At 58.1% G+C, this 57,213-nt stretch carries 53 protein-coding genes and 1 tRNA gene (1 of these 54 only partly in view); 29 read left to right on the top strand and 25 right to left on the bottom strand.

All coding sequences use genetic code 11. The annotated features are described in order from the left end of the window. From ACN0TA_RS14760 to ACN0TA_RS14750, 3 genes are all read right to left on the bottom strand, one after another. On the bottom strand, nt 1–350 hold the 5' portion of the coding sequence (locus ACN0TA_RS14760; protein ID WP_417584274.1) for an alpha/beta hydrolase. The gene continues 259 nt to the left of window position 1, outside the view; only the first 350 of its 609 coding nucleotides appear in the window; it begins with the start codon at nt 348–350; its stop codon lies off the left edge, out of view. Nucleotides 351–353: 3 nt separating this feature from the next. Then, nucleotides 354–1,286, bottom strand: coding sequence for a VOC family protein (locus tag ACN0TA_RS14755; protein ID WP_417584272.1), 933 nt, complete (start codon nt 1,284–1,286; stop codon nt 354–356). A gap of 101 nt (nt 1,287–1,387) precedes the next feature. Beyond that, nucleotides 1,388–2,104 carry a helix-turn-helix transcriptional regulator gene (locus ACN0TA_RS14750; protein ID WP_417584270.1) on the bottom strand — a complete coding sequence of 239 codons (717 nt, stop codon included), beginning with the start codon at nt 2,102–2,104 and terminating at the stop codon, nt 1,388–1,390. 111 nt (nt 2,105–2,215) lie between these two features. Between ACN0TA_RS14750 and ACN0TA_RS14745 the strand changes: the two genes are divergently transcribed. Then, complete coding sequence (locus tag ACN0TA_RS14745) at nt 2,216–2,776, top strand: flavin reductase family protein (protein ID WP_417584268.1); 561 nt, start codon at nt 2,216–2,218, stop codon at nt 2,774–2,776. Here ACN0TA_RS14745 and ACN0TA_RS14740 read toward each other — a convergent pair. Further along, nucleotides 2,767–4,635 (bottom strand): potassium/proton antiporter, encoded by a 1,869-nt coding sequence (locus ACN0TA_RS14740; protein WP_417584266.1) that lies wholly within the window; start codon nt 4,633–4,635, stop codon nt 2,767–2,769. The two genes, ACN0TA_RS14745 and ACN0TA_RS14740, sit on opposite strands and share 10 nt — an antisense overlap. 265 nt (nt 4,636–4,900) lie before the next feature. On the opposite strand from ACN0TA_RS14740, the gene ACN0TA_RS14735 reads away from it, so the two are divergent. Genes ACN0TA_RS14735 through ACN0TA_RS14725 form a run of 3 tightly spaced genes read left to right on the top strand, consistent with a single transcriptional unit; the run spans nt 4,901 to nt 7,370 of the window. Then, the gene (locus ACN0TA_RS14735) at nt 4,901–5,737 is read left to right on the top strand and encodes an ABC transporter substrate-binding protein (RefSeq protein ID WP_417584264.1); all 837 of its coding nucleotides are present in this window, start codon (nt 4,901–4,903) and stop codon (nt 5,735–5,737) included. Continuing rightward, nucleotides 5,734–6,627: an amino acid ABC transporter permease gene (locus tag ACN0TA_RS14730; protein WP_417584262.1), complete on the top strand. Its 894-nt coding sequence runs from the start codon at nt 5,734–5,736 to the stop codon at nt 6,625–6,627. The genes ACN0TA_RS14735 and ACN0TA_RS14730 overlap by 4 nt, the downstream gene beginning before the upstream one ends. Then, nucleotides 6,624–7,370, top strand: coding sequence for an amino acid ABC transporter ATP-binding protein (locus ACN0TA_RS14725; protein WP_417584260.1), 747 nt, complete (start codon nt 6,624–6,626; stop codon nt 7,368–7,370). Before ACN0TA_RS14730 ends, ACN0TA_RS14725 begins: the two co-directional genes overlap by 4 nt. 49 nt (nt 7,371–7,419) lie before the next feature. Here ACN0TA_RS14725 and ACN0TA_RS14720 read toward each other — a convergent pair whose 3' ends face one another. After that, on the bottom strand, nt 7,420–8,424 hold the full coding sequence (locus ACN0TA_RS14720) for an NAD(P)-dependent alcohol dehydrogenase (protein ID WP_417584258.1): 1,005 nt from the start codon (nt 8,422–8,424) through the stop codon (nt 7,420–7,422). A gap of 109 nt (nt 8,425–8,533) precedes the next feature. Between ACN0TA_RS14720 and ACN0TA_RS14715 the strand changes: the two genes are divergently transcribed. Beyond that, nucleotides 8,534–9,427: a LysR family transcriptional regulator gene (locus ACN0TA_RS14715; RefSeq protein ID WP_417584256.1), complete on the top strand. Its 894-nt coding sequence runs from the start codon at nt 8,534–8,536 to the stop codon at nt 9,425–9,427. A gap of 157 nt (nt 9,428–9,584) precedes the next feature. Here the strand turns inward: ACN0TA_RS14715 and ACN0TA_RS14710 are convergent, their stop codons facing one another. Together ACN0TA_RS14710 and ACN0TA_RS14705 are read right to left on the bottom strand one after the other, a co-directional pair. Further along, a complete protein-coding gene (locus ACN0TA_RS14710; protein ID WP_417584254.1) occupies nt 9,585–10,559 on the bottom strand; it encodes a L,D-transpeptidase in 975 nt (324 codons plus the stop codon). Nucleotides 10,560–10,661: 102 nt separating this feature from the next. Next, nucleotides 10,662–11,843 carry an ROK family protein gene (locus ACN0TA_RS14705; RefSeq protein ID WP_417584252.1) on the bottom strand — a complete coding sequence of 394 codons (1,182 nt, stop codon included), beginning with the start codon at nt 11,841–11,843 and terminating at the stop codon, nt 10,662–10,664. A gap of 119 nt (nt 11,844–11,962) precedes the next feature. Here ACN0TA_RS14705 and ACN0TA_RS14700 point away from each other — a divergent pair, with 119 nt between their 5' ends. The 5 genes from ACN0TA_RS14700 (at nt 11,963) to ACN0TA_RS14680 (ending at nt 17,579) form a co-directional block, all read left to right on the top strand. After that, the gene (locus tag ACN0TA_RS14700) at nt 11,963–12,970 is read left to right on the top strand and encodes an extracellular solute-binding protein (RefSeq protein ID WP_417584250.1); all 1,008 of its coding nucleotides are present in this window, start codon (nt 11,963–11,965) and stop codon (nt 12,968–12,970) included. 62 nt (nt 12,971–13,032) lie between these two features. After that, the gene (locus ACN0TA_RS14695) at nt 13,033–14,037 is read left to right on the top strand and encodes an ABC transporter ATP-binding protein (protein WP_417584248.1); all 1,005 of its coding nucleotides are present in this window, start codon (nt 13,033–13,035) and stop codon (nt 14,035–14,037) included. Continuing rightward, nucleotides 14,034–15,734, top strand: a complete 1,701-nt coding sequence (locus ACN0TA_RS14690; protein WP_417584246.1) for an ABC transporter permease — start codon at nt 14,034–14,036, stop codon at nt 15,732–15,734. Before ACN0TA_RS14695 ends, ACN0TA_RS14690 begins: the two co-directional genes overlap by 4 nt. Next, nucleotides 15,731–16,579, top strand: a complete 849-nt coding sequence (locus ACN0TA_RS14685; protein WP_417584244.1) for an inositol monophosphatase family protein — start codon at nt 15,731–15,733, stop codon at nt 16,577–16,579. Before ACN0TA_RS14690 ends, ACN0TA_RS14685 begins: the two co-directional genes overlap by 4 nt. A gap of 25 nt (nt 16,580–16,604) precedes the next feature. Then, the gene (locus ACN0TA_RS14680; protein WP_417584242.1) at nt 16,605–17,579 is read left to right on the top strand and encodes a glycerophosphodiester phosphodiesterase family protein; all 975 of its coding nucleotides are present in this window, start codon (nt 16,605–16,607) and stop codon (nt 17,577–17,579) included. Nucleotides 17,580–18,244: 665 nt separating this feature from the next. Here the strand turns inward: ACN0TA_RS14680 and ACN0TA_RS14675 are convergent. The 7 genes from ACN0TA_RS14675 to ACN0TA_RS14645 all read right to left on the bottom strand — a co-directional run bounded on the left by ACN0TA_RS14675 (nt 18,245) and on the right by ACN0TA_RS14645 (nt 26,293). Then, nucleotides 18,245–18,670 carry a c-type cytochrome gene (locus ACN0TA_RS14675; RefSeq protein WP_417584240.1) on the bottom strand — a complete coding sequence of 142 codons (426 nt, stop codon included), beginning with the start codon at nt 18,668–18,670 and terminating at the stop codon, nt 18,245–18,247. Nucleotides 18,671–18,710: 40 nt separating this feature from the next. Next, nucleotides 18,711–19,592 (bottom strand): hypothetical protein, encoded by an 882-nt coding sequence (locus ACN0TA_RS14670; protein ID WP_417584238.1) that lies wholly within the window; start codon nt 19,590–19,592, stop codon nt 18,711–18,713. 57 nt (nt 19,593–19,649) lie between these two features. Beyond that, nucleotides 19,650–21,719 carry an FAD-dependent oxidoreductase gene (locus ACN0TA_RS14665; RefSeq protein ID WP_417584236.1) on the bottom strand — a complete coding sequence of 690 codons (2,070 nt, stop codon included), beginning with the start codon at nt 21,717–21,719 and terminating at the stop codon, nt 19,650–19,652. 51 nt (nt 21,720–21,770) lie between these two features. Continuing rightward, on the bottom strand, nt 21,771–22,790 hold the full coding sequence (locus ACN0TA_RS14660) for an amidohydrolase family protein (protein ID WP_417584234.1): 1,020 nt from the start codon (nt 22,788–22,790) through the stop codon (nt 21,771–21,773). 441 nt (nt 22,791–23,231) lie between these two features. Further along, nucleotides 23,232–24,737 (bottom strand): tripartite tricarboxylate transporter permease, encoded by a 1,506-nt coding sequence (locus tag ACN0TA_RS14655; RefSeq protein ID WP_417584232.1) that lies wholly within the window; start codon nt 24,735–24,737, stop codon nt 23,232–23,234. Between the two features lies 1 nt (nt 24,738). Continuing rightward, nucleotides 24,739–25,200 (bottom strand): tripartite tricarboxylate transporter TctB family protein, encoded by a 462-nt coding sequence (locus tag ACN0TA_RS14650; RefSeq protein ID WP_417584230.1) that lies wholly within the window; start codon nt 25,198–25,200, stop codon nt 24,739–24,741. 133 nt (nt 25,201–25,333) lie between these two features. After that, on the bottom strand, nt 25,334–26,293 hold the full coding sequence (locus tag ACN0TA_RS14645) for a Bug family tripartite tricarboxylate transporter substrate binding protein (protein ID WP_417584228.1): 960 nt from the start codon (nt 26,291–26,293) through the stop codon (nt 25,334–25,336). Nucleotides 26,294–26,780: 487 nt separating this feature from the next. Here ACN0TA_RS14645 and ACN0TA_RS14640 point away from each other — a divergent pair, with 487 nt between their 5' ends. Beyond that, entirely contained in the window at nt 26,781–27,704 is a 924-nt protein-coding gene (locus tag ACN0TA_RS14640) for a LysR family transcriptional regulator (RefSeq protein ID WP_417584226.1), read from the top strand. A 34-nt stretch (nt 27,705–27,738) separates the two neighbouring features. Here the strand turns inward: ACN0TA_RS14640 and ACN0TA_RS14635 are convergent, their stop codons facing one another. The 7 genes from ACN0TA_RS14635 to ACN0TA_RS14605 form a co-directional block, all read right to left on the bottom strand. Next, complete coding sequence (locus tag ACN0TA_RS14635) at nt 27,739–29,391, bottom strand: thiamine pyrophosphate-binding protein (protein ID WP_417584224.1); 1,653 nt, start codon at nt 29,389–29,391, stop codon at nt 27,739–27,741. 107 nt (nt 29,392–29,498) lie between these two features. Further along, the gene (locus tag ACN0TA_RS14630; protein ID WP_417584222.1) at nt 29,499–31,061 is read right to left on the bottom strand and encodes an FAD-dependent oxidoreductase; all 1,563 of its coding nucleotides are present in this window, start codon (nt 31,059–31,061) and stop codon (nt 29,499–29,501) included. Between the two features lie 525 nt (nt 31,062–31,586). After that, a complete protein-coding gene (locus ACN0TA_RS14625; protein ID WP_417584220.1) occupies nt 31,587–32,654 on the bottom strand; it encodes an AbrB family transcriptional regulator in 1,068 nt (355 codons plus the stop codon). Continuing rightward, nucleotides 32,654–33,544: an isocitrate lyase/PEP mutase family protein gene (locus ACN0TA_RS14620; RefSeq protein WP_417584218.1), complete on the bottom strand. Its 891-nt coding sequence runs from the start codon at nt 33,542–33,544 to the stop codon at nt 32,654–32,656. Before ACN0TA_RS14620 ends, ACN0TA_RS14625 begins: the two co-directional genes overlap by 1 nt. Before the next feature lie 27 nt (nt 33,545–33,571). Beyond that, a complete protein-coding gene (locus tag ACN0TA_RS14615) occupies nt 33,572–34,072 on the bottom strand; it encodes a tripartite tricarboxylate transporter TctB family protein (protein ID WP_417584403.1) in 501 nt (166 codons plus the stop codon). 2 nt (nt 34,073–34,074) lie between these two features. Then, on the bottom strand, nt 34,075–35,553 hold the full coding sequence (locus ACN0TA_RS14610; RefSeq protein ID WP_417584216.1) for a tripartite tricarboxylate transporter permease: 1,479 nt from the start codon (nt 35,551–35,553) through the stop codon (nt 34,075–34,077). Continuing rightward, complete coding sequence (locus ACN0TA_RS14605) at nt 35,546–36,211, bottom strand: GntR family transcriptional regulator (protein WP_417584214.1); 666 nt, start codon at nt 36,209–36,211, stop codon at nt 35,546–35,548. Before ACN0TA_RS14605 ends, ACN0TA_RS14610 begins: the two co-directional genes overlap by 8 nt. Before the next feature lie 222 nt (nt 36,212–36,433). Here ACN0TA_RS14605 and ACN0TA_RS14600 point away from each other — a divergent pair, with 222 nt between their 5' ends. Both ACN0TA_RS14600 and acnA read left to right on the top strand, forming a co-directional pair. Then, a complete protein-coding gene (locus ACN0TA_RS14600) occupies nt 36,434–37,510 on the top strand; it encodes a Bug family tripartite tricarboxylate transporter substrate binding protein (RefSeq protein ID WP_417584212.1) in 1,077 nt (358 codons plus the stop codon). Between the two features lie 69 nt (nt 37,511–37,579). Further along, a complete protein-coding gene (gene acnA / locus ACN0TA_RS14595) occupies nt 37,580–40,231 on the top strand; it encodes an aconitate hydratase AcnA (protein ID WP_417584210.1) in 2,652 nt (883 codons plus the stop codon). Nucleotides 40,232–40,588: 357 nt separating this feature from the next. On the opposite strand, the gene ACN0TA_RS14590 is transcribed toward acnA, so the two are convergent. Beyond that, nucleotides 40,589–40,665 (bottom strand) — tRNA-Met (locus ACN0TA_RS14590). A gap of 236 nt (nt 40,666–40,901) precedes the next feature. On the opposite strand from ACN0TA_RS14590, the gene ACN0TA_RS14585 reads away from it, so the two are divergent. From ACN0TA_RS14585 to ACN0TA_RS14515, 15 genes are all read left to right on the top strand, one after another. Beyond that, a complete protein-coding gene (locus tag ACN0TA_RS14585; RefSeq protein ID WP_417584208.1) occupies nt 40,902–41,939 on the top strand; it encodes an aldo/keto reductase in 1,038 nt (345 codons plus the stop codon). Between the two features lie 91 nt (nt 41,940–42,030). After that, a complete protein-coding gene (locus ACN0TA_RS14580; RefSeq protein WP_417584206.1) occupies nt 42,031–42,639 on the top strand; it encodes a TetR/AcrR family transcriptional regulator in 609 nt (202 codons plus the stop codon). 59 nt (nt 42,640–42,698) lie between these two features. Then, nucleotides 42,699–43,487, top strand: a complete 789-nt coding sequence (locus tag ACN0TA_RS14575; protein WP_417584401.1) for an ABC transporter ATP-binding protein — start codon at nt 42,699–42,701, stop codon at nt 43,485–43,487. After that, the gene (locus tag ACN0TA_RS14570) at nt 43,484–44,179 is read left to right on the top strand and encodes a hypothetical protein (RefSeq protein WP_417584204.1); all 696 of its coding nucleotides are present in this window, start codon (nt 43,484–43,486) and stop codon (nt 44,177–44,179) included. The genes ACN0TA_RS14575 and ACN0TA_RS14570 overlap by 4 nt, the downstream gene beginning before the upstream one ends. Continuing rightward, the gene (locus ACN0TA_RS14565; protein WP_417584202.1) at nt 44,176–44,901 is read left to right on the top strand and encodes a hypothetical protein; all 726 of its coding nucleotides are present in this window, start codon (nt 44,176–44,178) and stop codon (nt 44,899–44,901) included. The genes ACN0TA_RS14570 and ACN0TA_RS14565 overlap by 4 nt, the downstream gene beginning before the upstream one ends. Before the next feature lie 168 nt (nt 44,902–45,069). Next, nucleotides 45,070–45,783, top strand: coding sequence for a DUF599 domain-containing protein (locus tag ACN0TA_RS14560; protein ID WP_417584200.1), 714 nt, complete (start codon nt 45,070–45,072; stop codon nt 45,781–45,783). Continuing rightward, a complete protein-coding gene (locus ACN0TA_RS14555) occupies nt 45,780–46,286 on the top strand; it encodes a lysozyme inhibitor LprI family protein (protein WP_417584198.1) in 507 nt (168 codons plus the stop codon). Before ACN0TA_RS14560 ends, ACN0TA_RS14555 begins: the two co-directional genes overlap by 4 nt. A gap of 30 nt (nt 46,287–46,316) precedes the next feature. Next, complete coding sequence (locus ACN0TA_RS14550; protein WP_417584196.1) at nt 46,317–46,547, top strand: DUF3329 domain-containing protein; 231 nt, start codon at nt 46,317–46,319, stop codon at nt 46,545–46,547. Between the two features lie 102 nt (nt 46,548–46,649). Beyond that, entirely contained in the window at nt 46,650–46,964 is a 315-nt protein-coding gene (locus ACN0TA_RS14545) for a (2Fe-2S)-binding protein (protein ID WP_417584194.1), read from the top strand. Then, nucleotides 46,930–47,415, top strand: a complete 486-nt coding sequence (gene bfr / locus ACN0TA_RS14540) for a bacterioferritin (protein ID WP_417584192.1) — start codon at nt 46,930–46,932, stop codon at nt 47,413–47,415. The genes ACN0TA_RS14545 and bfr overlap by 35 nt, the downstream gene beginning before the upstream one ends. Before the next feature lie 410 nt (nt 47,416–47,825). Continuing rightward, nucleotides 47,826–48,917 (top strand): polyamine ABC transporter substrate-binding protein, encoded by a 1,092-nt coding sequence (locus ACN0TA_RS14535; protein WP_417584190.1) that lies wholly within the window; start codon nt 47,826–47,828, stop codon nt 48,915–48,917. A gap of 77 nt (nt 48,918–48,994) precedes the next feature. After that, nucleotides 48,995–50,137, top strand: coding sequence for an ABC transporter ATP-binding protein (locus ACN0TA_RS14530; protein WP_417584188.1), 1,143 nt, complete (start codon nt 48,995–48,997; stop codon nt 50,135–50,137). Then, entirely contained in the window at nt 50,134–51,090 is a 957-nt protein-coding gene (locus ACN0TA_RS14525) for an ABC transporter permease subunit (RefSeq protein WP_417584186.1), read from the top strand. Before ACN0TA_RS14530 ends, ACN0TA_RS14525 begins: the two co-directional genes overlap by 4 nt. Then, entirely contained in the window at nt 51,087–51,887 is an 801-nt protein-coding gene (locus tag ACN0TA_RS14520; RefSeq protein WP_417584184.1) for an ABC transporter permease subunit, read from the top strand. Before ACN0TA_RS14525 ends, ACN0TA_RS14520 begins: the two co-directional genes overlap by 4 nt. 14 nt (nt 51,888–51,901) lie before the next feature. Continuing rightward, nucleotides 51,902–53,068 (top strand): pyridoxal phosphate-dependent aminotransferase, encoded by a 1,167-nt coding sequence (locus ACN0TA_RS14515; protein WP_417584182.1) that lies wholly within the window; start codon nt 51,902–51,904, stop codon nt 53,066–53,068. A gap of 10 nt (nt 53,069–53,078) precedes the next feature. On the opposite strand, the gene ACN0TA_RS14510 is transcribed toward ACN0TA_RS14515, so the two are convergent. From ACN0TA_RS14510 to ACN0TA_RS14500, 3 genes are all read right to left on the bottom strand, one after another. Next, nucleotides 53,079–53,960 (bottom strand): alpha/beta hydrolase, encoded by an 882-nt coding sequence (locus ACN0TA_RS14510; protein ID WP_417584180.1) that lies wholly within the window; start codon nt 53,958–53,960, stop codon nt 53,079–53,081. A 65-nt stretch (nt 53,961–54,025) separates the two neighbouring features. Further along, nucleotides 54,026–54,922 (bottom strand): alpha/beta hydrolase, encoded by an 897-nt coding sequence (locus tag ACN0TA_RS14505; protein WP_417584178.1) that lies wholly within the window; start codon nt 54,920–54,922, stop codon nt 54,026–54,028. A 111-nt stretch (nt 54,923–55,033) separates the two neighbouring features. After that, on the bottom strand, nt 55,034–55,654 hold the full coding sequence (locus ACN0TA_RS14500) for a flavin reductase family protein (RefSeq protein WP_417584176.1): 621 nt from the start codon (nt 55,652–55,654) through the stop codon (nt 55,034–55,036). 128 nt (nt 55,655–55,782) lie between these two features. Between ACN0TA_RS14500 and ACN0TA_RS14495 the strand changes: the two genes are divergently transcribed. Beyond that, complete coding sequence (locus ACN0TA_RS14495; RefSeq protein ID WP_417584174.1) at nt 55,783–56,982, top strand: MFS transporter; 1,200 nt, start codon at nt 55,783–55,785, stop codon at nt 56,980–56,982. The last annotated feature ends 231 nt before the right edge of the window (nt 56,983–57,213 follow it).

Below are 57,213 nucleotides of genomic sequence, written 5' to 3'. Positions count from 1 at the left end.
AGGTCGGGATGGGTCATCATCACCGATGCCAATATATTGGCGCCGTTTGAATAGCCCAGCCCCACTACCGGCCCATCGGCTTTCAGCCCTTCGATAAACCGGGCCATCTTTTTTGTCCTCAGGGCAAGATCTTCCATATCGTAGACGCCCTCTCCGGTGCGCCTGAAATAGCGCAGAGCCCCGCCTTCAGATACATCACCACGTATCGCAACGATCTGCGCCTGGGGCAGCAATTGCCGCCCAAGATTGAAGAACTGGTTTTCGTCGCCGCCCGTCCCGTGCAACAGCACAAGCGTGGGCGCATCAGGGCGCTGCCCCTCATGGACCTTGGTAATATACGTCTCGCTCATGGCTCAGTCCTTTATCTCGGGCAGGTGAGTTTCCAGCCATGCGCGGCGATGCTCGTGCTGCGCGGGCAGTTTGAGCGCTTCGCCGAGATTGGCGGCATCCTCGTCACGGTCGAAGCCGGGCTCATTGGTCGCGATCTCGAACAATACGCCGCCCGGCGTGCGGAAATAGATCGCATAGAAATAGTCGCGATCGATAACCGGCGTCACCTGATACCCGGTATCGAGCAGCGCTTGACGTACGGCATTCTGGGCAGCCCGGTTCTCGACGGCAAAGGCGATATGATGCACCGATCCCGCCCCGAGATCGCCGCGTGGCATGTTGGGCAATGTGTGCAGATCGATCGTATCGGCCCCGTTGCCGTCCGGGATGACGAAACGCTTGATACCCTTTGAGGTGTCGGCGTGTTCATAGCCCATGAATTTGAGCAGCTCCTCGGTTGGGCCGCTGTCGCCAAGGCGCAGACTGGCCCCGGCAAAGCCACGAATTGCCTCCTCGCCAGCAACCGCGCCGCCTGTCCAGGGCACCCGCGTGTCGGTTTTGGCTTCGACAAGTGCGAAGCTGTCACCGTCAACGGCTGTGAAGCGCAGCCGGTTTTCTCCAAACGCTTCGTCGGACAGCACGCCATTGACGCCCTTTTCGGCAAACCGTGCCTTCCAGAATGCAAGGCTGCCCTCGGGGACCGAGAACTGAGTTTCCCCCACCTCTCCAATGCCTGGACGGCCCTTGATGATGTGGGGAAAAGGGAAGTAGGTCATCACCGAACCTGGCGTGCCCTGCTCATCGCCATAATAGAGGTGATAAACCGAAGGCTCGTCGAAATTTACTGTCTTTTTGACCCGGCGCAGGCCGAGCGTGTCGGTAAAGAACCGGTTGTTGGCGTCAGCATCGCGCGACATAGAGGTCACGTGATGCAGGCCCTTGATCTGGTCGAGCATTGTTCTGTCTCCAAGCATGTGCCCACTGGGCATGTTGGAGACCAATATAGTCGGCCGATCGGTTCAGATAATCAGCCCTATGGTTCATTCAATATTCGATGTTATCGAACGATGGAACGCTCCGGCTCATCTTCGGCCGCCGCGATCCGATAGGCACAACGGCGTGCGCCCATAACTATGTGATCGGTCCGCTCGACCTTGGTGTCGGGGCCAAGTACATCGCGAAACACTGCAAGTTCGGCTCTGCAGAAATTCTGGCATGCAGTTGCGGCAGCACAGATCGGACAGTGATTTTCATAAAGGACATACCCGCCCTCGCCATCGGCTTCCCAATCGGCCATGTACCCTTCGGCCGAGCGCAGATCAGCCAAGCGGGCAACACGCTCGCCAAGGCTCCCGGCCTCGCGCATCGCTGCGTGATAGACAGCCTTGGTCCGCTCCTCGCGTGCATCGATGATCCGCGCCAAGACAGCATCGCCAAGCGTATCGCCCACGATTCCCAAAAGCTCGACAGTCAGTGCAGCATGAGTGTCGGGAAACCGCGCCTGTCCGCCGGCCGTCAGCCGCCAGAACTGGGACGGGCGCCCCACCCCGCGTGACTGGCTCCAGCATTCGACAAGCCCGTCATCGGACAGCCGCACCAATTGCTGCCGCGCCGCCTCCCCGGACGTTCCCAGGGCCCGCCCGAGTTCGGCGGCAGTCTTGTCGCCATGCATCTTGAGATGGAACAGGACGCGTTCAGCCGCATTGCGCGGAGACCAGTTTCCCGTCTCGGGCAATGATGCAGAATTTTCGTTCACCGGTTTGCTGCTTGACATGGCTCCTGAGCGACATTTAGAAAGCACTTACTTGGAAAATACAGAGACCGGGCCTCAAGATCAAGCCCTACCGGTTTCTTCACACCGACCGGCGCTTCGAACTACCCTGAAATGACAAAAACAAATATTAAATTGCCCCCGGCTGGACCGGCTTTAACACTCGCTCTGGCCGACCACGCAGCGGCGCGAGATGCGGTTCCCGCCTCTCAGTTCACCAGCGCCATGAGCACGCTCGCCGCTGCCGTAACCGTTGTTACCGCCGACGACGGCCAGGATCGTCAGGGCCGCACGGTCACTGCAATGCTCTCGCTCAGCGCCGAGCCTCCGGCCGTTATGGTCTCGATTACCCGCGACTCCGAGTTGGCGCAAGCAATCGGGGCCTCGGGCCACTTCTCGCTTTCGGTTCTCGCCCAGGACCAGCAGAGCGTCGCCGACGCCTTTGCCGGCTGGGGCGCAAAAGACAGGTTCTCAAGCGCTGAATGGGATCAATGGCCCTCCGGCCAGCCGCTGCTTATTGGTGCGGTGAGCAGCCTTGATTGCGTCGTTGCCGGCACCATCGAAATGGACACCCATTTGCTCTATGCGGGCATCGTGACCCACACCCGGTCCTACCCTGACCGCGCGCCGCTCATCTGGCAGCGACGCGGCTACCGGGCACTCGATCAGTCCTGAGTTTGCTCGTCGGCAGGCTCGGCAACAGGCATTGCCTTCAATTTCTGATTGATCTTCTTGTTGCGCCGCTCGGCGATCTTTGACTTGGCGAACGCTGTGAGTTCGCGGCCGCTCATGAACACGGGCACACGAGCCTTCTGCGCATCCTGGTCGATCGCCAGCCCCGCTTCGGACACTTCGCCTTCGATATCGACCTCACGCACGATCAACTCGAGCGCACCGATCGCCACCCGGTCGCCAATCTCGGCCGTGCCGCCGAGCCGCTCTCGCATATAGTCGCCGATCGATTTTTCCAGCGACACATTGGGGCCGATCTGGGCGTCATATGCATCCTTGAGCGCACCGAGCGGACGGATGGGATTGATCCTGAACTCGCCGAAGAAATCCTTGTCATCGGCCTCCACCTTGGCGGGGCTGGCGAACAGCCTGTCGAGCAGGCGTGTGTAGCGCGGGGCAATGAACATATAAACGTAGTCGCCGGCCTTGATCCGTCCGGCAAACTGAAAACGCATCGATTGCCCATCCCGCACGATCAGCGAGGGGCGCGCCCAGCGTGGCAGACGCTCGCCTTCGGCCACCGGACTTTTGTCGACAACGTGATAGACGATAAGCTCATGGTGGGCGCTACCGGGCAGTTCGAGCCCCACGCGTTCCACTGGCCCAATGCGCGGCGGCACGATAAGTCCGAGCCACTGCGCCATGGGCTTGATCGTCCAACCTTGAATGAGAAGCGAGGTCAGAACGACAATAAAGGCCGTATTGAAGAGCACAGCGCCGTTTTCCAGCAAGGCGATCAAAGGCAGAATGGCCAGAAGGATCGAAACCGCGCCGCGCAAACCCACCCATGAAATGAAGGCGATTTCGTCGCGCTGATACTGGAACGGCAACAGGCACAGCCAGACCGCCACGGGCCGGGCAACAAACATCAGGAACAATGCCAGCGCCACGGCCGGCAGCGCCACATTGCCAAATTGGGACGGGCTGGCCAGAAGCCCTAGGATCAGAAACATCACGATCTGGGCCAGCCATGTCATGCCGTCCTGAAAACGCACAAGCGTTGCGCGCGCCCGCACGCGCCTGTTGCCCGCCACAAGTCCGGCAACATAGGCGGCAAGCGCCCCCGAGCCGCCCAAAAGTCCCGTAAAGGCAAACAGCAGCACCGCCATGCCCAAAACGATAATCGGGTAGAGCGCGCCCTCAAGCTCGACACGGTTGATGATGAAAACGATTGCCGAGCCCCCGGCAATGCCAAGCACGACGCCAAGCCCCATCTGCCAGCCGAACCCGACCAGAAACTCGTGAGTAAACCCGGTAATGCCCGAGCCCGAGACCAGAAGCTCGACGAACATGATGGTCAGGAAGATGGCCATCGGATCGTTCGATCCCGATTCCACTTCCAGTGTCGAGCGCACCTTGTCGCGGATTGTGATGCCGCCAACGCGCAAAAGGAAGAACACGGCCGCCGCGTCGGTCGAGGACACGATAGCGCCCATCAACAGGCCTTCGGCCCATCCGAAACCGAACAACAAACGGGCAGCCATCCCCACAACGCCCGTGGTCAACAGCACGCCAACCGTGGCCAGAACGATTGAAGGCGCCGCCGCTTGCCTGAACGACTTAAGCGAGGTCCCAAAACCGGAATCGAAGAGAATGACCGCAAGCGCCAGCGAGCCCACGAAATAGGCTGTGTTGACGTCGGAAAACTGGATACCCAGCCCATCGCTACCTGCCCCCAGGCCAATCCCCAAAAACAGCAGCAGCAAGGGTGCCCCGAAGCGGAACGCGACGAGGCTGGTAAAAACCGAAACAACGATGAGGGCCGCGCCCACGAGGAGCAGCGGGTAAATCCAGTCGATCATCCCCAAATGACCCGATCTAAAATGTTTGGCAGCCGGCCGAACCGGCCGCGTAAGGTGAAAAGATCAATAGTGACAATGATTACGGCGCCAATGCGTCCCGTCCACCCCCACAGGGCCAAAAAACATGCTTTGGAAGCAAAAAATTATCGAGCAGAGACCAGGGTTTGTCTCCATTGAGTACACCGACGCCCCTTGCGCACCTCAACCGTCCCGATAATATCGCTTTCAGGACTTTTTCTCCCTTGGACGCTGGAGGTCTTCGATCATGTCGGTAAATTTCTCTTTGTCACGCGGCACGATGGTGCTGGCGGCGCTGTGCGCGGCGCTTGGCATCGGCACCGCCCACGCGCAGGATCAAACCGTAGACGACGCACGGCTTTTCAATCCGGGTACGCTGACCGTTGCGACGTCCGACCCGGTCTTTCCGCCCTGGATGATGGACAACGATCCTTCCAACGGCGAAGGGTTTGAGAGCGCCTTCATTTATGCACTCGCCGATAGAATGGGTTTTGCGGCCGAAGATGTCGTCTGGGTCCGTGAAACCTTCGATCAGGCCATAGCGCCCGGCGCCAAAAACTACGATTTCGGCATCCAGCAGATTTCGGTCACCGAGGATCGCAGCGCGATCGCCACCTTTTCCGACGTGTATTACCAGCCTCAAAAGGCAGTTGTTGCCATGCCCGGCTCAGCGGTCGAAGATGCCACAAGCTTTGCCGATCTGCGCGAAGTGCGCTGGGGCGTGATGATCGGCACCACAGATCTCGATTATGTCGAAGATATCATCGGCGTCGACCAACCCGCAGTCTACAACGATCAGGTTGGCTTGTTCCAGGCACTGCAGGGCAACCAGATCGATGCAGTGGCCACCGAATTGCCAACAGCACTCTATCTCACGGCCGTTCAGGTGCCCGATGCAACGATCGCCGCAATCCTTACCCCTGACGAAAACGATTACGGTCACGGCCTGATCTTTGAACAGGGCAACGACCTCGTCGATTGGGTAAACCAGGCTATTGCCGAACTGAAATCGGAAGGCGTCATCGACGCACTTGTTGCCGAATATCTGATCGCCGACCCCGACCTCGTGGTCATTACCGAATGAGCTCTGGGCCATCGCCGCAAGGCAGCCTTCTCGACGCGGCACCGGAATCGGAGCCGCGTCGCCCGCGCCCACCCAGGAAAAAACAGCTCAGCGCCCGCGATCGATATCTGCCCGGCATGATTTCGATTGCCATGATTGCCGTTGTGTTCGGCGTCATCGCCTACACAGTCACCTCCGCCGAGCAATGGCCCCGCATAGCACGGCAGTTCTTCGATATCGGTGCGATGGCAACATCGTTCCCGCAGGTTCTTCGCGGCTTCTGGCTCAATATCCAGGTCTGGGCGATTTGCCTGTTCGCGATCATGGCCTGGGGTCTGGTGCTTGCCCTGTTCCGCTCGCTCACCGGCCCGTGGTTTGCACCGCTGCGTGTGTTCACTATCGTTTATATCGATCTGTTCCGGGGCCTGCCCGTGCTGTTGCTCGTATTGATCTTCGGTTTCGGCATTCCGGCGCTCAATCTGCCGGGCCTGCCCAATTCGGCTCTGTTTTGGGGCGCGACGGCCATGGTCATTTCCTATGCCGCCTATTCGGCCGAAATCTATCGCTCCGGCATTGAGGCCGTCCATGACGGCCAGCGCGCCGCAGCCACTGCCCTTGGCCTCTCCCAATGGCAGACAATGCGCTACGCCATCCTGCCCCAGGCTATCCGGAACGTCATGCCCGTACTGCTCAACCTCGCCGTCGCACTGCAAAAGGATGTCGCGCTGCTCTCGGTCATCGGTGTCCGCGATGCGGTGCGCGAAGCCCAGATCTATACGGCGCAGACTTTCAATTATTCATCGTTGATCGCAGCGGCCCTGCTGTTTCTGGTCGCCACTATCCCCATGGCCAGGCTCACCGACTACATCTCGAAAAAGGACCGCAGGCGCCGTCTTCAGGGGGCCATGTGACCGACCGCATTACAATATCGGGTCTCACCAAATATTATGGTGAGGCCCTTGTGCTCGACGATATCAATCTCGCCATCGCCCCCCACGAAGTCGTCTGCCTGATCGGCGCTTCAGGGTCGGGGAAATCGACCCTTCTGCGCTGCATCAACAGGCTCACCGAATTCGACTACGGCACCATCGCTCTGGATGGGGTATCCTTGGAAGACCCCTCCTGGGGACGCAATGGGGTCTATCGAAAGATCGGTATCGTCTTTCAGTCCTACAATCTGTTCCCCCATATGAGCGTGATGGAAAACATCACCCTTGCCCCGCTCAAGGTCCACGGCACTCCAAAGCCAAAGGCTCTGGCCACAGCGCGCGAATTGCTCGACGCCTTTGGCATGGCCGAGTTCGAAAACGCCTATCCCGAGCAATTGTCCGGCGGTCAGCAGCAGCGCGTCGCGATAGTGCGCGCCCTTGCCACCCAGCCCGAGGTCATGCTGTTCGACGAAGTCACCGCCGCACTCGACCCCGAACTCGTCGGCGAGGTCCTTGCCATCATCCGCAAGCTAAAGGCCGATGGCATGACGATGGTGATCGTGACCCATGAAATGGGCTTCGCCCGCGACGTCGCGGATCGTGTATGCTTTCTCGATGGCGGGCGCATCCTTGAGCAGGGCGACCCGCGATCCTTGTTCTCGCATCCCCAGAACCCGCGCACCCGCAAATTCCTGCAACGCATTATCGAAGCGGGTCGCCTCTGATCATTTACCGCCCCGGCCCTGGGTCGGGGCGGCGCATATCTTTGCAATCCTATTGGGCGGCAAGCATTGCGACATCCTCGTGAGCGACCTCGAGCACCACATTGCCACGCTTGTGGCCGGTCTCTACATAGCGGTGAGCCTGGGCAATCTCGTCAAGCCCATACCGCCGATCGATAATTGTCTTGAGCGCTCCGTCCTCCACAAGCAACTTGACCTCAGCCAGCCGCTTGCGCAACTCGCCATGGGCCAGCAATCCTGTCGCTGAGAACTTTGCTGTCTTCCGCCCGAATTTTCCGGTCCAGAACGCCTGGAACAACAGGCCGAGCCCCAGCACCGGGCTGAGGTAGACACCATCTTGTTTCAACGCTCGCTTGGCTTTGCCGAACTTCACCTTGCCCACAGTGTCAAAGATTATGTCATAGCGGCCAACCTGCTTTGTGAAATCCTCGCGCTCATAGTCGATTACGTGGTCGGCTCCCAGCTGGCGCAGGAAATCGCCATTTCGGTTGCTGGCAACCGCAGTGACCTCCGCGCCCAGATGTTTGGCCAGTTGCACTGCAGATGTGCCCAACCCGCCGGCAGCTCCGTTGACCAGCACCCGCTGACCGGGCTTGATCGTTACCAGCCGGGTCAGAAAGTTATGCACCGTCAGCGCGCCATCGGTCACCGGAGCTGCTTGGTCATAGCTCATCGTCAGGGGGATGGTCTCCACAACCCCGTCCTCGGGCACAGCGACATACTGGGCATGGGCGTGAAAGCCGACGCTGGTTTCTCCAAACACATCGTCACCAATGGCAAAGCGCCTGACGCCCACCCCAACGGCCTCGACTTTTCCCGCGAAGGCCGTGCCCGGCACCACGGCCTTGGGCTTGCCAAGCCCCAGAATAAGCCGACCGAACCAGGGCGTTCCCGCCCGCATCATCACATCGGCCTGCGTCACGGCGCTGGCATAAATCTTGATCAGAACTTCGTTGGCCCTGGGTTCGGGCCGGGCCATCTCGCCGACACTCAAGACCTCGGGACCGCCATAGGCGTTTGCGATAACGGCTTTCATTTTCAAATCTCCTCTCGGGTGCACCACACCGGTGCCGATGGACAAGAGATACGGCAGGCAAATCCTCTACAGAATTGACTAAATACTGTATTGAGATATGCATATTTGCATGGACTGGCGCGCAATCAAATTCGACTGGAACCGTGCCCGTGCCTTTCTGGTCACGGCCGAAGAAGGCTCTTTGTCAGCTGCGGCGCGCGCGCTGGGGATGGCCCAACCCACCCTTGGCCGTCAGGTCGAGGCGCTACAGGAAGAATTGGGCGTCGTCCTTTTCGAACGCACGGGGCGCGGTCTGGAACTGACCCCAAGCGGGCTCGATCTTCTCGATCATGTCCGCTCGATGGGAGAAGCTGCCGGCAGACTGTCGTTGGGCGCTTCGGGACGCGCCCTGGCGCTGGAGGGGACAATTGCGATTACGGCGAGTGAGATCGACGCCGCATACCTCTTGCCGCCAATCGTCGAAAAACTCCGCAGCACGGCTTCGGGGCTGACAATCGATCTCATCGCCAAGAACACTGCATCCGATTTGCGTCGCCGCGAGGCTGACATTGCCATCCGCAATTTCCGCCCCGACCAGCCTGAACTGATCGCCCGCAAGATCAACGACGTGACCGCCCGGCTTTATGTCTCAGACCGCTATCTTGAGCGCTTTGGCAAACCCTTGACCGTCCACAATGTCGCCGAGGCCGATTTCATCAGCCTGTGGGAACCTGACACCTACCTTGCCGGATTGGTTCAAGCCGGCCTCGAGATCGACAGAACCAACTTTACAGTCCTCACGGACAGTCATCTCGTCCATTGGGAAATGCTCAAAGCGGGCGCTGGTATCGGCATCGTCCCCGAGTTTCTCGGCGAAACCACCTCCGGCATCACGCGCGCGCTCGATGGCGCCTACCAGGCCTTCACTTTCCCGCTCTGGCTCACCACACATCGCGAACTCAACACCTCCCGACGCGTGCGTATGGTGTTCGATTTTCTAGCCGACGAGCTGGGCCGGACCTGACCAATCGTGAACGCCCTCCTGGCAGCGTTCCTACGCCAGGCGCACAACGGTTCCGCCCGATCTCATTGACCTGTCCAACGACCGGCTGGAAACCGCAACGCTTTGGTGCTTGCTGTAATTTTCCAATGCAATGCCTCTGGCAAACACCAACCATGCCTCATGCCATGATGACGAAATCTGCACCCGTGCGCGTGTCGGGATGAAGCGGCAGGTCAGTCGTCACGAACGTCATCCCCGGATGCATCGCGCGCACCATGGCTTCGCGGAAATCATCTTGGGTAACCAGACGCGCGAGCACCTGATCGTCACGCTGCTGGGAATCCCATTCCCCCTGATCGTGAGCTACGGCCACCCATTTCATGGCACCCTGGCTCGTGCCCTGCAGCATCAGGACGTTGGAGCCAAGCCGGTGGTCGCCTGACACTTCAAGCGTGCTCTGCATTCTGACAATTCCATCTTCGATCAACATGATCGTGCGGTCGGCGGACGACGCAATGATCGACAACACAGGATGCGGTGCGGTCTCGATCCAGTCTTCAGCCCGGCTCTTGGCATCCAGCGCGTTCTCGGCCGCCTCAAGGTTTGCTTCGGCGTTTGGGGCAAGGATCAGTCCTGGATGGGTCAATTCCCATGGGTCGCCATGGTCGTCGGCGATGATGACGGGCGTTCCAAGGTGCGTAACGGTAAAAAGCCGCTCAGAAAATTCGAGCGGCAGCCTCACGCAGCCATGCGAAGCTGGATAGCCTGGCAAGTCACCGGCATGCAGCGCGATGCCGGACCATGTCAACCGGTTCATGTTGGGCATCGGCGCGTTGTTGTACGTGCTCGAATGATGGTCCTTGTCTTTTTGTAGCACGACAAAGACGCCGCGCGGCGTTCTATGGCCTTCCCGCCCTGTCGAACACGTCGATACGCCAATCCTCACCCCGTTGCGGTAAACGTGGACGAGTTGCTGGGGAATGGAAACGATGACGGAAACCGGACCGGACGGCTGGCGTTCGGGATGCCAGGTGAAATCACCGGGCGCCAGACCGGCAATGTCGAACAAATTGTCCTGAGCCATTGGACCCAACACAGGGGTGACAGCGATCGTCCCAAGCCCGGTGAGTACAAACCGACGTGTTATATTCATGCCTTTCCCTCCATCAGCCAATGGCTTCGATTTTGTGTCAGGCCGATCGAACGGTCCAGCAAAAACGGGCCACCACCTAAAAACGCCGATCAGGACACGACGCTAGAGAGCATCCTCGACGAGTTGCGCCTCTTTTGCAGCACGCCGTCCATTGCGATAATTGCTGAACGCATCGTTGGTCGCCCCGGAAAAATACTTAGCAAAAAGGGGCAGGCTCGCAGCCCCCACGGCACCCGCCGATGGCCCCAGTTTCGCTGCCGTCAAATCGACGGTCCGAAGCCCGCGCGAGGGGCCGGGCGCTGCCTGAGCAAACTGGCTTGCCCTGGCCGCAAGGTCTTCATTTACCCAGCCCGGCAGCCTGCCCCCCACCAAGATCCTGGCAGGATCGAAAAGGCCGCTGATCACCAGCGCGGCGCGTCCAAGCTGCTCGCCGGCCCGCTCTATCCACTTCAGGAGATAGGGCCGGACGGCATCGCCCTCAAGTTCGGCATCGGTCAACTCAAGTCCGGGAAAGCCATTATCGGCCAGCGTATCCAGCAGATCCTGCCCGGATGGCCTGGGCCCGCCGATGGGGAAAATGGGGCCGGGCAGACAGGCGTTGCCATTGGCACCACGAAACAATCGACCATCGAGGATGCCGCCACCGCCAAATCCATGGCCGACATGGATCAAAAAGAGGTGGCTAACACCGCGTCCTGCGCCGAACATGTGCTCGCCCAAAGCTGCACAGGCGCCGTCATTTTCGAAGAACACCGGCGCCTCGAACATTGCCGTCAGATCGTCGGCAAAACTGGGATTATCGATCTGCGGAAAGAGTTCGTGCGCGCGAAAATCATTGGTATCGCGGCCGAAATTGCCTGGCACCGAAACGCCAAATCCGACAAGATCGCTGCGTTCAAGTTTCTTGTGCTTCAACAGCGCGCCGAGGCCGGACTGGGTCGCCGCCACGATGTGCTGGGGCGCAGCATCGCTGATGGGCACAGAGCGCGTGCCAGCGATATCACCGGCAAGATCGAGCAGGGCAACCTGGACCTGGCGACGCGAAAATGTAACGCCGGCACTGAAATGCTGCCCGCGAACAATTGAAATCACCCGGCGTGGCTGACCTTGTTGACCGGTGCGTTCGGCCTTGTCCTCGATCAGCCCTTCAGCGAGAAGACGCGAGACGATCCGCGTCAGCGATGCGCCTGTCAATCCGATGGTTTGCGCCATCTCGATACGAGAGGGAGATTGTCCAAGAAAGATAAGTTCGAGCACCTGGCGCTCGTTGAACGAAAGGGTCATGAGTCGCTCCATTGACGACGACCATTGCCCTCTCAATTAAATTACGCAATGTAATAAACCTGTCACAGGAGATGACTAAGCGAGGGGCAGCGACAATCGCTGCAGAGGAGATGTCAATAATGTCTAACAAGGTAGTTTCGCTCGCCGCACTGATCTTGGCGACCACCGGTCTTGGCGCTCAGGCCCAGACACTCACCGTTTATTCGCCACAGGCTGGCGATGACCGCGGAGCCTTCATCACCGAAAAAGCTCTGGAAGCCGGCATCGACATCCAGTTTCTTGGTGGCGGTGGCGGAGAACTGTTCGACAGGCTGATCGCCGAAAAAAGCAATCCCCAGGCAGATGTCGTGCTCGGCCTGGTGCAACCGTCAATGTACCAGCTCAAAGCCGAAGACATGTTCGAGCCCTACGTGCCGAGCTGGGCCGCAGAACTGGGCCCCGACTTCAAGGACGCTGACGGCAATTTCCATATGTTCTGGCAAACTCCGATCGTCATGGCCTACACCGACGAGGTCAGCGGCGATGCGATCCCCTCGTCCTGGCTCGACCTCGACGATCCCCAATATCAGGACAAGTTCACTGTTGGCGCGATCACCAGCCAGACCACGCGCATGATCCTGACGGGCATCCTGTGGCGCTTTGCCGATCCCGAAACCGGCGAAATCGCGCCCGAGGGCTGGGACTATCTTCGCGCCGTCTACGCCAACGCCCGTGTTCTGCCCGAGGGCGCAGACTACTGGCAGACAGTGGCAAGCGGCGACATGCCCATCGTGCTGTCCTGGCTCGGCGGCGTGGTCAACAACGCCGCCAGCAACAACATCGGCGTCACCTATGTCGCCACCGAAGGCGGCACCCCCATGGTGGCGGAATCGATTGGCATCATCAACGGCACAGACGACCTTGAAGCCGCCAAGGCGTTCGTTGAATGGTTCGGCTCACCCGAGTTCATGGCCGCCTACGCCGCCGAGTTCAATCAGGCCCCGGCCCACCCCGAAGCTCTTGCGAATTCACCTGAGGACGTTCGCGACATCGTTGGACAGTTCAGCCCGCAGTCAATCGATTGGGATGTTGCGTCGGGCAAGCTCAATGACTGGCTGGAAACCGTCCAGCTCGACATCATGCCCTGAGTTCATTCCGGCAGCGGGGCGTACCCGTCCCGCTGCCGTCCTTGCGCCGAAAGGACAGCCACGTGATCCACTTCGAAGACGTCGATATCGCCTATCAGGACATCCTCGCAGTCCCCGGCCTCAGTTTAACGATCCAGGAGGGCGAATTTTTCACTCTGGTGGGCCCGTCCGGATGTGGCAAAAGCACGATATTGCGCTGCCTTGCCGGCTTTGTGCCCAATGCGCGGGGGCGGATTTTGGTCAAGGACCAAGATATCTCCCGGCTTGAAGCTGAAAGGCGTGGGGTTGGCATTGTCTTTCAGAACTACGCGTTGTTTCCACACCTGAGCGTGGCCGATAACGTCTCCTTCGGCCTGCGCGCCAAGGGTATCAAAAAGAGCGAGGCGGAGCCTCGCGTCGCCGACATTCTCGATCGCACCGGCATATCCGAGCATGCAAAAAAGCGCCCGTCAGAACTTTCGGGCGGCCAGCAGCAACGTGTTGCCATTGCGCGCTCGCTCGTCATGGGCCCAAGCATCCTGCTGATGGACGAGCCATTGTCCAATCTCGACGTAAAGCTCAGGGTGGCGATGCGCGATGAGATCAAGCGCCTGCAGCAGCAATTGGGTTTCACCACAATCTACGTTACGCACGATCAGGAAGAAGCCCTGTCGTTGTCCGATCGCATAGCGGTCCTCAACCACGGCCGCATTGAGCAGATCGGCACCCCTCAGGACATTTACGATGCGCCGGAAACAGAATTTGTCTGCCAGTTCATAGGCGAGGCCAACCGGCTCACCCCGTCCATGCTTGCCGAGTTGGGCCAGCAAACCACGGCCCATGATCCGGTGTTTGTGCGCCCCGAACATATCGGCATAGGGGTTGCGCCGCCCAACCATTTCAGCCTTTCGGCGCACATAAAAGACATAGTCTTTCTTGGCGCTCTGGTGCGCTACACCATGAAGGTGGCAGACGGCAGCATCGACGTTATCGTTTCGGGCTCAAGATCAAGGTTGGCGCTTGGCTCCAGGCACACAATCCATTTCTCCAAGAATGATTTGCTCCGTCCGGCGGGGACAGCGCCGTGACCCGTCCAAACATATCGGCAAACAAGATCTTCTCGGGACTTGGACTGCTTGTCATCGCCTGGCTGGTGGTCGCCTTTCTGTATTATCCGATCACCTACGTCCTGATCGAAGCGTTTTTCACCGACGGGCAATTGTCGTCCAGCGCCGCAGAACGACTGGCCGGCTCCTCCCGCGTGACGCGCAGCTTGTGGAACACGGCAATCGTCGCGATTGTCACTGTGATCACGGTCAACATCGTGGGCATCTTTCAGGTTGCCGTGCTTGAGTTTTTCAAGGTGCGGTTCGCGCCACTCCTGCTCGTCGCCTTTTCGACACCGCTCGTGTTCTCGAGCGTAGCAGCCGTTTCAGGCTATAACTTCGTCTATTCTGCCCATGGCTTTGTCACCAAACTGCTGCTGGGCGTATTCCCCGACATGAACCCTTACTGGTTCACCGGGGGCATGGCGGTGGTGTTTGTGCACACATTCACGATGACCGGCTATCATATCCTTTTTGTGCGAGCAGCCCTGCGCAAGATCGACTTTTCGACAGTGGAAGCCGCGCAGAGCCTTGGCGTTTCACCGGCCCGCGCCTTTATCAAGATCGTTCTTCCCATGCTCGCGCCAGTCCTGCTGGCCACCAGTCTTCTTGTTTTGCTGGGCGCTCTCAACTCGTTTGCAGCACCGAGCATGCTCGGCGGCCGGGACTTTTACATGATCAGCTCAATGATCCAGGCACTCGTCGCGCTCGGCCGCACGGATATGGCTGCCCTGCTTGCCCTGTTGCTCGCCGCAATTTCGCTAACGATCTTTCTATGGATGAAACGGGTGGAAAGTCGCGGCGGCACGGTTTCGATCGCCAAGACCCAGTCGCCACTGCGCAAGACGGCAATCGCCAATCCGTTGATCAATTTCCTTGTGCATGCGTTCGCCTATGCCCTGCTCGTCATCTACCTCGCGCCGATCCTGATCACCATCGCATTTTCCTTCGCACCGAGTGAGAGCATTGTCCGCGATGCACTCCCATCCGGCTTTACGCTCGATCATTATATTGCGGTGTTTTCCAACGCACAGGCCTTTGGTCCGCTCGGCAACAGTCTGGTGCTCGCCACCCTTGCCGTTGCTGTTGCCCTGGCGGTCAGTCTTTTCGCTGCCATGCGCATCCGTTCCTCGAAAGGTCTGGTCAGCGACGGGCTCGAGTTCTCGCTGTTCATACCCTGGGTCCTGCCCGGCATGCTGCTCGCCGTCGGCCTGATCTCGGCTTACAATGCGCCCTCCCCGTTCGCCTTCGGCCAGACGCTCGTGGGCAGTTACTGGCTGTTGCCCATTGCCTACATCTTCGTCGTCATCCCGTTGATGGTCCGCATGCTGGGCGCCGCGCTGGCGGGTATCGATCCCAACATCAACGATGCCGGGCGGTCTTTGGGCGCATCGCCATTCTATCGGTTCCGCAGGCTGACGGCGCCTTTGCTGGCGCCCGTCATCGCTCTCGTGGCCGCAATGTCGTTCAATGATCTTCTGTCCGAATACACGCTCTCGGTCTTTCTCTACAACATCAACAACATTCCCCTTGGCGTCGCCCTGCAAAACGCCGCCCGTGCCGATGGGGCCGACCAGATCGCCATATCTATGGTCTATGTTGTCCTGCTGCTGACCTTCTCCCTCATCGTGATCCTGGCGGCCGACCGCCTCAGTGCCGATCGGCCCGGCACACGATGACCACCCGCGCCATCAATCTCGAAGCCAGCGCTCCTGAAACAAAAGAGGGATATGTGAAAACTCAGTTTGAGGACCGGCTGCTTGCCGCCGAAGACATCGCCGAACAGGTGGGTCGCTTTGCTACCGGGCAGGCCAAGCGCCGTACAAGCCTGACTGTGTCTGCAAAAGGGCCCCAGGACTTCGTCTCAACTGCCGATATCGACGCCGAACGTATGGCACGCCAACTCATCGCAGAGCGGTTTCCCAACGATGCGATCCTTGGCGAGGAGGCCGGAGGAGAACTGGCCGATAGCTGCTGGATCATTGATCCGATCGACGGCACGACAAACTTTCTGAGCGGCTTGCCGCTCTGGTCGGTGTCGATCGCTTATGTGCAAGACGGCGTGCCGGTGGTTGGAGCATTGGCCCTGCCTATGATGGGCGATCTTGTAGCGGCAGCGTCAGGCTCGGGTGTGCGGCGCAATCGTCGGCCGCTAGCGCCTGTCCAACGCAGCGGGCCGAAACTTGCCGGCATCGGACGTAACCTTCCCTGGCTCGCTGAAGGCTATCGCGACACTGAACGCCTGTTGGAAGCTGCTGGCTACAGCCTGGTTTCATTGGGCTCCTGCGCTACCGAACTAGCGTTCGTCGCGCTGGGAAGCCTTGAAGGATACGTGCAGCACCAGGTCAGCATCTGGGACATCGCAGCCGGCGTCATTGTCTGTCGCGAGGCTGGCCTGTTGGTCGATGTGACACCGGGCCCAACCGCCAAGGTCAATGTCATAGCGGGTAGCGCCGATTTCGGCAGGACCCTTGGCCTGCTTCCCGACTGCCAAACCAACATTGCCCGAAAAATCCCAGTTTAATCCTATGTCTCAGGAGACCATTACCATGTCCAGCAACCAAGTCCTGCCGCCCCCTGCCTATGCAATGGACGTCATAGCCAACGCGGGATCGGAAGGCATCTTGATTGCCGCCCATCGCGGGGCCTGGCTGATCGAACCTGAAAATTCGGTACCCGCCCTTGAGGCCTGCGTTGAAATGGGCGTTGCCGTCATGGAAATCGACGTACAGCTGACAGCCGATCGCCAGCTCATCGTCAATCACGACGCCACGATCGACAGAATGAGCAACGGCACCGGCCTGGTGGCCGATCATACACTGGCCCAGCTCAAGTCTTTTCGGCTCTATGAGCGCGATGGCGCGCCATGTGACATCTGGAAACGCAGGCTCCTGACCGATATCCAGTTTGCGACCCTCGCGGAAATCTTTGAGGCAGCGCGCGGAAAAATTCTCATCAACCTCGAGATCAAATCCGGTGAAAAGTTCGGGTTCGTCGAAACATTCGCCGCTGCCCGTCAACTGGCGCTGGACATGAACATCGAGCAACACGTGCTCTGGAAAATCCCCGCCGCCACACGCACCTATGAACTCGACCTGCTGCCCGGCTTCAGAGGTGACGTAAGTGCTGAACGCTCCGCATCAACAATCGTTGACGGCATCGACACGACAGGGCTGTCCAGCCTCGCGCCCATCGTCTGGCAGTCTCAGCGCGGCTTTGAAGCCCAGATCGGGGATTTCGCCAATCACACCAATACCCCTGTCTTCGAAGTCGTCGCGCAAGACCGCGATTACTGGCCGCTGGACGCGAACGGTAAGCTGGCAGGCGCCGACGATCACTGCTATATGGGTATCGCAGTGCTCCCCCGATGGTGCGCGGGCCTGTCCGATGAAATCGCCCTGCGCGACCCGGACGCCGCCTGGGGCAAGCTTGCCGACATGGGCTGCCGCATCATCATGACCGACCGCCCCGAACAAATGGTCAAATATCTCAAAAAACGCGGCAAGCTGGCCATGCCGGCCTAGCGTGCGCTCAACCGTAATACTCGATAGATCGGAGGCGCCCGAGAGCTCGGGACGTCGTGGGAGGGCCTGAGCGCCCTCCTCTCCGCGATCATGCCATATCCCTGTATTTCCGGAGTCGACTAATAATGCATGACAAGGCTGCAATGGCCCGACTTCGACGTTGGGTTAGAAGCCATAAAGGCTCAAGATAGCCAGGAACGCCGCCAACGATATCCGAGCGCCATAGCGCGACCTCCTGCTGCTCCCCTTCAACGACAGTGTCGCAACCGGGCCCACCATCGGCGGCCCTTGGCCGTTCTCGCACTGCGCACATGCCATCCGATGTGGTGACGATACCAGGCGGCAGGGGCTTGATCGGCACATCGGACCAAATGATCCCCAACGATGGAGAAGGGCCGCCGCGCTCCTCACGCCTGTGCTACAAAAGCTATTGCTACCGCTCCCGTATCGCTGCGAGGTCAGGCACAAGCCCGGATAGCGCAACGACACTCCATGGTTTCAGGGTTGTCCGGCCCACCTGATGACCTATCGGCCAGTCCTTGCGTGATCCTACGCCTAAGAGTTCAAAGTGACTTGAAGTCGAGCCATGGAATTCCTCGATATCGGCGAAGGATTTCTCTAAGCTCCATGTATGTCGGACTTGCGCCCCACCAAGCGTCCATACCCTAATCCTGAACAAAGGTTGTAAAGATGTAGGCGACAAGTGCATCGATCTGGTCAGCATCAAATGCTTCGATCAACAGGACATCCTCTGGCACCTGCCCTGGCGTCTCACCATAGCAAGCCATTTCAAAATAGGCGCCTCTCGCCCAGCCCGGCATGCCCGATACACCGCGCCGACCGCAAGCGATCACTTCGAACATCTCGTCTTCGGACAATTGAGTTGTACGCAGACTTGGCCCAGCCGGGCTGTCGGGATCGGTTCCTCCCTGTCCTCGACTGCCGTGACAGGAAGCGCAACCAGCCTCAATCCAGACATCCTGCCCGATTTCAATGGTGTCGTCAGCATCCGCCACCATTGCCCAGGACAGCATGGTCACCCCAGCCATGAACGCAGGCGCAAACCTGCTCAATTTTCTCGTATTGTTCATAGAACACCTTCGATCTCATATGCTTATGTTTTGGCAGTCGCTAACTGACCTCGTAGTCATCCAGCTCGGGTTCAGCGAATACGGTCCGCCGAAGCACCATGTCGCCATCCACCGCAATTTCTTCCCTGTAAGGAAGGTAGTTCGCGCCGGAAATATGGAGCCAATAGTTCCCGGCGATGACGCGTAGTTGCGCTGTTCCCAACGCGTCGGTGCGGGCACGATAGGGGTGCATGAGCACACTCATCCCATCGACCGGACGATCCTGATCATCGCGCACTTCGATTATTGCAGAGCTGTCCGGGGACGGCGCGACTTTTACCGACATTCGCGCTTCACCAGCCGCCAGGGGCATGTCCATGTCCTGAGCTGGAAGTTCGATGCGGCATGCGAAACTGACGGCTCTTTCGGGTACCGCAACGGTGATACGGGCAAAATAGAGCGCATCGGATCTCGGCCAGATGCTCTGCTCGAGAACACCATCGGCCAGCCTTGCCCCATCATCGGAAACGACCCAATACGGTCGACCGGCCAGCGAACAGGCGCCGGAACTCTTGGCGCCGACAAAGAACGTCAGCCGCTGCCCGGCAGCAGCCACATCGGGCACACTCCAAAAGCAGACCCGAGTCGCTTGTGGACTGACGTGCAGCACGGCCGTTTCCGTCGCAACCGCGTCGTCTCCCTCAAGAGCCGCTGTAAACCGATACTCTCCCACTGCCGACGGGGCCGTAATCTCAATCTCACCACGCAGCTCGCCGCTATCCAGGTCGGAAGACAGGGCGACTTCCCCCACCACGGCTCCGTCCCCCCCATGGATGACCGCTACCGCGCCATGTTTGAAGTCGAAAGCTGAAGTGGGCATGCTAAGCCGAAGCATGCATCTCCCGCCAGCTTCGACATCGGCAGGAACAGTCTCTAGCCGCATGATAGATCCCTTCTCCATGGGCTATTGTTGGGTAAATGTGAAAGGATCGCGCACGGTCTATTCGACCTGTTTGACCGCAGCATGCGACGCGGCGATGTAACCATGAACAGCAGCACGCCCGATGCCATGCATTCGTCCCCCGCCGCTGGCTTCACCCCCGGCATACAATCCCGGGATCACCTCCCCCTGAAGGTCGGTCACCTCACAATTGCCGTTGATCCGAAGCCCGCCATAGGAATCGTTGACACACACCGGAACAATCGCCGCATAAAAGGGCGGGGTCTGCAGCTTGTGCATGACCGGCTTTTCGAAATCCTCATCGACTCCTGTCTCGGCAAAGGAGTTGTAGCGAGCGACCGTTTCTTCGAGATATTTCAACGGCATGGTCTGGTGGGGGTTATCCATGACTTTCTGCGCCAGCTCAGCCAATGTGTCTGCCTGAATGAAATATCCATTCGACGGCTCCGCGATGTAAGGGTAGCGCAGTGGCCAGCCACCGCGTTCGGCAGCATCAGCGTCGAAAATCGCCCACACCGGACCAGAGGAATAATGGGGTGGTTTTGACCCCTCATTCATCGCCAGTGCGGCGTCGACGGCCGCCGTTCGCGTCATCGTCGTATTGATGTGCTCCACACTGGTGTTGCGCCAGTCGGTCGGCGTGAACGGTGTTCGGGTCCCGGAAGAACCGGGAGGATAGGCTGCCCCTGCGGGAATGCTGTCGGCAATGGCCGTCTCGTTGAAAAAACGCTGCCCGACCTGATTGACGGTAATCACATGCTCCCAGCCGGAGCTGCCGATTTCTACTCCCTTGGACTTGATGAACAGGAACGCAGGATGGCCCGGATAGACCGCCTCCCACGCAGCGCTCGTGCCCAATAGGCTCTTCAGACCTGGCGAACCGAGCCGACTATGATAGCCCTGCATCATGCCGGCCAGTCCGGCCCCGACCCGAAGGCCGGCCACAATGCCGCTGCCGTCCTCGTGCAGCGGCCCCATCAGGCCGTCGCCATATTGAAAGGAATCATCGCTCAAGCGCGGATCGACCATCATGCGCAGCACTTTGTTCCCGTAAAAGCCGCCACTGCCGATAATGACCCCCTTCCTAGCGCGGATCCGGATGACCGGTGCGGTTTCATCGACATTGCCATTCTGCCAATAGCTTCCCAGTGGCTCGTTGGTGTCGGGATGCAGCCGCGGCGTATAGCTCGCCTCAACACCGAGAATGGGTCCCGAGAACTGCTCCCCACGCACAACAGAATCCAGATGGCGGTTGAAGAAAAATTGCACACCTTTCTCGCGAGCGGCGAACTCAAGGCCACGCGCCATGGCAAATCCACCATGGATCCAGCCCGGGGCGCCGACGCTGGTTGCCATGGGTGCAGGATTGCCGGTGCGGGGATTGAAAAAGCCCGTGCGTTCTTCTTCTCCGCTTCCCGCATCTTCGCGCGAAACGGTGCCGGCTTTGATGTCGGTGGTCTCGGCAAGCTTGAGCATGCTGCGCGGAGCCCGCGCCCGGGACATCCCGCCACCCTCATGGGTATCGGGAATGCGGGCGAACCTGACATAATTGTCCATTAGAAATTGCCGCGTCGCGACGGTATTGTCTGCCCAGGCACGGTGCTGCTCGCGGTCATTAAGACGATAGGGCGCAACGCCGGAGTTCTCGACAACGGACCAGTCCGTCACATCCTTGAACAAGAGGTCCGGATTGTCGTCGAGGTCTTCAGGACTGACCAATGGTGCCGTCAAACCGAATCCGTCGGGATCGGCCCCGGCCCTGTCGCGTTCTTGGATGGCATCACCGCCGCCCAGCGACACACGCCCCCCACTATGGGCCAGTTTGCCTCCGGCATCATGGTTTTGTTCGATCACAATGACCGAGGCACCCAGGTCTCGTGCTCTGACCGCAGCGACCAGACCGACGCTTCCCGAGCCCACAACGACCACATCGGCCTCATAGTCCCAGTCCAGTTCGCCTGTACTGTCGATGTCCTGTGCCTGGCTGGTCTGGGTTGCGCCCAAAGATGTGGCGCCAACCCCCGCGACCAGCCCCGCCTTGAGAAGGTCACGCCTGCTCAGGCCACTTGGCCCTGATGCGACATGCGCTGACTTGCGTTCTTTCGACATGAAATATCCTCCCTATAATAGCGTATGGAACCACGGCAATATCCCTTGCCGCTAACGACCTGGCGTCAGCCCAAAGAGCTTTTCGGCATTGCCGTGACAGATCTTCTCAAGATCGCCCGAAGGCAGGTCGAGACTCTCAAGTATGGCAATCGTCTCCCGGATATAGCCGGGTCCCTTTTCCGGATCGAAAGGGGAATCCGAAGCGAAAAGCACCTTGTCGACGCCGTAGAAGTTCAGCCCACAGATCGTCGCGGGCCGCGACCCGAACACGGCGGTATCCGCATAGAAATCCTTGAAATATTCAATCGGCCGCTTTTTCAGCTTGCCCAGCAATTCGCCGAGGTTTCGGTCAGAAGTCCTGTTTCCCAATTGGTCCCAGCCGGGCCCCACACGCCCCTCGAAATATGGCACCATAGCCCCGAGATGATGAGCCAGAACCTTGAGATCGGGCAGCCGATCCATCATCTGGGAAAACACCAGACGCGCCATGGCGACGCTGGTCTCATAGGGCCAGCCGAACGTCCACCAGATCTCATATTCGGATCGATCTTCGGTGCTGTAGTCGGGAAAGCTCGCCGTGCGCGCCGGATGCAGCATCACTGGTCGTCCATGCCGCGCCGCCGCTTCAAACACGCCAAAAAAGCGCGGCTCATCAAGCGGAGCTCCGTTAATATTGGAATGAACCTGAAGTCCGCAGGCAGAACCCGAGCCCAGAACCCGTTCAGCCTCGGCTGCGGCTTCGTCTGGCGCATTCATGGGCAGCGAGGCCAGATAACCCACAAATCGGTCCGGCCATTTATCAACCAATTCGGCAAGCCCGTCATTGGCGATACGGGCCAACTCCGGGGTTGTCTCCGGGCCAGCCAGGGTCTCGAGTGGTGGCATCCCCAGTGAAAGAACTTGCTTGTAGTCTTCGAACTGATCCATGACCCTGAACCGTTCGTCCAGATCATAGATACAGGGAATGCCGCGCATGCGCTTTCCGATATCAGCGCCCGTTCCCGGGATTTCGAGAATACGCGACCAGATACCCTCGGGAAAAAAGTGGTTAAACGCGTCGACATATCTCATGGATCATCCTTACATGAATGGTGCCCTGCCCAGGGCAAACGGCGCCCGCATCCGACCTGGATTGACTCGGCCGGGCATTACTTGACTTTGACTTTGGGGACTTCTTTCAGACGGAACAAATACTGAATTTCGATCAAAGCCATCCATGGTTTTGATGGTCAGTTCTTGCCGCATCGATCCGTCTGGAATCCCGGCGAACCGACAACCGCACAAGAGGCATCAGAGGTGCAAAACAGCCGTAGACAAAAACCCAGGAAGCTCCCACCGAAGCTGGCCGATGTCTTCGATGACCTTCCGTTTCATCACGCGTGTCAGAACCAGCGATAACCTGGATCGACAGTCGCAATCACGGCGCCCTCCGGTCTGGAGAGCGCCGCGCCGTACCAATAGCGAAACGATAGGGTTGATTTCAGCTTCAAGAGCGCCGAAAAAACAACGCAATCAGGCGTCTTCGATGGCCACTTCATCGCGTTTTTGCCGGATTTTTGGAAACAGCGCCATCATCAACAATCCAACCGATCCCACAAGAAAAACCAGAGATATCGGCTGGGTGACAAAGACGCTGTACTCCCCCTCTGACAGGATCAACGTACGCCTGAAGTTCTCTTCCATCATCGGTCCGAGAATGAACCCGAGCAGCAGCGGAGCGGGTTCGCACTCAAACTGCTTGAGCACATATCCCACCAACCCGATACCGGCAGCAAGATAGATACTGAACGGCGAAAAATTCGTCGCAAATATGCCAAAGCAGCTGAACATGATGATCGCAAAAAACAAGAAGCGATATGGAATCCTCAAGAGCTGTACCCACAAGCCCACGAGCGGAATGTTGAGGATCAGCAAGAAGAGGTTTCCGATCCACATGGAGACGATCAGCCCCCAGAACAGATCGGGGTTGGACACCATGACACGTGGCCCGGGCTGGATGTTGTGCATCACCATCGCGCCAAGCAACAAAGCCATTGTGCCGCTGCCCGGAATGCCCAGTGTCAGTGTGGGGATAAACGCAGTCTGTGCGGCCGCATTGTTGGCCGATTCCGGCGCAGCTACCCCCTCGATTGCGCCGTGTCCCATCTCGTGGCGATAGCGCGAAACCTTGCGTTCAAGACTGTAGGATATGAACGAGGCGATCGCCTGTCCCGCCCCGGGAAGAATCCCCAGCGCGCTGCCGACCATCGTTCCCCTCAAAATTGGCGGAACCATCCGCTTGATGTCCTGTCGGGTTGGAAAGACCGAGCCAACGTCCGGACGCGTCACGGCTGCATCCTGGGTCAGCCTTAGCCCGGAAACTGCATGGCCGAAGGCAAAAATTCCGACCGCCAGAGTAACGACATCGATACCATCCCAGAGCTGGGGCTGGTCGAAAACAAAGCGCTGAATACCCGTTTGGACATCGGTCCCCACAAGGCCAAGCATAATGCCGACCAGGATCATGCCGATGGCGCTAAGCGTGGAGCCGGACGTGAGCGAAACTGCACCCACGAGCCCCAGAAGCATGAGCGAAAAATATTCGGCAGCGCCGAATTCTAGGGCCAGCCGGGTTAATGGCGTGGCGAAGGCTGCAAGCAAGAGCGTGCCTACGCAGCCAGCAAAGAACGATCCGATCGCCGCCGTGCAGATTGCCACCCCTGCCCTGCCCTGCTGGGCCATTTTGTGCCCGTCAATCACCGTCACGACTGAAGACGTTTCTCCAGGGACATTGACCAGGATCGCTGTGGTCGATCCGCCATAGGCGCCACCGTAATAGATTCCGGCCAGCATGATCAGAGCAGATATCGGATCCATCCCGAAAGTGAACGGCAGGAGCATCGAGATGGTCACCAGGGGACCCATCCCCGGTAACACGCCGATCAAAGTCCCCAACAGACAGCCGACCAGAGCGAACCCCAGATTCTCTATAGTAACGGCGGTTTGCAGTCCGAGTTGAAGATTGGCAAAAATATCCATCCTAGTTTCCCGTTGTCAGGATGGCAGGCAAAAGATCCACCCGCAGTTGCAATCCCACCCTGAAAATCAACCAGGCCGCAGTCACCATCAGTGTGGACATGACGAGCCAACGCAGCGGCGAAAACCGTCCCAGCGTCAGATCGAGGAAGACAAACATCGCCGGAACAGCAAGGATGATTCCACCCGGCCCGATCAGCAGCCCGAAAGTCACCACGCCTGCACAGGCAAACAACATGGGGCGCAGTGTTTGCAGGGTCATGTCGATCCTGACAGGAGACGACCGCAGTGCACTCAACGCGAGAAGCAATCCCACCGCGATCAGGGCGATGCCGATCATAAGTGGGAAATAGCCTGCCCTCATGTCAGCAGCTGTACCGATGGGCAACTGGCTGGAGGCTAGCGACACCGCCGCCCCAAAAACCGTATAAGTGATGCCCGCAGCGAGATTTTTCTGATTGATCATACCCATGGCGCCCTTGCACCTCTCCTCGCATCGCGAATTGTCTCGCCTTCATGCATTTGTGCCAGGACCCTTCTATTGGACCTCCACAATCAGGACCGGTCAGGTTATGCCGACCGGCCCCTGAGTGACCGGCTCAGCCGTCGATCAAACCGCGGTCCACAGCCAGGGCCTTGAGGCGGTCGAGCGAGTCCACGATTAGGCTGGAAAACTCTTCGACACTGGCGCTTACCGGGACAGCCGCCACCGAGCCCAGGATGTCCACACCATCGGGAGAGTTCATGATTTCGTTAATGGCGGCATTGAACTCGGACAGCACGGTTTCGGGGGTTCCTGCTGGCGCAAATACGCCCCACCAGCTGCTGAATTCACCCCCCGGATACCCCGCCTCAGCGATCGTCGGAGTGTCGGGAAGCTCTGGCAAGCGCTCTGGTCCTAGCACCGCAAGTGCCTTGACGCGGCCGTCCTGAACCGCGCCGATCAGTGACGCTGGCGTTCCAAACATGACGTCGACGCGACCAGCAGTAATATCGAGCAGCATTTCCGAAGCACCGCTATAATTGACGGCCCTCAGTTCGACCTCGGCAATGTCGGCGAACAACTCGGCAGCGAACGTAGAAATGCTCGCGCCGCCACTGTTGGCATAAAAGACCGTGCGCGTTTTTGCCGCTTCGGCCAGTCCGCTCATGTCGTCGAACGGAAGGTCGTTCGAACCCACTACGATCAGGCTTGATGCTCCCACCTGCCCCACAGGCTGGATGTCCGCTAGGGCATCGAATGGGAGATCGCTCCGTGCCGCCGCGCTCGTAACAAACGAGCTCGAACTGAACAGCACTGTGTAACCATCGGCCTCCGCGTTGGCGACCGAGGCACTGCCGATCGTCCCTCCAGCACCCGGCTGGTTCTCAACAACGACGTTTTCGGACCAACGCTCGGATAGCTTTTCAGCCAGAAAACGGGCCAACGTATCGTTGCCGCCACCTGCACTGAACGGGACCACTACAGTTACTGTGCGTTCCGGAAATTCCTGTGCCGCTGATGCCGTCGGCATGATCAGTGATGCCGCCAGAACAGCACCTGCTACGAGTTTGTACATTCCTCACTCCCTTTCAACGTTCAATTGTTGCAGTCCCTGCCCCTCCCGCACAAATTCTAATTCCCAACGCTGTGTGCTGACGCTCTCTGACGGACCACTTGGTTACGCGAGTCCCCCAGTTCACGACGGACAGGGCAGACTTGAGATGCGCCGGTCTATGCCACAAAGATTGCGATGGGACAGGGACCGGTCGCAAAATTCCTATCACCCAGCCTCGAAGCTGCAGTCTTTGCGCTGTAACGGCAAATACCGAATGTGGATCGTTGCGATAAGTTGGATTGATGGCTCGCCAGCAAGCGAAAGGTGCGGCGAACCAGAACTGAAATAAGATATTGATTTATAATCATAATTCGTTGAATGACCTGAGACGGGCTTTTCGTGAGACTCTGCGATCGGGGTCATTGTTGATCCCATTGGCCAACTTGCCTTTCCAGACAAATTACCCATGATTGACGGCGGACTACGTGGCCAGGAGGAGAGATCAATCGTGCTATTGACGCAACTGAGGTATTTTCTTGCCGTCGCGAGGGCGTCCAGCATGATCGGAGGCGGTCGGCTGGCGAACATCTCCCAGCCCGCCCTCAGCTATCAGATCAAGCAGTTGGAGGATTATCTCGACGTGCGGCTTTTCGATCGGCATTCGCGCGGCGTTACATTGACTCCAGCTGGCAACGCGCTGGTCGATGAAGCCGAGGCTATTCTTGCGCGCGCCAACAGCATCAAAGTCAAACTTCAGCCTTTTCGTGCCGGGGCCCGCCAACCACTCCGACTGGGCATGACGCCAACCGCCGGCCGGGCGATCGCTCCCGAATTGCTAAGCCGCATGGCCGCCTCCTCTCTCAATGTCAGTGTCCACCAGAATTTTTCTGAGGATCTCTGCAACCTCGTTAGAACCAGCGGCCTGGATATGGCCATCTGCAGCGCCTTGGAAGCGAGAGGAACTGACGCCGTTACGCTCTATGGTGAAGACCTCTTTCTCGTCGGACAGCCTGAGTTGCTTTCTGGCCATGACCGAGAAATCGCCTTTCGCACCGTCTCAGATTTCAGACTTGTTTTGGACGGGCCCGATCACGGTCTGCGGCGCATCGTGGATGCCCTCGCCGCCCAGGAAGAAGTCGGACTCGACATCGCCATGGAAGTGGAAGCGATAAATCTGAAACGGGAAATACTGACCCAGCAGCCGGTCTGCTCTATTGTGCCACTGGGCTTGTTCATCAACGAAATCCGGCGTGGTGAACTGTCGGCACTGCGGATCGTCGAGCCCACGATCAGCCGTTCTGTCCAGCTGATCGCTTCGAAGTTTCTGGCCGAAGAAGTGCTAGAGGAAGTCTTGTCCTTTCTCCGGCCGATCGTTGCGTCCTGTATCGAGGATGGCATGACCGGCTGGTACCCGCCGCCGCAGGATCTTTAGCGGGCCATACGCTGATGAAACCCGCTCCTCGTGCTCAGTGCGCGCGACGAAAATACGGTGAAACCACATTCCGCGACACATGCACGTCCCAGACTTCAGCCGTTTCACCTAATAGATGTCCTGCGAACAGGTCGGCACACTGCCCCTCCTCGCAAATTGTCGCGCCGCGCAAGCGAAAGCCGTCCGCAAGTCTTGCAAAGTCTTCGCGTCCGAAAATCGTCATCTCTCCAGCTTGGCCATCGGCGAGCAGTTTGTGCAGCTCCGCGCCGAACGCGCCGTCGTTGAGAACGACGATAAGCATTTTCAGCCCATGCCGACGGATAGTTTCGAGCTCCGATATATTCATCAGCATACCGCCATCGCCGTCGATCAAGACGATCCTGCCATCGCGCCGCACCACTGCCGCTCCGATGGCGTGGGACAGGCTCGATCCGATGGCACCGAAATCGCGAGTCATCTGGAAGAGCTCCGGCGGTCGATCGCGCATGTGAGTGACCGTGAAATAGGCACTGTGTCCGCTGCCGCCTACCATGTACCAGTCCTTAGGCACGACCCGGTCGATTTCCCTGATGATGGCCCTTGGATCAACAGTCCCTCGATCTATAGTGAATTGGAGAGAGTCCTCCGTCTCAGTCCGTATCCGTCGGGCAGTGCCCTCGGTCCGGAACCCGATGCGTACGGGTCCCCGTTTCCGCAATGCGTCTTCAAGCGCCTGAGCTCCTTCCAAAGCGTCGGATCTGACATGGAGATCGGCCACCTTGATCCCCTGAGAGATCCCTTTGGGGTTCGTATTGACCTGGATGACCTTTGCGTTTGCATAGAGTTTTCCACCGAACGCAGTATGATTGCCGAGCATTGCTCCAATGCCGATAACAAGATCCGCTTCAGCAAAAAGCTCATGGCCCAGATCGGTCGAAAACCCGCCGGCAATCCCAATGGCATAGGGATCGTCATCAAACATGCAGCGAGCATGCAAAGTGTTGGCAAGCAGCGCCCCGCACTGCTTGGCCAATGCGCGGACTGCATCTCGTGCTCCTGAATCCATAACGCCCCTGCCGGCGACAATAATGGGCCGTTCCGCTGCATGGATGAGGTCTGCCGCCTGCTCGATTATTGCTGGATTGGGAATCATGCGATCAAGGTCAGGAATGACTGCAGATGAAGGCTCATACGCGCTATCAGAATCAAACGGCATGGCCTGCAGGTCGTACGGAACGCCAAGAACCACGGGCCGCTGCTCAAACCGTGCGATGTAGAATGCATCGCGCACATTGCGCAACAGGGTCCCGTTGTCGGAGCATGCGATGAAATGAGCTCCGGATGCGCGGGCCAGTGGCGCAAGGTCGATATCTTGCAGGCTCCATCTGCTAGCAATGGGATTGTCGCCGGCAAACACCACGAGCGGTATGTTGCCTCTGGCCGCGGTGGTTAGCGCGGTTATGAGCTGGGTGAACCCCGGCCCACACGTTACCGAGGCGACACCGGGACGGCCAGAGGCGCGCGCGTAGCCGATTGCCATTGAGCACGCACTGTTTTCATGGCGGGCATGAATGACCCGCGTACCGTGTCGTTCGATCAGCGCTGAAACCCAGTGCATGTTCGCATCGCCACACAGGGCGAAGACGGCATCGACCTGCTCTGCAGCAAAGGCATCAGCCAGTATGTCGTAAGTTCGCGGGCGGTTCATGCCGACCTCCTTGTCCACCCGTCATACAATAGCGGGACTACCAATGTTGTCATTGCGTGGGTTCGCCTCAAGTCCGAATTCGGACCGCTCCGCTTCGACCACCCTGATCACACAGGATCCGCCGGCGTCGTGACCGTGTTGGCAGCATGTCGTCCGGCAAAGCGTCCGGAGGTAAAGGCCCAGGCAATGTGGTGCCCATGCCCCTCAAGCAGCACTCCACCCATCCCTGTAAACCCGGCGGCGAAAAGCCCCTGCACGGGCATGTCGTCGGCTCCCAGAACCCGCATCTGCGTATCCACGGCAATCCCACTGTCAGAAAAATTGAGAAAGAAACGGACCGGCCCCATTGCGACAAACGGGCCTTCGGTCATCGGCTTGCGCTGGTCGTCTCCGATTGGAAGCGATGCATTGAAGTCGTTTACCGTCTCCTCGAGAACCGACCTCTCGACGCCTATCTTTCCGGCCAACTCACCAATCGTCTTGGCCTCGTGGAAGACGTCGGGGCGAGTGCGGCGATAGTCCGGGACATAGGCATAAGCCACACCTGGCGCTGTCGAGACGTAATAGGGCCATTGCGCGAACTGCCGAGATACCCGAGCGTCAAAAATGATGTAGCCCATTTGGTCGGGCTGGTCCGCGAGCGCCGGTCGCCCGCTGTCCGCCGGATTGTCGATCTCGTTGACAAACCGCACGCCATGCTTGTTGACCAGAACAGCGCCGGCTTTAAACAGCTTGGCAGATGGCACCAGGATCGTTGTCAAAAAGCTCATCACCACTGGCCTGAGCAGCCAGTCGGGCAGGCTGCGCATCGACCAGTCCATAATACGGGTAAAGAAGCGCTGGGGCGGCAAGCGGGTGATCCAGCTCGGCGGCGGCGCCTGAAAACGGATACCGGCACTGTATAGGCCCGTGTCGATCAACCGTCCCCCGAGTTCGAGCACCATACGATGACCATCGCCACTGTTGTGGGGATTGACCGGCTGCACGTCCGTCAGGCTTGGCAGATGCCGTGCCCGCATATCACGGTCCGCACTGAAATCGCCGGTCGTCAGAACCACCCCACCCCTCGCCCTGAAGGCATGGCGTTGACCGGCCGGCGTTTCACATTTGATCCCGGTCACACGATCTTGCTCGACCATCAGCTCGACGGCTCGCATCGAAGTCTTGATTTCCACCCCGATTTTCCGCGCGCGCCGCTCGAGGTGATAGATGTAGGCACGTGAGTTGGGTAGAACGTTGTGCATGCGCGGCCGCCTGTGTGGGGGCTCGGGCAAAGGGCCGTAAAAAACGACGCCCATCTCGCTGATCCAATTGAAGGTGTCGGTAACATTATCGACAAAGAACCGGCGCAGTTCATCATTGTCTGGGACATTGCGAGCCTGTCGATGAATACGCGGGGATTGCTCGCAGAAACGCTTCATGTCCTCATAATGTTCGTCGGGAGAATCCTTGATTCCGTCCCGGATCTGCTGCGGCGTATTGTTGGCGGTGAACGATCCGATCGACCGGCCGGTGCTGCCGCCCAAACGGCTATCACGCTCCAGTAAAACGACGCGCCGCCCGAGGCTGCGCGCCTCGATGGCAGCAGCCAGTCCACTGCCCCCGCCACCAACCACGACGACGTCCCATTCACCCCCTTGTGTGTCTCGACCCGACTCGTCCGAACGCATATCGCCTCCTCTTTCAGCAACTCTTGCATCGACTTAGTGGTCACCCCAAAGAAATGTCCAATACCGATTGGCGAGGCCAGCTATCGGCTCAGGCTATAGCTCGTCTGTGAAAAACTGTGTTTGTCCATCGACAGACAGAGGAAAGAAATTTGGCTCGGTTCAGACCCTCCCCATGATCGACACATCCGAAGCGCAAACCGCGATCTGCGCCAGGAACAGGAAGCACCGGCTGGGCCGTGCCAATCGCTCTCGCCAAGGCCGCCCGGCCTCAAAGCCAGACCGGACCGGACGATCCGTTTGAACATGGCGTTCCCGCAGCCGGCCAAGAGACAACAAAATAAATCCAGGCCCAAGGGTGACGCCGGAGATCTCCGCCGAGCCCAGCCGAGCTTCATCAAAGCTGGCACAAGCGCCGCAGCTGCGCCCCCAACGCTTGCGTCAGGGTGGAAGTCTGTAGCCCCCGATACCACCATTCGCCTGTCCTCAATACACGCACGGCCCGGGGCAGAAAATGACATGATGAATTCAAATGTTTGTTCGGGGAGCCAAGAAGGGCGCAACAGTTACCACCGTTAGCTGTCTCACCAGATGGTGGGCAGCAACGTAGCCTGCCTCGAGTCCAGCGGCCAACGACAGCAGCGAGAGCTCGGTCAACCCCCCAGGCGAGAACGCCATAACGATTGTGGGAACTGGTTGCCCCACCCAACCCGTTAAGCCGAACGCCAGAAGCAGGCAAAAACTGAGGACAATTCCGACGAAGACCAAGCCATGCACGAAGACCCGGCCGAGAAATGCCAACCTTGTGCCAGCGAAACGGCAGCCAATGCTCGCCCCAATCACCACCTGCGCAGCAGCAACCAAGACGGCGGGTAATTCCACCACCACCCACCCGCTCATGTGAGCGACCGCGCTTAGAACCAAGGGGGCAATCATGTGAGGCGCGGGAAGCCCGATCCGCTTGCCAATGCCCCAGGCCAAAATGCCCAGACCTAGAAGGATACCCAATTCGACAAACGAACCAGCGGCAGGGACAAAGGGCGAGACCCCGGAAGCACTTGGAACCGCGCTCAGGTCGACGAAGAGGCCCACCCCAATTGAGAGCACGCCGATGGTGATGACAATGCGAGCAGCATGGACAAGCGCAATCGTGCGAACATCGGCTGTTGTCTGTTCTGCCAGGAGCACAATCTCCGAAAGTCCACCAGGAATGGCGCAGTACAACGCAGTAAGTCGATCATAGCCGGCAACGCGGGAGAAATAGGCCCGACCCAATAAGGAGACCGAAATCAAAACCGGGATTACCAGAACGAGCGAAATGATCCACTGGCCCATCTGGGCCACCATTTGAGGCTGAAACCCCGCACCAATCGCCAGTCCAAGGAGGACCGCCATAGGGGGCCGGAGCTTGCGCGGGCTTTGAAGCCGCCCTCCCGAGATGGTTATGACCATACAAGCGATCATGGCGCCAAGCATCCAGCCGAGCGGCACACCGAGCCAGGTAAAGATCGCCCCCCCAACCGTCGCAGCACCGATGGCGGGCAAAAACGCCCGCCCCCGCAGCCAGATCGGCGGTGTTCCCGCTCCGCGCGCCATCAGGCGCCCGTTGTATAGCGCGCCTCAAGCTCGCGAATTTTGGAATAGTCCATCAAGTCCATGATGTCTTGTATGCCAAACAACAAGTCGGAGCGGTCCATAGTTTCGCCAGTTTCAACCGACTGCTTCATGAGCATAAGGGCCTGACGCATTGCGTGCATCGCGGCAGCGGGCAACATCCTTGGAAGACTGACCCGTTTGACACCAAGTTCGGACAGACGCGGCAACGGGATCAGAGGCGTTGTGGGGCGCGCTCGAATACCAAAACCCATATTGACAGTAATCGGAATGTCGATGGCATCGCGAAGGGCCTTAATGTCGTCTTCACCGCGCACCGCATCGGGAAAAAGCACGTCCGCCCCCGCAGCCTCATAGAGCTTGGCGCGACGCACGGCTTCGTCGATGCCACCGATAGCAATCGCATCGGTCCGGGCCACGATAACAAAGTCATCGTCCTGGCGAGCGTTACAGGCCGCTTCGAGCTTTTTTGCCATCTCTTGAGCCTCAATAACCTGCTTGCCTTCCATATGGCCGCAGCGCTTGGGCCAGACCTGATCTTCCAGGTTAATGCCGACTACACCAGCCTCTTCGAAATACTGCACCGCATGGTGTACGGTCACCGCGTTACCATAGCCCGTGTCGGCATCGGCCATCAAAGGTATGGACACGCTGCGTGCAAGGTGGGCCACCGCCTGGGCATTATCGAGCATACCCATGATGCCAACATCAGGCTGGCCGAAACGCGAATTGGAGACCGCCGCGCCCGATGTCGATGCGGTTTTAAACCCAGCCTGTTCGACAAGCCGCACGCTGTAGCCGTCAAATACGCCGGGAGAAACGATGAGCTCGTCCCCGTTCAAGAGCTCGCGCATGCGTTTTGCTTTGGTCATCTCGATTACCCTGTCTTGAGATAGTGATTAGGCCAGAAGGCGCGGAAGAAGTCCTAGCGGCCAGCTGATGTTGAGGCCCATTCCAAGTGCAAGCACCGTGAGTAGGCAAAGAGCGGTCATTCCGATGTTGCCAAGCCATTTCATGCGCGCCACGCGCCACAGAAACAGCAGGCAGAACAGTCCCGCCGCTGGGAAAAACCCGATCAGGTACATTCCCAGATAGGCGCCCATAATCCAGATCAGATAGGGCCAGACCTCTTTGAACGACGTGTCGGATGTGAGGTCGGATGTCTCCGGAGCGTTGTCTTCGACGCGCTCGGCCTTGCGCCCTCGCCACACAGTAACAACCATGGAGGCGACGGCCAGGCCGAAGACGACAATGGAGACAGCTTGGGGGAATAATCGGGCGCCGCGTGCAAAATCCATCGACAACAGGTACGCAGCGACTGCAATAGCTGCAGCCAATGCCGAAAAAACGAGGCGCGCGATGCTCAGGCCGGAAAATCTGGGCGTTGCGGTGTTAATCATCGTCACGGTTCGACCTCCTGGGATTTCTTTTTTCTCAGGCTGAGGGCTAAGAGAACGACAGTAATCGCAATGATGGCCATGACACCTGGACGCGTCAGCCAATCCAGGCCGTACCGGGAAGTGGTGAGCCACAGATAGCGCTCGGCCAGTGTTGAAAGGATAAAGCCCACAAGCAGCGGCGCCCTTGGCGCCCCGAGCTTTTTCATGATCCAGCCCAGTATCCCGAAACCCACCAGCACGATCAGATCACCAATGTGACGGGTCGCCTGATAGGCCCCTAAAGTCACAAGCAGGAAGATGAACGGAAACAAGACGGGAAACGGCACTCTGGTCAAAGCAGCAATTGGGCGACTAAAGCCCAGGCAAATGATGGTGCCGGCAATGTTGGCGATCGCCAGTGACCAGATGAGGACAACCACGATGTTGAGGTTGGTGTCGATGATGCGTGGCCCAGGCTCAACGCCAACGACGACCATCGCTCCGAGCAAAAGAGCCATGCCTGCACTGCCCGGAACCCCGAAGAGGAGTGTTGGGATGAGCGCACCGCCTTCTTTGGCGTTGTTGGCACTCTCTGGCGCAATCACACCCCGGATGTCACCTTTGCCGAACTGGCTCTTGTCCTTTGCTGTCTGGACCAGATACCCGTAATTGAGCCAATCAACGATCGCGCTACCCAATCCAGGTACGATACCAACGCCGACGCCAATGACAGAGTGGCGCAGGACGAGCCAGCGGTGGGTGAAAATGTCTCTAAACCCTTGCAACCATCCCTTGCCAACGCGGCTGGGAGCATGTTTGGCGATAGCGCCGCCTTTGGCCAGTACGTCGAGAATTTCTGGAATGGCAAACAGCCCAAGAGAAATGATCACGAGCTGAAACCCGTCAAACAGATAGTCCTGATCGAAGACAAATCGATAAGTGGGCGAAGTGGGGGCCGCCCCCACCGTACCGATGAGCAAACCCAATGCCGCAACCAGAATGCCCATCAAGGGACGACGCCCGCTCAAGACGCCAACCATACACAGTCCAAGAAATGTCATGGCCAAAAGCTCTGGCGTACCGAACGCCAAAACCAGAGGACGCGCGATTGGAATGGCGAGCGTCAAGGCGATAGCGCCGATAACACCCCCAATCATTGAAGCGGCAAACGCGGCAGCCAAGGCGCGTGCCGCCTGACCTTTTTGGGCCAAGGGGTAGCCGTCCATGATCGTGGCTTGCGAGCCCGACGAGCCGGGAATTCCCATCAAGACGGCTGGAAACGTATCTGACGTGGTCGTAACCGCGGCAACGCCGATGAGCATCGAAAGCCCCAGCATCGGATCAAGTCCGTACGCGAAAGGCAACAACAGCGCCATGCCGACAATGCCGCCAAGACCAGGCAGAACGCCAACAGCGAGGCCGACTGTGACCCCAAGCATGAGATGAAGCATATGCTGAAGCGAGAAAATCGTCGGCAGGGCCGCAAGACTGGCTTCAAGCATACCCGCCTCCCGCCGAGGCAATCTGAGCCTCAAGGTTGACCGTTGCTCTGCTGATATGACTGCGCATAAGCGACTCCGCAAGGTCGGGATCTCGCGCCATCATCGACTTTGCAATCTGCCAATGCTCTCGCGAGGCCTCTTTACTTCGCCCGATAGCAGCACCCGAATGGCGTCGATAGAGCCTCAACAGGTAGTAAAGATCATCGCACAGCGCTTCGATGATCCGGGCGTTTCCGCTTCCATGCGCGATGGCAACGTGAAAGTCGAACCTGACCGGGCTCGGGGCCGAGCCGGGATCAAGATGATCAAAGATCTCCTTAAGCGCCGCATCCGACATGCGCTGCGTCGCCAAACGGCAGGCCATACCCTCAAGCGCCTCACGCAGCTCAAAAATGTCGATCAAGTTTTGCGTCGAAAGCGTTACAACTCGGGCTTTGAGATACGGCTCTCGCGTTACGAGCCGTCGACCTTGCAGACGCCTCACCGCTTCGCGCACCGGCCCCCGGCTCATCTCGAGTCGCTCCGCCCATTCCGCCTCGTTGACCACAGAGCCTGGCGCGATTTCTCCTGAAACGATCAGCTCGGCGAGCCTCTCGAACGCGGTGTCCGTCCTGGTTTTCCCAGCGAAGGCTTCTTTGGCACTCTCCAAAACTGTCAACTCTTTGCCCTCCAAACAGATGAAAGCGCCTACTGACCAATCCAGTCACGCAACCTGAATATCCAGCGAAACAGGACTTTGACCTTTCATTTAAGCGCTGCGTAACACCATCTTGTAAGGCGTTCAAGAAAAAAGAGTTGACACTTTGTTTTTTGAAATGCCACTGAATAGCCAGTCGGCCCTCTTGGGGTCGCAATCAAATTCGACATATGGGAGGACTATATGCTCAGCCTACTCAAAAGCGGTCTCGCATCAGCAATGGTGTTGGGCATGACCGCAGTTGCCGGTGCTCAAGCGCCCTACTACGAGGGCAAGACCGTCACAGCGATTGTGGGATTTTCGCCCGGTGGGGGGACAGACTTTTTTGGACGACTGGTTGCTGAAAACATCGGCGAGCACATCGCAGGAAACCCCAATATAGTTGTCGAGAACATGCCGGGCGCCGGCAGTGTTCTGGCCTCGAACTACTATGTGGATCGCGCCGAGCGCGATGGCACCGAAATTCTCGTCGGTACCGGGCAGCTACTCATGCGCATTGTCTTGGGATTGGAAGGCTCGACCGCATCCCTCGCCGATCTCCAGCCGATCGTTGCTCTACCCATGGGCCGGATCACCTTTGGAAGCACTGAAGCGGGAATTGAAGGCCCCTCGGACCTGCTCGATCCTGCACAGCCCCTTGTCCTTGGCGTCCCCGAGGTCATCTCCACCATTGATGCGGTCTTGGGCCTGGAATTACTCGGCGCCGACTATCGGGCTATCATTGGCTATGAAGGCAAGAGTGAAGCCTACCTCGCGTTCGAACGCGGTGAGCTAAATCTTGATGCTCAAACCACTCCGGTTTTCCTCCAGCAGCCTGCAATCGCGGTGGAAGAAGGGCGCGCGGTGCCGCTCTTTGCCCAGGGTTTGCTCGACAACCAAGGCGAGCTGGTTCGCGATCCGGCCGCGCCAGACATTCCGACAGTGCAAGAGGTCTATCGTGAGCTTCACGGCGAAGATCCATCCGGCCCAGTCTGGGAGGCGTTCAAAGCCGCAGTTACGGCGATCGGCAATGGCGGCAAGATCCTCATGATCCACTCCGATGCTCCCGACGAGGCCAAAGATGCTCTCGCGGCGGCCGTCCAAAGCTTGCTGGCCGACGAAGAGTTCCTGGCCGAGGCCGCTGAATCCACAGAAGGTTATGATTTTGTTGCCGGCTCGGAGCTCAACGCAGCTGTACAGGCCGTTGCCAATATGAGCGATGAGGATACCCGATGGCTGCGGGACTTCCTCACTGAAAACTTCGAAATGCAGTTCGAATAGGCCCGGCTGCCCAAAATTGACATCTGGAAGGGGCGCGATGCGCCCCTTCTCGCGTCCCAGGAGAAAACCATGAAGCGCCAACTCGGCACCGCAATGTCAAATAATGGCGAGCCTCTTACCTATATCGATTTGGCGGCAATGATAGGCAAGGAGCGCCTGGCCAGTCTGCCCTATAGCCTTCGTGTTGTCCTTGAAAACATTGTGCGCAACCATTCCACGTCAGACGGGCAACCCCAGGTCGATACGATCTTGCGGCGTGACGTTGGCGCAGCGCTGTCCCTTAAGATTCCGCGCGTGATCATGCCGGATTCAACGGGAGTTCCGATCCTAATGGACCTCGCTGCCATGCGGGATGGGCTGGTTGATCTGGGGCAAGATCCCGCAAACGTCGATGCAAAGGTCAAAGCGGACCTTGTCGTAGACCATTCACTGCAGGTGGATTCCTCTGGTTCATCCGCCGCCTTTGCAATCAATGCAGAGCGTGAATTTGACCGCAATTCCGAACGCTACATCTTTCTCAAATGGGCGCAATCGAGCTTTAACAATCTCACAATCCATCCGCCAGGCTCTGGGATCATCCATCAGCTCAATCTTGAATCCATAGCACCTGTGGTTTGCGTCGAAAGCGACGGCCAGGCCAAACTGGCCTTTCCCGACATGGTTGTTGGCAGCGATTCCCACACCCCAATGATCAACGCTCTCGGCGTTTTGGGTTGGGGCGTTGGGGGAATCGAAGCGGAAACCGTGCTCCTCGGTCAACCCTATCCTCTGGCAATGCCAGCTGTCGTTGGTGTGCGCCTGAGCGGTGCCCTGCGTCCCGGCGTGACGACCACTGATCTGGCACTAACAGTCACCGAGCGCTTGCGCCAAACTGATCTGGTAGGGAAGTTCGTTGAGTTCTGCGGTCCCGCCTTACCCTCGCTGAGTGTTCCGGACCGTGCGACCCTGTCAAATATGGCGCCAGAGTATGGAGCAACGATCGGCTTCTGGCCGATAGACGAGCGCACACTCGAGTACATCTCCAACACCGCCCGAAACCAAGCCGATACTGCCCGGATTGAACAATTCGCCAAAGCCGCTGGTTTTTTCCACGATGCCAGTGACCATCCGTCATTTGATGAAACTATAGAGATCGATCTTGGGACAGTCTCGGCATCTATGGCCGGCCCGAGCCGTCCCCAGGATCGGATTGACCTCCATGCTGTCCGAGCATCGTTTTCAAACGCCCTCGGTCAATCACGTCAGGAGGGTGGCTTCGGTGTCCCGGATGGAGTTCCCATGAGCGCCCGCGATGACGTGCCAACTCATGGGGCGGTCGTCATCGCTGCCATTACTTCGTGCACCAATACAGCCAATCCTTCCGTTATGGTGCGAGCAGGACTTATGGCGCAGCGAGCCGCTCAATTAGGGCTGGTTTCGAAGCCATGGGTGAAAACTTCCCTTGCTCCGGGGTCTCGCGTGGTCACCGGCTATCTTGAGGACTTGGGTCTTATGGAGCCGCTGCGTACCCTTGGCTTCGATGTTGTTGGCTATGGCTGCACCACGTGCGGGGGCAAATCCGGCCCTCTCTTGCCAGAAGCCGAAGCGGCAATTACCGAAAACGACCTGGTCGCCGTCAGCGTGTTGTCGGGAAATCGTAATTTTTCCGGACGAATCCATAAGCTGGTCCGCGGCAATTATTTGGGATCTCCGGCACTGGTCGTGGCTTATGCTCTTGCGGGCCGAATTACCATCGATTTCGAGCACGATCCCCTGGGCCATGACCACTCCGGCAGGCCCATTTATCTTGCCGACATATGGCCCGAAGACCATGAGGTTCAACGCGCAACCCTGCGCGCGGGAGACAAGAGCTTCTATCAATCGGTTTATGGCATCCAAACCGAAATCTCAGCCGAATGGACGAACCTCAAGGCGCCGACGGGCCGGACGTTCTTGTGGGATAGCCGGTCCCAATATCTTATGGCGCCGCCTTTCTTGAAGGTGAAAGACCGACAGCCAGGCCAGGGCCTGACCAACGCACGGATTCTCGGCGTGTACGCGCATTCTCTTACCACAGACCACGTCTCTCCTGGCGGTGAAATTCCTGCCGATAGTCCTGCGGGGGAATACCTTTTGTCCAAAGGCGTCGAGCCGCGCAGGTTCAATACCTATGTCGGCCGCCGCGGCAACCATGAAGTGATGATGCGTGCAACTTTTGCCAATATCCGCATCCAAAACCGAATGGCTCCAGACACCGAAGGCTGGTGGACTAAAATGATGCCAAGCGGAGAAATAGTATCCGTTTTTGATGCAGCCATTGCCTATGCTCAGAACGATACGCCGTTGGTCGTGATTGGTGGACGCGAGTATGGGACTGGATCGAGCCGCGACTGGGCCGCAAAAGGTCCTGCTCTGTTGGGTGTGAGAGCGGTTGTGGCTTTGTCGTTTGAGCGCATTCACCGAGCCAACTTGGCGGCTATGGGCATCGTGCCTCTCACATTTTCAGATCCGTCCGACTTTGAGAAATTTGTTGGCGATGAAACTGTGACCATCGAGAACCTTTACGGACAGCTTGTCCAAGGGGCACAAATTGTGGCCAAGGTCACTCGATCCGACGGATCCTCTCGTTCCGTTCCGTTGGTTGTCGACCTGCGCACCCCGACCGAAGCAAGCTACATACTCTCGGGCAATGTCCTCAAGACGGCACTGCAGCAGGTCATTGGTGAACGCGCCACAAGTTGACGTGGGAGTGGCCCAGTCATCTCACCCCAAAGTGATGCCGTGCCGTTCGACAATTTTAGCGCCGAGCAGCACTCGACCCTATCCCTCCCGGCCAATCGGTGCCGAGCGCAAAAATGATCGCTACGATCCAGTAGGTCAGCGGCTGTGGCTTGGCTGCCGCGGCAACCGCGAACGCGCAGATTGCGACAACAACCGCACCGTGTCCTTTGCGACAGTTTACGCGGAATGACCGAGTAAGTCGTCTTCACACCGAACCACAGAAAAGCGGCCCCTGGACATTCAAGTCCTTGGCCGCTTGCAGCGCTTTGCCCAAAAAAGGAAAGACCCAGCTAACTCATTGAGTTAACTGGGTCTTTTTGGTTGCGGGGGCAGGATTTGAACCTGCGACCTTCAGGTTATGAGCCTGACGAGCTACCGGGCTGCTCCACCCCGCGTCAAGAGTGTCTCGTATGTGCGGTGCGTCGTGCGAACCGCTTGGGACGCCGCTTATATAGGGGTGCAAATTGCGTTTGCATACCCCTTGCGAACGCCTAAACGACATTTTTTTGACACTGACCGAAACGCCCTCCAGTTCGTCGCGATTGCACTTTGCGCCAAGCGCCGCTACATTTGGGTCAGGGGTTCTGCCCTTTCCATATTTCCTCAGTTTTCAAGCACCTGGATTTTCCTCATGCAACAGCGCACGCTCGGCCGCACCGGCATCTCCGTGAGCACGATTTGTCTCGGCACAATGACTTGGGGCGAACAGAACACCGAGGCCGAGGGCCACGCCCAGATCGATCTTGCGCTTGAGAGCGGCGTCAATTTCATGGACACCGCCGAACTCTATTCGACGCCCGGCCGCGCTGAAACCCAGGGGTCCACCGAAACCATCATCGGCAATTGGTTCGCCGCCAACGGACGGCGCGAGGACTGGGTGCTCGCCAGCAAGATCGCCGGCCCGGGTAATGAATGGATTCGCGGTGGCCGCGCCATGGACGCCAAGGAGATCGTCACCGCCCTCGACGCCAGCCTCCAGCGCCTGCAGACCGATTACATCGACATATACCAGCTCCACTGGCCCAATCGCGAGCATTACAATTTCTCGAAATCCTGGGCCTTCAATCCCTATGGCCAAGACCGTCAGGCCATCCGGGACAATATCGCCGAGGTGCTTGAAGCCCTCGACGCCCAGGTCAAGGCCGGCAAGATCCGCGCCGTGGGCCTGTCCAACGAAACCAGCTGGGGCGTTTCCGAATATCTCAAGATCGCCGAAGCACGCGGCCTGCCGCGCATGGCGACCATCCAGAACGAATACAATCTGCTGCGCCGCCATTTCGATCACGATCTGGCCGAAGTCTGTGCGTTCGAGGATGTCGATTTGCTCGCCTACTCGCCGCTTGCCGCCGGTCTTTTGAGCGGCAAATATAATGGTGGGGAGATACCCGCCGGCTCACGCGGCGCGCTCGGCGCCATGTGGCGGCTCAATCCCCAGTCCGAAACCGCGACGCGTGCCTATATGACGCTCGCCGAGACCCACGGCCTCGATGTCTGCCAGATGGCCATCGCCTGGTGCCTCACCCGGCCCTTCGTCGGTTCGGTGATCATCGGCGCCACAAGCATAGAACAGCTCAAAACCGACATCGCCGCCCACGCCGTCACCCTCACGCCTGAAGTGCTCACAGGAATCGAAGAGCTGCACAGGCTCTATCCACGCACAGTCGCCTGATCGGTATCGAGCGGCAGGACGGCCTCCGTCTTGCCGCTCATTTTTCGTTGTGCTATGACCAAGTGACAATTTTGGTCACAGCGGCTTGTCCATGCCCCGTCATTTCACCAAGGCCGACAATGACCTGATCCGCGCCCAGCTTCTGACCGCCGGTCTGAACCATTTCGCGCAATATGGTCTGCGCGGCATGCGCGTCGACGATGTGTGCAGGGATGTCGGGGTTGCCAAAGGCACGTTCTATAAATTCTTCGAGCACAAGGAAGCGCTGTTTCTGGCGATCGCCGAACAACGCGACCAGATGCACAAGGCAGATATCCTTGCCAGCTTTGCCGATTGCAACGGCACGGTTGCCCAGCGCGCTGAACGGTTTTTCGATCTTTTGGTGGAAAAGCTCATGTCCGACCCCCTGGTCGCCATCGTCAGCGTACCCGACGATTTTGCTGCACTCATGCGCAAGACACCGCCCGATCGCCTCTCCCATGAGGAGGAAAAGGACCTGCGCTTCATCGAAGGGTTCTGCACGGGGCTGAGGAAAAAGAACCTGATCGGGCCCGTCGATCCGCACGACCTTGCTGCAATTCTCACGCTGCTGGTCAGCCTTGTGCTGCAAAAGAGCCTGTTCAGCGACAGCCAGTTCTCGGCGAGCCGCGCGCTGTTGCGCGATGTGTTCGTTCAAAAGCTCACAGCCAGCATCCCATGATTTCCGTCTCGGGGCTCAGCTTCACATACAAGGGCGCGCGAAAACCCATCTTGAACAGCGTGTCGTTCGCTGTTCCGGAGGCCTCGGTTTATGGCCTCCTTGGTCCGTCTGGCGCCGGAAAATCCACCACCCAGAAAATTCTCATGGGCTTGCTCGCCGGTTATGAGGGCAAGGCAAGCGTATTCGGCCACCCTCCGGCCCAGTCGGGCCGGGCATTTTACGAAAGGATCGGGGTCAGCTTTGAATTGCCCGCGCTCTATACTCGGCTGACAGCGCGCGAAAACCTCACCCTGTTCGCCGCACTTTACGACAAGGCTCCGCTTGCGCCCGACGCGGCACTTGAAATCGTCGATCTCCTCGATGCCGCCGATCAGCGGGTCGAAAATTTTTCCAAGGGCATGAAGATGCGGCTCAATCTGGCCCGGGCGCTGCTCAACGATCCACCATTGCTGTTTCTGGACGAGCCGACGACAGGGCAGGATCCAGCCCGCGCCCGGATAACCCGCAAGCTGATTGCCGATCTGCGCGCCCGCGGTAAAACGATCTTTCTCACCACACATAATATGAGCGAAGCAGCGGAACTCTGCGACACCGTGGGGTTTCTTATCGACGGTAAAATTGCACTTGAGGGGACTCCGGCCGAACTGATGATCCGTTTTGGCAAACCCGAACTCGTTGCCGGCGTGCGCCGAAACGGCACTATCGAGATCGAGCAATTCGCAATGGAAGACCTTGCGCGCGATGCCCGCTTCCAGGCCCTGCTGCAATCGGGCGACATCGTTTCCCTTCACACGCGTGAGGCCAGCCTCGACGAGGTTTTCGTCGCAGTGGCAAGCGCCAGGCAATGAATGGGCTTGCCACACTGCTCGCCCATGATCTGCGGCTGCAATATCGCTATGGCATCCACGCCGCCTATGGCGCCGTTGTTGCGCTGTACGCGGCCATTCTTGTTCTTGCCGGCCCCTACATTCCCGATTGGTTCGTTGGACTGTTGATCTATTCCGACCCCTCGGCGCTGGGCTTTTTCTTTCTCGGCGGGCTCATGCTGCTCGAAAAGGGCGAAGGGGTACGGAGCGCTTTGGCAATCGCGCCGGTTTCGGCCCGGACTTACCTTTTGGCAAAAACGATAACCCTCACAACGCTCGCGCTCGCTGCCGTCATCGTGCTGGCTCTGGCTAGGGCGCACCCCACCGACTGGGCGATCCTGATCTCCACCGTCGCGCTCACTTCGGTTTTTTATGTCGGCATCGGAATACCCATCGCGCTCCGCTTCAAGACCGTAAATGCCTATCTGCTGGGCTCGGCGCTTCTGCTTGCACCGGCGCTCATTTCTGCCGGCTTCGCTTTCCTCAATCCCCCGCCTTTAGTGCTGACCCTTCTGCCTCCGGTGGCACAGCTCCGGTTGACGCTTGTAGCGCTGGGATATGGTACTGCCGGCATCCTTGATCTCGCTGTCATGTTTTCGTCAGCCTTCATCGCAGCCGCCACCGCATGCTGTTTCGCCCATCGCGCCCTAAAGATCGAGCTCGGCATCAAATGAGCATCCCTTCGCCCAGAACACTGAAAAATCTGCTCGGCGCCGATGCACTCAATGTCTCGCGCGATCCAATGCTGATGTTGGGCATCATCATGTGCCTGCTACCGGTTCCCTTGATCCTTGTCTTCGGCCCGCTCGTCGAAACGTCAGCATTTCAAGCTTTCGCCATATCGGGCATGACCAAAATGCTTGGCGCTATTGCCGTTCTCATGCCCGGCGCCATGCTCGGCTGGGTCACAGGCTTCATGCTGCTGGAAGACCGTGACGATGGCGTACTGATGGCGGTTGGAATCACGCCGATCGGACGGAGTGGGTTTCTGGCTTACCGCCTGATCGTCACAATCTTTCTCACACTGTCCGTTTCGGTCGGCATCGGTTTGATCGTCCTGCCCGCCCAACCGGCAAGCGTGACCGTCTTGATGGCGATGATCGCCGCTGGCCATGCTGTGCTGTGCGCAATGTTTCTTTTGGCCTTCGCCAGTAACAAGGTGGAAGGATTGGCCCTGACTAAGCTTATCAACCTTGCCCTCCTTGCCCCCTTGGCGGCGCTGATTGCGCCCCCCTGGCGTTATCTCGCCGCCATTGTGCCCACGTTCTGGGTCGGCCAACTGGTCCAGCCCGCTCCAGCGATGATCCCACCTGTGGTCGCAACGCTGATTGCGCTCGGGACAACGAGTGCTCTGGTCATTCTGCTGCGCGCTCGTCTGCGCCACCGCACCGATTAGGGCCCACCTCTAGATCGTGGCCGCTCCTCTTTGCATGGCACAAACGCCAAGGCTCTCCCACATCGATCGCCTGCAATAAATTCTTGCGGGGGCGAGCGATGATTTGCTGTCGCAATAGGGCGGCGCAGACGCTATCGTTCGACAAAGAGGCAAGGGAGCAATGATTTCGTGCAGATAAACGGCTTCGCGCTTTTTGCGTCCATGCTTCCGCTTCTGGCCCTCTATTCCTATAGCTTTGCATCAAAGCTGCTGGATCGCAGCCGGCCTTCGCTATCGGCGTTGATGAACGAGCAGCGGTTCAATTGGGTTACCCAGGCCGCCCGCCGCGACACTCCGCTTGATGCGATCCTGTCGGGCAACATAATGAGCTCGGTATCGTTTTTCGCGTCGACAACAGCGCTGCTGATTCTGGCGCTGTTCACGGTCATCGGCCAATTGCAAGAATTTCTGCCTGCGCTGTCCACGATAAGCTTCGGCCCGTCCTATACCGAATTCGATCTGCAGGTGCACAATGTCGTGCTGCTGTTTCTGTTTGTTTATGCGTTTCTCGCCTTCACCCTGTCGCTGCGCCAGTTCAACCATTTCTGCATTCTGCTTGGTGCGCTCGACCACGGCAAACCTGCCCCGGCGGATGAGATCAGGACCATTGCCCGCATCAATGCAATGGCCGCGCAGCGCTTCAACTCAGGGATACGCTCTTACTATTTCGCCATTCCGATGGTCGCCTGGTTCGTGTCGAGCTGGCTGGCTATTATCGTCACCATATGCACTATCGGCCTCCTGCTCCACCGCGAGTATTTTTCCAACGCCCGCTGGTTGGTTGCGCGCATCACGCCGCACCAGGGCGTTTCCAGACAAAGCCCGAAAGGAGACAGTCAATGAAAGCCCTGGCCATCATAGCGTCCATGCTCATTGCTTTGCCCGCCACTGCGCAGGACACCACAAGCTTCACAACGGCCGATGCCGAGCTGATGACCGGTTGCATCGCCGAACTCTCCGATCCCAAGCGCGCCGAGGAAAACCCCGATGCGGTGCGGCAAGCGTCTCAATGTATCGGCGCAGCGTCCAATGTGTGCATGGACACCGAGGACGGTGGCTATACGACAATCGGCATGGTTGAGTGCATGGCGCGCGAAACCGACTGGTGGGACAGTCAGCTCAACACAAGCTACGCAAGCTTGGGGGAAACGCTCGAGGCCGATCTGTTCACCACGCTGCAACATGCCCAACGGGCATGGATTGCCTATCGCGATCAAAGCTGCGGGTTTGAATATGACCGCTGGGGCAATGGCTCGATGCGCACCATAGCTCACGCCAGTTGCATGCTCGATGAAACCGCCCGCCGCGCCCAGACACTGTCGGGCTATCTCAACCCGGAGGGGTAAGATGCCAGCTCGCACCACCAGGAGACTGTAATGAACAACGACGCCGACCACCCCTGGTTTCGCCCCATGTGGCGCCGCGCCCTCATGGTCCTCATCCCCGCCATTATCGCTGCTGTCGACATCTATCACGGCAATTTCGGTTGGGCGCTGGTCTTTGGCGGCTTGGGCGCCTATGCGGCCTATATCTTCTTTATCGCCTGGAACAAGGAAACGCCCGACGCGCCCACAGCACCCGACGATCGGCCCGAAGACGAGCGTTGACCGCGATTTTGTGATAAGGGCAGCCCAAAGCTGACATTGACAATCAGCTTTTATTTCGTATGTATGGCTCGCAAAGTCCCAACTCCTTACCGCGCGCCAATCATGCTTGTCTGTCAGTGCAATCTGATTTCCACCAAAGACATTGAAAATATCGTCGTCGATCTTCTCGATGAGGATCCCTGGCAGCTCGTCGTGCCGGCTCACATCTATCGCGAGCTTGGCAAGCGCGGGCAATGTTGCGGCTGCGTGCCCAACATTGTGGACATTATCGGCAAGGTCACCGAAACTTATCACCTTAAATTGGCCGGGAACGCCGCCAATCTGGTGGACGTTAGGACCAGAATGAAGACCCTGCGCAAGTCCACGCGCCAAGGAGGTGAAAGTGAAAGGCGACGCAAAGATCATCGAGCGGCTTAACGAAGCGCTCTTTCTCGAACTGGGTGCCATCAACCAGTATTGGGTTCATTACCGCCTGCTTGACGATTGGGGCTTCAAGCGCCTCGCCGAAAAGGAACGCGCCGAATCCATCGAAGAGATGCACCACGCCGACAAGCTGATCGACCGCATCATCTTTCTTGAAGGCCATCCCAACCTGCAGCGTGTAGCGCCACTGCGCATCGGTCAGAACATCAAGGAAGTGCTCGAAGCCGATCTTGCCGGAGAGCTCGACGCCATCGCCTCTTACCGTGAATCGCGCAAGCTTTGTAACGATCTCGGTGATTACGTCACGCAGCGTATTTTTGAAGAGCTGTTGACCGACGAAGAAGGTCACACTGATTTCCTCGAAACCGAACTCGACCTGCTCGCGACCATCGGCGAGGAAAAATATGGTCAGCTCAACGCAAAGCCGGCCAACGAAGCCGATTAGCCTCGTCTCAAGTTTAAGTTATTTCACCCCCCGCTCGCTCCGGCTGCGGGGGTTTTTGCGTGCGGTGTCATTGTTGTGTCAACGTTGCACAAACATGCTGGGCAACGACACTCAACTCCATAGCTTTTTCGCCATTGTTGACGTCATTGCCCCGGTCCTGCAAAAATTATGCTGCTGGAAACCTCTATTGCCCACAATTTCGCTTTTCAGGGATCGCGCTTGCCTGTAATCCGGAAATCGACCTTTTTATGCCTAGCGGTCGGGGCCAAGCGCGGAATTTCATCCGCGGATCCGATTGGTGAAGCGGCGAAGGGAGTGCCGTGTGGTTGACGCCGCCAAGAGGTAACTCCGGAGCAGTCGCACGTCATTGTCACCATCTCTTTTTCCTATCGAAAGGGACCTCCGTCACTATGCACAAACCGTTGATTTTCCTTAGCGTTACCGCCTCGGTGCTGGCCACCGCTGCGCTTGCACAAGCCCAGACCGTCAATATCTACAACTGGTCTGACTATATCGCCGAAGACACGCTCGAAAAGTTCACAACCGAAACGTCGATCACTACAAATTACGACGTTTTCGATTCCAACGAAATCGTCGAAGCCCGCCTTCTGGCCGGCTCTTCGGGCTATGATGTCGTTGTTCCATCAGGATTTTTCCTTGAGCGCCAGATTCCCATCGGCCTGTTCCAGCCGCTCGACAAATCCAAGCTTCCCAACATCGACAACCTCGATCCCGCCATCATGGCAATCGTGGAGGCTCATGATCCCGGCGCCGAATACGCTGTCCCCTACATGTGGGGTACAACCGGTATTGGCTACAACGTCGGCGCGATCACCGAACGGTTGGGTGAAGACGGCCCGCTGAAAAGCTGGGACCTGCTCTTCGATCCCGAAATAGCCGCTCAACTTGCCGATTGCGGCATTTCGGTTCTGGACGCTCCCGTCGAAATGGTCGCGGCCGCGCTCAACTATCTCGGCCGCGATCCCAACTCCGAAGCCCCCGAGGATCTGGAGCAGGCCGAGCAGCTGATTGCCTCGATCCGCCCCCACATCCGCGCCTTCCACTCCTCCCAGTACATCTCCGATCTCGCCAATGGCGAAATTTGTCTGGCAGTGGGCTATTCCGGTGACGTGTTCATTGCCGCAGATCGTGCCGCCGAAGCCGACCAAGGCGTTGAAATCGCTTATGTCATCCCCCAGGAAGGTGCATCGATCTGGTTCGACATGATGGCCATTCCAGCTGATGCGCCGAACCCTGAAGCGGCTCACGCCTTCATCAACTTCATCCTTGAACCCCAGATCGCAGCCGACATTACCAACTACGTCTGGTACGCGAACCCCAATGCCGGGGCCGATGCGTTTGTCGATCCTGAGGTGCTCGAAGATCCTGCGATCTATCCCACAGAGGACGTAATGGCCAATCTGTTCCCGCTCAAGGCTCGCACGCCCGGTTACGACCGGCTCTTGACGCGCGCCTGGACCCGGATCAAGACCGGCGTTTAAGCGCTCAAATGTTGCATGGCGGGGCGCATTGTGGTGCCCTGCCAAATCTTCTTATTCGGGGGTGGGGAAGTCCTCTTTTGAAAAAGCCTCAAATCGCCGCCGATGCGCGCCCTTGGCGCGATGCGGGCGCAGAGCCTTTCGTGCGCATTCGCAATGTCACCAAGACTTTTGGCGACGTCTATGCGGTCGACGACGTCTCTCTCGATATCTACAAGGGCGAGCTTTTCTGCCTGCTCGGGGGATCTGGGTCAGGCAAGTCGACTCTTCTGCGCATGCTCGCGGGCTTTGAATCCATCACCGCCGGAACCATTGAAATCGACGGGCAGGACATGGCCAGAGTGCCGCCCTACCAGCGCCCGATCAATATGATGTTCCAATCCTACGCGCTCTTTCCGCATATGAGCGTCGAGGCCAACATCGCCTATGGCCTCAAGCGTGAAGGCATGGCCCGCACCGATATCTCCGAGCGGGTTGCAGAATTGTTGAAGCTCACGCGCCTTGATCCCTTTGCCAAGCGCAAGCCACACCAACTGTCCGGTGGGCAGCGCCAGCGCGTCGCCCTGGCCCGTTCGCTGGCCAAGCGCCCAAAACTTCTCCTGTTAGATGAACCGCTCGGCGCGCTCGACAAGAAGCTGCGCGAAGACACCCAGTACGAACTAGTCAAGATCCAGGAAAGCCTTGGCGTCACCTTTATTGTCGTCACCCACGATCAGGAGGAAGCCATGACGCTTTCGACCCGCATCGGCGTTATGAACGACGGCAAGATTGCACAGATCGGCGAGCCCCAGGAAATTTACGAGTTTCCCAACTCCCGCTTCGTTGCCGGGTTTGTGGGCTCGGTCAACATGTTCGAAGGCGTCGTCACCGAAGACGAAGACGATCATATTAGGATCGATTCTTCGGCCGAAGCAGGGTGCGATATCTATGTGTCGCACGGCGTCGACTGCGCGCCCGAGCAGACGCTCTGGTACGCCATCCGACCCGAGAAAATGGTGCTCTCGCGTGAGCGGCCCGAGGGCGATGCCAATGTCACTCACGGCCTTGTGCAAGACATTGCCTATCTCGGCGACATGAGCGTTTTCCGAATACTGCTCGACAGCGGAAAACGCATTCACGTCTCCCAGACCAACGTTTCGCGCTACGATCCCCAATCGATCAGCTGGGACGAAAAAGTCTTCATCTCCTGGGAGCCGGATGCCGGGGCGGTGTTGACGTCATGAGCGGGGGCGCAATCCAGTCTCCTCGACGCCTGGCCTGGAGCTTCATCACCAAAGGATTATACCGGCTGGGCATTTCCGGCCGAACGGCATTGATCCTCGCGCCGACGCTGTGGCTGGCGGTTTTCTTCCTGATCCCGCTGCTCGTCGTGTTCAAGATTGCCTTAAGTGCGTTCGCGCTGGGCCAGCCGCCCTATCTGCCCATGTTCGCATGGAGCGCAGATGAGTCATTGTCCATCACACTGCACTTTTCGAACTTCTTGTTCATCTTGCAGGATGCGCTCTATGCAAACGCCTACATAAACTCAGTTCGCATCGCCGCCATCTCGACAGCCCTAGCGCTGGTTCTCGCTTACCCAATGGCGTGGTTCATTGCCAGATCTGATGACAAGTACCGAAACCTGCTGCTCATGCTGGTCATCTTGCCATTCTGGACGTCTTTCCTGTTGCGCGTTTATGCATGGATGGGATTTCTCGGGCGCAACGGCATCATCAACAACGCGCTGATGGGATTGGGCATTATCGATGAGCCCATCACAATGCTCCAGACCGAAGGCGCTGTCTTTGTGGGCATTGTATATACATATCTGCCATTCATGATCCTGCCCATCTACACAGCATTGGTAAAACTCGACCAGAGCCTGATTGAAGCCTCGGCCGACCTGGGTGCCCGCCCCTTCATGACGTTTCTGACGGTTACACTTCCACTTTCGATGCCCGGCGTCATTGCAGGTTCGATGCTGGTCTTCATCCCGGCCATCGGAGAATTCGTAATCCCCTCGCTCCTGGGCGGTGCCGACACATTGATGATTGGCCGCGTTCTTTGGGATGAGTTTTTTGCCAATCGCGACTGGCCGGTCGCTTCAGCGGTGGCCATCGTCATGCTTGTCATCCTCGTCGTCCCGATCATGCTCTTGAGCAGAGCGCAGAACGCAGTGGTTGAGGGAGACCGATGAAGCGCGGCTATTTCACCACGATCATGGCCATCATAGGGTTTGCTTTTCTCTATGCGCCAATCGTATCGCTCGTTGTGTTTTCATTCAACGAAAGCCGACTGGTGACCGTTTGGACCGGATTTTCCCTGCGCTGGTATGCTGCACTCTTCAATGATTCTCAGGTCGTGGCCGCCGGTCTCCTCAGCCTTCAAATTGCCGCGGTCAGCGCAACCATCGCGACCCTGTTGGGCACACTTGCTGCAATTGCCCTCACGCGACTGGGCAAGTTCCGTGGAAAGACGGCTCTGACGGGCATGGTTTCGGCCCCGCTTGTCATGCCCGAAGTGATTACAGGACTTTCAGCCCTCTTGCTTTTCGTGTCGATGGACGCGCTTCTCGGCTGGCCGGGCGGGCGCGGCTTTACGACAATAACCATCGCCCATTCCACCTTCTGTATGGCCTATGTCACTGTGGTCGTGCGCTCGCGCCTGATCGATATGGACCGCTCGCTCGATGAAGCGGCAATGGATTTGGGCGCAACACCGCTCAGGGTGTTTTTCGACATCACCCTGCCCATCATCGCGCCAGCTTTGATTTCAGGTTGGCTACTTGCCTTCACGCTCTCACTTGATGATTTGGTGATCGCCAGTTTCGTATCTGGCCCTGGATCCTCGACCTTGCCCATGGTGATCTTCTCAAAAATCCGCCTTGGCGTGTCCCCCGACGTCAACGCGCTAGCAACTATCATTATCGGCATCGTTGCCATCGGCGTTGTGGCAGCCACAATCATCGGTGCGCGCCGGCAGCCGAAAGCCTGATCGAAGAGTTATCAATGTCAGCAACAGCGCGGCCACAAGTCTCGGCACTTTCGTCCTCGCGCATCCGCGACATCGCCAATGCCGGAATGGGCCGAACCGACATTTCCGCTTTCTGGTTTGGCGAAGGCGATGAGGTAACACCACTTTTTATTCGCGAAGCTGCGCAGAAAGCTCTGTCCGAAGGCGAAACTTTCTATGTCCACAATCTCGGTCTTCCCGAACTGCGCAACGCCATCGCGGCCTATGAAAGCAAACTGCAAAATATAGTTTCAAAGCCTGAGCAGATCGCGGTGACCGGTTCTGGTGTCTCGGCACTGATGATCGCCAACCAGCTCATCGTTTCGCCCGGCGACAAGGTTGTTGTGGTCACCCCCATTTGGCCCAACATCGCAGAGGCCCCTCGCCTTCTGGGTGCCGAGGTCACGCGGTTTGCATTGACTGTTTCGAATGGAAAATGGTCGCTCGATCTTGATCGGTTTCTCGATATCCTGACGGCCGACACGCGAATGGTGATCATAAACGCGCCAAACAATCCAACCGGGTTCACCCTTGATCAGCACGTTCAAAAGACGATCCTCGATCATTGCCGGAAACTCGGCATCTGGGTTTTGACCGATGAAGTCTACGAGCGCCTGATTTTTGATGGTAGCGCCGCCGCGCCCTCGATGTTGCGAAATGCCACCCCCGAGGATCGCATAATTCGGGTCAATTCATTCTCCAAATCCTGGCGCATGACCGGCTGGAGGTTGGGCTGGCTGACTTTGCCCCTTGCCCTGATGCCCGATGTTCCCAAAGTCATTGAGTACAACACCTCCTGCGCGCCGTCTTTTATCCAAAAGGGCGGCCAGGCTGCACTGAACGACCCAAGAGGCGAAGAAACAATAGCCGCGCTCAAGTCCGGCCTGGCCGCATCGCGCGAAACTTTGAACTCCGGTTTGGCGCAGATGGGACGCATTGAAAACCCCGATGCCGATGGCGCCATGTATGCCTTCTTCCGTATCGAGGGCGCGCCAGACGATATGGAAACCGCCAGGACACTCGTCGCCGATTACGGTTTGGGCCTTGCACCCGGTAGCGCTTTCGGTCCCGAAGGCGCGGGTTGGCTACGCTGGTGTTTCGCCGCCCCCCCCAATAAAATCGCTGACGGACTTGAGCGCCTTGAGCGCTTTATCAAACGCTAGATCGGCATATTCACCTGACAGACGTGTTTTCCTCAAGAAACGCCAGGACGTCCTCGATCACCGAATAGCGCCAGCGCAAAGGCATCGCCAACGATACGAGGGTATCGGCGTGATTGCCGCCCTCATAAATCTTGAGAGACACATCGGTCCCGCTCTCTGTCATTTTTTCAGCCAACGCCACAGAGTTGCGCAGATAGACAGTCTCGTCTTTATCCCCGTGCCCCAGAAATACAGGTGGAAGCGGTTCCGACACCAAATTGACAGGCTGCGTTTGCTCGGGTTGTGAGAAGCCACCAAAGGCATTCTGCGACTGGGAGACGTCAAAGGGGAAAAAATCATAGGGGCCTGATAAGCCAACGATGCCTCTTACATCGGACATCTCCAACGCAAAGCGAGCGTCGAGCGCTAGCATCATGACGTTATAGGCACCAGCCGAATGTCCCATGAGAACCATCCGGCCAGCATCCCCGCCGTACGTCCCTATTTGTTCTCGGGTCCATTGCACTGCAAGCCCATTGTCGGCAACAAAGTCGGGAAATACCACATCGGGCACCAGCCGGTAGTCGGCAATAACGGTCAGATATCCGCGCGCAGCCAACGCGCGTCCCACGAAACTGTATTCCCCTTTCTCCCCAGACTCCCAACCGCCGCCATAGCTGAAATAGACAACCGGCAAACCGGTCGCCTCACCAGCCGGTCGATAGATGTCGAGCTTTTGGCGGGGATGAACGCCGTATGCGACATCGCGCTCAACAGCGACATCACCGTCCTTGGGAACGAGCGCATTGAAAATTCCCACTGGCGAAAAAGCGTTGGCTATCCCGAACAGTCCCGCAATCGCCCCGACCATAAGTGCTCCCGCCCAGACGAGGGCACGCGTTCCATTGTTCATGCAGCTTGATACGTCCCAGGACGCCACATGGTTTCATAGACTGAGCGGTAAATTTGACTGCGTTTCTATGCGTCCAACGCACCAAGGCTGGAGAAGAAATTGACGACATCATCGAGCACCGGCGCGCGCCAGCGCAACATCGCGCCGAGCGCGGTTACGATTTCCATATGCCCGATCCCGTCATAATATCGCTCGTCGACGGGCACATTGTTTTCGCGCAGCTTTGCCGCCAGTGCCGTGGTGTTGTCGGTCTTGACAATCAGATCGAGATTGCCGGTTGCCAGAAACATCGGCGGCGCCGAAGAGGTGACCAGACGGACCGGTTGCGTTCCTTCAGGATTGGGCGCGTAGCCGAACGCCTCACGCACCTCATTAAATTCGAACGGATAGAAATCATAAGGGCCGGCCAGACCGGCAATACCGCGCACCTTGAGTGACGACCCCGCCTCGCGCAGGAACGTCGGGTCGAGACCCAGCATGACAGCGTTATAAGCGCCTGCAGAGTGACCGGCGAGAAACAATTTGTCGGGGTTCCCACCAAAAGTGGCGATATTGTCTTCCACCCACTTAGCCGCCACAGCGATATCATAGAGGAAGGCGGGATAGGTCACTTCCGGCACAAGCCGATAATCGGCAATCACCGTTACGAACCCGCGCGCTGCGAGTGCGCGACCGACAAAATCGTATTCCCAGCGCTCGCCGCGCGACCAGCCGCCGCCATAAATGAACATGACAACCGGCGCGTTGCCGCGAGGATTTTGCTGCACATACACGTCGAGCTTGCCTCGCGGGCCACCGGCATAGGCAATGCCATCACCCATCTTCATCACCCCGCCATCAACGGCGGTCGGCAGGTTAAACGGATCCATGAGCGAGACGGCCTGAACCGACCCGGGCAACATGCCGCCACCCAGGGCGAAGGCACCTGCGGTACCAATAAAATGGCGACGCGAAACTTTCATTGCAGCCACAACAATTTGGAGGAAACTGTAATCAAACCCTTTCCTGCCCCATGATAGCGACCAATTTTAGACAGGATAGGGGCAAGCTCTGACACAGCTCTTAAAGAAATCCTACGATGAAATCGCAGGTCGTAACATTTCAAACACCGAACTCACTTCAGCATAGTCGCCACGATAACCACAGCGGGCAATCGGCCGTGCTCTTTCAATATCGAACAGCCCATCACGCAGATAACTTTCGTCGATATGGACCCGGACGACCTGCCCGATCACAAGTTCGCGCGACAGGTCATTGCCGTTGAGATCGACAAGCGGTTTGATCTCCAGCAATTTGCATTCAAAGCTGGCCGGAGCCCCACAGACCCTTGGCACCGAGACCTCATCTGACGGTAGCTTTGCAATACCGGCCTCGGCAAACTCATCAATCCATGGATCAAACGCACCAGAACTGACATTCATGACTTCAGCCTGATCGCGTGTTGCAAGATTATACACGAACTCGCCAGTCGCCTCGATGTTGTTGATCGAGTCCTTGCGTCCTTCACTTCCGAAAATCAGTATCGGGGGTGCCGAGCAAAAAATATTGAAGAAACTATAGGGCGCTAGATTGGCAGATCCCGTTGTATCGCACGACGATATCCAGCCAATCGGCCGCGGTGCGACAATGGCTTTGATCGGGTCATGGGGCAACCCGTGGCCTTGCGCGGGATCATAGGAATGAAACCTGGTCATCAAATTGTTCGCCTTGTCTGCTGACGTCTTTCGCCCGCATTAATCGGGTTTGCCCCCACTGCCAACAGCACTAATTTGCCGCCGTTACGTACCGGCGCGATTCGTCGGGCTTTATCGGGACTGCCATCATGTTCGCCGCAATTCGTCAGTTCAACCTCACAATCTGGCTTGTCATTCTCGCGACATTTGCCGGCCGTTTCGCCCTCTTCATGATATGGCCGTTTCTGGCCATTTTACTGTATCGAAAGTTTGGACTTAACGAATTTGAGGTCGGCCTCTTTCTAGCGCTCTCCACAGCAGCCGGCGTCGTCTTCGGATTCTATGTCGGCTATCTTTCCGACACGATCGGCCGGCGCAAGATCATGACTGCAGGTCTGGCACTTTCAATTGTCGCCCTGATAATTCTTGGTACAGCCGATAGCCTGATCATGCTGTTCATCGGCACATTGCTCCAGGCATTCGCTGGCCCCATGGTCGAAGATCCCGGACGCGCGCTGATGACGGACATGGTTGATGATCGCAACGTCAAGGACATGGCGCTGCACGTTCGCTATTTCGCACTCAATGTCGGCGCAGCCTTGGGCCCCATACTCGGCGCTGCAGCCGGCCTTACTGGACAGCAGACGACATTTTTGTTGGTCGCGGCAATTTATGCCGTCTACCTTTCCGCTGCAGCGATAGTCTTCAATATCGAGCGGCCCTTAAAGGGGTCGGCAATGGGCCGTAAATTCAAGTTTGTAGATGTCCTCAACGTCTTGCGGCGCGACAATGCATTCGTCCTTTTTGTCATTGCCGGCCTACTGGCATCGATCGCCTATGGTCAGATCGACGCCGGCCTCGTGCAATATCTGCAGCAGGAACAGGTTGCCGATATCGCTACCCTCTACGCCTTTCTGATCGGCACGAACGCGACGACCATCGTGATTTTCCAGTTTCCGCTACTTAAGCTCACGTCAAAGACATCACCCTTTATGCGCGCCATGATCGGTGTAGCCTTGTTTGCCGCAGGCTTTCTCGGATTTGCATTCGCTCCGGTAGATCCGCCATATGCACTCCTGGTCGCCATGGTCATTCTAAGTCTGGGTGAAGCCATTTTCTTCCCCACAATGAGCATAATCATCGACCGAATCGCCGTGCCCGAAATGAAGGGCAGCTATTTTGGCGCCTTTTCCTTCAGCGTATTCGGCTTTGCTTTAGCCCCTTTGATTGGCGGTACTGCACTGTATTTGTTTGGCGGGTTTCATTTATGGTTATTGATGTTTTTTCTGGGTATTTTTGTATCAGTTTTATTTTTGGTTGCGGGTTGGATTTCTGGGCGTGAGGGTTGATTGGGTTTGCAAGCGCTGGGCCCGTTTGTGTGTTGCTGTGGTGGTGGGATCTGGCGGCGCCCGGGAGGTGCCCAGCCTCAACGTCGCCCGCTGTCCTTGTTGGTCGGCCGCGCGCCTGGAGCTGCGCCCGCGGCGCCGAGCATGGGTCCTGACGACTGACGCGCCTGCACCGAGCGCCGGTTTGGCCGCTGGCCTTTTTGGAGCCTGTGCCAGGCACTCGGCTTGACCGCT

The sequence above is a fragment of the Pelagibacterium sp. genome (assembly GCF_048264985.1).
In the GTDB taxonomy this organism is placed as follows: Bacteria; Pseudomonadota; Alphaproteobacteria; order Rhizobiales; family Devosiaceae; genus Pelagibacterium.
The sequence above is the reverse complement of the archived record's forward strand: the minus strand, read 5'-3'. Positions and strand labels throughout refer to the sequence as shown.

What these genes read in the sequence shown, in the direction of transcription:
- ACN0TA_RS14615 (WP_417584403.1), bottom strand. Translation starts at nt 34,072, where the DNA reads ATGATTAACACCGCAACGCCCAGATTTTCCGGCCTGAGCATCGCGCGC.
- ACN0TA_RS14495 (WP_417584174.1), top strand. Translation starts at nt 55,783, where the DNA reads ATGTTCGCCGCAATTCGTCAGTTCAACCTCACAATCTGGCTTGTCATT.
- ACN0TA_RS14755 (WP_417584272.1), bottom strand. Translation starts at nt 1,286, where the DNA reads ATGCTCGACCAGATCAAGGGCCTGCATCACGTGACCTCTATGTCGCGC.
- ACN0TA_RS14515 (WP_417584182.1), top strand. Translation starts at nt 51,902, where the DNA reads ATGTCAGCAACAGCGCGGCCACAAGTCTCGGCACTTTCGTCCTCGCGC.
- ACN0TA_RS14505 (WP_417584178.1), bottom strand. Translation starts at nt 54,922, where the DNA reads ATGAAAGTTTCGCGTCGCCATTTTATTGGTACCGCAGGTGCCTTCGCC.
- ACN0TA_RS14710 (WP_417584254.1), bottom strand. Translation starts at nt 10,559, where the DNA reads ATGAATATAACACGTCGGTTTGTACTCACCGGGCTTGGGACGATCGCT.
- ACN0TA_RS14555 (WP_417584198.1), top strand. Translation starts at nt 45,780, where the DNA reads ATGAAAGCCCTGGCCATCATAGCGTCCATGCTCATTGCTTTGCCCGCC.
- ACN0TA_RS14715 (WP_417584256.1), top strand. Translation starts at nt 8,534, where the DNA reads ATGGACTGGCGCGCAATCAAATTCGACTGGAACCGTGCCCGTGCCTTT.
- ACN0TA_RS14685 (WP_417584244.1), top strand. Translation starts at nt 15,731, where the DNA reads ATGACCACCCGCGCCATCAATCTCGAAGCCAGCGCTCCTGAAACAAAA.
- ACN0TA_RS14570 (WP_417584204.1), top strand. Translation starts at nt 43,484, where the DNA reads ATGAATGGGCTTGCCACACTGCTCGCCCATGATCTGCGGCTGCAATAT.
- ACN0TA_RS14630 (WP_417584222.1), bottom strand. Translation starts at nt 31,061, where the DNA reads ATGCGTTCGGACGAGTCGGGTCGAGACACACAAGGGGGTGAATGGGAC.
- acnA (WP_417584210.1), top strand. Translation starts at nt 37,580, where the DNA reads ATGAAGCGCCAACTCGGCACCGCAATGTCAAATAATGGCGAGCCTCTT.
- ACN0TA_RS14535 (WP_417584190.1), top strand. Translation starts at nt 47,826, where the DNA reads ATGCACAAACCGTTGATTTTCCTTAGCGTTACCGCCTCGGTGCTGGCC.
- ACN0TA_RS14510 (WP_417584180.1), bottom strand. Translation starts at nt 53,960, where the DNA reads ATGAACAATGGAACGCGTGCCCTCGTCTGGGCGGGAGCACTTATGGTC.
- ACN0TA_RS14585 (WP_417584208.1), top strand. Translation starts at nt 40,902, where the DNA reads ATGCAACAGCGCACGCTCGGCCGCACCGGCATCTCCGTGAGCACGATT.
- ACN0TA_RS14610 (WP_417584216.1), bottom strand. Translation starts at nt 35,553, where the DNA reads ATGCTTGAAGCCAGTCTTGCGGCCCTGCCGACGATTTTCTCGCTTCAG.
- ACN0TA_RS14750 (WP_417584270.1), bottom strand. Translation starts at nt 2,104, where the DNA reads ATGTCAAGCAGCAAACCGGTGAACGAAAATTCTGCATCATTGCCCGAG.
- ACN0TA_RS14620 (WP_417584218.1), bottom strand. Translation starts at nt 33,544, where the DNA reads ATGACCAAAGCAAAACGCATGCGCGAGCTCTTGAACGGGGACGAGCTC.
- ACN0TA_RS14520 (WP_417584184.1), top strand. Translation starts at nt 51,087, where the DNA reads ATGAAGCGCGGCTATTTCACCACGATCATGGCCATCATAGGGTTTGCT.
- ACN0TA_RS14745 (WP_417584268.1), top strand. Translation starts at nt 2,216, where the DNA reads ATGACAAAAACAAATATTAAATTGCCCCCGGCTGGACCGGCTTTAACA.
- ACN0TA_RS14650 (WP_417584230.1), bottom strand. Translation starts at nt 25,200, where the DNA reads ATGATCAATCAGAAAAATCTCGCTGCGGGCATCACTTATACGGTTTTT.
- ACN0TA_RS14720 (WP_417584258.1), bottom strand. Translation starts at nt 8,424, where the DNA reads ATGAAAGCCGTTATCGCAAACGCCTATGGCGGTCCCGAGGTCTTGAGT.
- ACN0TA_RS14700 (WP_417584250.1), top strand. Translation starts at nt 11,963, where the DNA reads ATGTCTAACAAGGTAGTTTCGCTCGCCGCACTGATCTTGGCGACCACC.
- ACN0TA_RS14740 (WP_417584266.1), bottom strand. Translation starts at nt 4,635, where the DNA reads ATGATCGACTGGATTTACCCGCTGCTCCTCGTGGGCGCGGCCCTCATC.
- ACN0TA_RS14550 (WP_417584196.1), top strand. Translation starts at nt 46,317, where the DNA reads ATGAACAACGACGCCGACCACCCCTGGTTTCGCCCCATGTGGCGCCGC.
- ACN0TA_RS14635 (WP_417584224.1), bottom strand. Translation starts at nt 29,391, where the DNA reads ATGAACCGCCCGCGAACTTACGACATACTGGCTGATGCCTTTGCTGCA.
- ACN0TA_RS14660 (WP_417584234.1), bottom strand. Translation starts at nt 22,790, where the DNA reads ATGAGATATGTCGACGCGTTTAACCACTTTTTTCCCGAGGGTATCTGG.
- ACN0TA_RS14645 (WP_417584228.1), bottom strand. Translation starts at nt 26,293, where the DNA reads ATGTACAAACTCGTAGCAGGTGCTGTTCTGGCGGCATCACTGATCATG.
- ACN0TA_RS14705 (WP_417584252.1), bottom strand. Translation starts at nt 11,843, where the DNA reads ATGACCCTTTCGTTCAACGAGCGCCAGGTGCTCGAACTTATCTTTCTT.
- ACN0TA_RS14735 (WP_417584264.1), top strand. Translation starts at nt 4,901, where the DNA reads ATGTCGGTAAATTTCTCTTTGTCACGCGGCACGATGGTGCTGGCGGCG.
- ACN0TA_RS14600 (WP_417584212.1), top strand. Translation starts at nt 36,434, where the DNA reads ATGCTCAGCCTACTCAAAAGCGGTCTCGCATCAGCAATGGTGTTGGGC.
- ACN0TA_RS14500 (WP_417584176.1), bottom strand. Translation starts at nt 55,654, where the DNA reads ATGACCAGGTTTCATTCCTATGATCCCGCGCAAGGCCACGGGTTGCCC.
- ACN0TA_RS14625 (WP_417584220.1), bottom strand. Translation starts at nt 32,654, where the DNA reads ATGGCGCGCGGAGCGGGAACACCGCCGATCTGGCTGCGGGGGCGGGCG.
- ACN0TA_RS14655 (WP_417584232.1), bottom strand. Translation starts at nt 24,737, where the DNA reads ATGGATATTTTTGCCAATCTTCAACTCGGACTGCAAACCGCCGTTACT.
- ACN0TA_RS14525 (WP_417584186.1), top strand. Translation starts at nt 50,134, where the DNA reads ATGAGCGGGGGCGCAATCCAGTCTCCTCGACGCCTGGCCTGGAGCTTC.
- ACN0TA_RS14565 (WP_417584202.1), top strand. Translation starts at nt 44,176, where the DNA reads ATGAGCATCCCTTCGCCCAGAACACTGAAAAATCTGCTCGGCGCCGAT.
- ACN0TA_RS14675 (WP_417584240.1), bottom strand. Translation starts at nt 18,670, where the DNA reads ATGAACAATACGAGAAAATTGAGCAGGTTTGCGCCTGCGTTCATGGCT.
- ACN0TA_RS14730 (WP_417584262.1), top strand. Translation starts at nt 5,734, where the DNA reads ATGAGCTCTGGGCCATCGCCGCAAGGCAGCCTTCTCGACGCGGCACCG.
- ACN0TA_RS14680 (WP_417584242.1), top strand. Translation starts at nt 16,605, where the DNA reads ATGTCCAGCAACCAAGTCCTGCCGCCCCCTGCCTATGCAATGGACGTC.
- ACN0TA_RS14670 (WP_417584238.1), bottom strand. Translation starts at nt 19,592, where the DNA reads ATGCGGCTAGAGACTGTTCCTGCCGATGTCGAAGCTGGCGGGAGATGC.
- ACN0TA_RS14580 (WP_417584206.1), top strand. Translation starts at nt 42,031, where the DNA reads ATGCCCCGTCATTTCACCAAGGCCGACAATGACCTGATCCGCGCCCAG.
- ACN0TA_RS14545 (WP_417584194.1), top strand. Translation starts at nt 46,650, where the DNA reads ATGCTTGTCTGTCAGTGCAATCTGATTTCCACCAAAGACATTGAAAAT.
- ACN0TA_RS14665 (WP_417584236.1), bottom strand. Translation starts at nt 21,719, where the DNA reads ATGTCGAAAGAACGCAAGTCAGCGCATGTCGCATCAGGGCCAAGTGGC.